The organism is Rothia sp. HMSC036D11 (assembly GCF_001814205.1).
Classification (GTDB): domain Bacteria; phylum Actinomycetota; class Actinomycetes; order Actinomycetales; family Micrococcaceae; genus Rothia; species Rothia dentocariosa.
In genome coordinates this window covers 703-58,373 of sequence record NZ_KV815312.1, presented here as the reverse complement: position 1 = coordinate 58,373, position 57,671 = coordinate 703, and the positions used below count along the sequence as shown (strand labels likewise).

General features: G+C 55.8%; 44 protein-coding genes and 1 tRNA gene (1 of these 45 running past the window's edge). 14 read left to right on the top strand and 31 right to left on the bottom strand.

What is annotated here, in order from left to right:
- Positions 1 to 1,006 carry the 3' portion of an aldo/keto reductase gene (locus HMPREF2958_RS07500; protein WP_070697621.1) on the top strand. The gene continues 8 nt to the left of window position 1, outside the view, so the window shows 1,006 of its 1,014 coding nt (coding positions 9–1,014); its start codon lies beyond the left edge, outside the window; the stop codon is at positions 1,004 to 1,006.
- A gap of 86 nt (positions 1,007 to 1,092) precedes the next feature.
- Here HMPREF2958_RS07500 and HMPREF2958_RS07495 read toward each other — a convergent pair whose 3' ends face one another.
- From HMPREF2958_RS07495 to modA, 16 genes are all read right to left on the bottom strand, one after another.
- A complete protein-coding gene (locus tag HMPREF2958_RS07495) occupies positions 1,093 to 2,589 on the bottom strand; it encodes an L-serine ammonia-lyase (RefSeq protein WP_070697562.1) in 1,497 nt (498 codons plus the stop codon).
- 389 nt (positions 2,590 to 2,978) lie between these two features.
- Complete coding sequence (gene gcvT / locus HMPREF2958_RS07490) at positions 2,979 to 4,097, bottom strand: glycine cleavage system aminomethyltransferase GcvT (protein WP_070697561.1); 1,119 nt, start codon at positions 4,095 to 4,097, stop codon at positions 2,979 to 2,981.
- A 194-nt stretch (positions 4,098 to 4,291) separates the two neighbouring features.
- Positions 4,292 to 7,144, bottom strand: a complete 2,853-nt coding sequence (gene gcvP, locus HMPREF2958_RS07485) for an aminomethyl-transferring glycine dehydrogenase (RefSeq protein ID WP_070697560.1) — start codon at positions 7,142 to 7,144, stop codon at positions 4,292 to 4,294.
- 160 nt (positions 7,145 to 7,304) lie between these two features.
- Positions 7,305 to 7,499, bottom strand: coding sequence for a hypothetical protein (locus HMPREF2958_RS07480; RefSeq protein WP_070697559.1), 195 nt, complete (start codon positions 7,497 to 7,499; stop codon positions 7,305 to 7,307).
- A 163-nt stretch (positions 7,500 to 7,662) separates the two neighbouring features.
- Positions 7,663 to 8,907, bottom strand: coding sequence for an MFS transporter (locus HMPREF2958_RS07475; RefSeq protein WP_048751152.1), 1,245 nt, complete (start codon positions 8,905 to 8,907; stop codon positions 7,663 to 7,665).
- Positions 8,908 to 8,954: 47 nt separating this feature from the next.
- Complete coding sequence (narI, locus tag HMPREF2958_RS07470; protein ID WP_013397629.1) at positions 8,955 to 9,788, bottom strand: respiratory nitrate reductase subunit gamma; 834 nt, start codon at positions 9,786 to 9,788, stop codon at positions 8,955 to 8,957.
- Between the two features lie 23 nt (positions 9,789 to 9,811).
- On the bottom strand, positions 9,812 to 10,558 hold the full coding sequence (gene narJ, locus HMPREF2958_RS07465; RefSeq protein WP_041321532.1) for a nitrate reductase molybdenum cofactor assembly chaperone: 747 nt from the start codon (positions 10,556 to 10,558) through the stop codon (positions 9,812 to 9,814).
- A 3-nt stretch (positions 10,559 to 10,561) separates the two neighbouring features.
- On the bottom strand, positions 10,562 to 12,175 hold the full coding sequence (gene narH / locus HMPREF2958_RS07460) for a nitrate reductase subunit beta (RefSeq protein WP_048751150.1): 1,614 nt from the start codon (positions 12,173 to 12,175) through the stop codon (positions 10,562 to 10,564).
- Entirely contained in the window at positions 12,175 to 15,897 is a 3,723-nt protein-coding gene (locus tag HMPREF2958_RS07455; RefSeq protein ID WP_070697558.1) for a nitrate reductase subunit alpha, read from the bottom strand. Before HMPREF2958_RS07455 ends, narH begins: the two co-directional genes overlap by 1 nt.
- 79 nt (positions 15,898 to 15,976) lie before the next feature.
- Complete coding sequence (locus HMPREF2958_RS07450; protein WP_070697557.1) at positions 15,977 to 17,185, bottom strand: ThiF family adenylyltransferase; 1,209 nt, start codon at positions 17,183 to 17,185, stop codon at positions 15,977 to 15,979.
- A 37-nt stretch (positions 17,186 to 17,222) separates the two neighbouring features.
- Positions 17,223 to 17,711 carry a molybdenum cofactor biosynthesis protein MoaE gene (locus HMPREF2958_RS07445; protein ID WP_013397633.1) on the bottom strand — a complete coding sequence of 163 codons (489 nt, stop codon included), beginning with the start codon at positions 17,709 to 17,711 and terminating at the stop codon, positions 17,223 to 17,225.
- The gene (locus HMPREF2958_RS07440) at positions 17,701 to 18,219 is read right to left on the bottom strand and encodes a MogA/MoaB family molybdenum cofactor biosynthesis protein (RefSeq protein ID WP_037231153.1); all 519 of its coding nucleotides are present in this window, start codon (positions 18,217 to 18,219) and stop codon (positions 17,701 to 17,703) included. The genes HMPREF2958_RS07445 and HMPREF2958_RS07440 overlap by 11 nt, the downstream gene beginning before the upstream one ends.
- Before the next feature lie 72 nt (positions 18,220 to 18,291).
- Positions 18,292 to 18,798, bottom strand: a complete 507-nt coding sequence (gene moaC, locus HMPREF2958_RS07435; protein ID WP_004005310.1) for a cyclic pyranopterin monophosphate synthase MoaC — start codon at positions 18,796 to 18,798, stop codon at positions 18,292 to 18,294.
- Between the two features lie 44 nt (positions 18,799 to 18,842).
- Positions 18,843 to 20,222 (bottom strand): molybdopterin molybdotransferase MoeA, encoded by a 1,380-nt coding sequence (locus tag HMPREF2958_RS07430; protein ID WP_070697556.1) that lies wholly within the window; start codon positions 20,220 to 20,222, stop codon positions 18,843 to 18,845.
- A 30-nt stretch (positions 20,223 to 20,252) separates the two neighbouring features.
- Positions 20,253 to 21,089 carry a molybdate ABC transporter permease subunit gene (locus HMPREF2958_RS07425; protein WP_246828079.1) on the bottom strand — a complete coding sequence of 279 codons (837 nt, stop codon included), beginning with the start codon at positions 21,087 to 21,089 and terminating at the stop codon, positions 20,253 to 20,255.
- A 107-nt stretch (positions 21,090 to 21,196) separates the two neighbouring features.
- Positions 21,197 to 22,018: a molybdate ABC transporter substrate-binding protein gene (gene modA, locus HMPREF2958_RS07420; protein WP_070697555.1), complete on the bottom strand. Its 822-nt coding sequence runs from the start codon at positions 22,016 to 22,018 to the stop codon at positions 21,197 to 21,199.
- A gap of 180 nt (positions 22,019 to 22,198) precedes the next feature.
- On the opposite strand from modA, the gene moaA reads away from it, so the two are divergent.
- The 5 genes from moaA to HMPREF2958_RS07395 all read left to right on the top strand — a co-directional run bounded on the left by moaA (position 22,199) and on the right by HMPREF2958_RS07395 (position 26,991).
- Positions 22,199 to 23,422 (top strand): GTP 3',8-cyclase MoaA, encoded by a 1,224-nt coding sequence (gene moaA / locus HMPREF2958_RS07415; RefSeq protein WP_070449065.1) that lies wholly within the window; start codon positions 22,199 to 22,201, stop codon positions 23,420 to 23,422.
- A gap of 3 nt (positions 23,423 to 23,425) precedes the next feature.
- Positions 23,426 to 23,692, top strand: coding sequence for a MoaD/ThiS family protein (locus tag HMPREF2958_RS07410; RefSeq protein WP_070697554.1), 267 nt, complete (start codon positions 23,426 to 23,428; stop codon positions 23,690 to 23,692).
- Between the two features lie 107 nt (positions 23,693 to 23,799).
- Positions 23,800 to 24,489 carry a molybdenum cofactor guanylyltransferase gene (locus HMPREF2958_RS07405; RefSeq protein ID WP_246828077.1) on the top strand — a complete coding sequence of 230 codons (690 nt, stop codon included), beginning with the start codon at positions 23,800 to 23,802 and terminating at the stop codon, positions 24,487 to 24,489.
- A 27-nt stretch (positions 24,490 to 24,516) separates the two neighbouring features.
- Positions 24,517 to 25,785: a molybdopterin molybdotransferase MoeA gene (locus HMPREF2958_RS07400; RefSeq protein ID WP_070697553.1), complete on the top strand. Its 1,269-nt coding sequence runs from the start codon at positions 24,517 to 24,519 to the stop codon at positions 25,783 to 25,785.
- Positions 25,786 to 25,968: 183 nt separating this feature from the next.
- Entirely contained in the window at positions 25,969 to 26,991 is a 1,023-nt protein-coding gene (locus HMPREF2958_RS07395; RefSeq protein WP_070449068.1) for a LacI family DNA-binding transcriptional regulator, read from the top strand.
- Positions 26,992 to 27,152: 161 nt separating this feature from the next.
- Here HMPREF2958_RS07395 and HMPREF2958_RS07390 read toward each other — a convergent pair whose 3' ends face one another.
- Both HMPREF2958_RS07390 and HMPREF2958_RS07385 read right to left on the bottom strand, forming a co-directional pair.
- The gene (locus tag HMPREF2958_RS07390; protein WP_013397644.1) at positions 27,153 to 27,857 is read right to left on the bottom strand and encodes a GNAT family N-acetyltransferase; all 705 of its coding nucleotides are present in this window, start codon (positions 27,855 to 27,857) and stop codon (positions 27,153 to 27,155) included.
- 304 nt (positions 27,858 to 28,161) lie between these two features.
- Positions 28,162 to 28,539: a PTS sugar transporter subunit IIA gene (locus tag HMPREF2958_RS07385; protein ID WP_256370925.1), complete on the bottom strand. Its 378-nt coding sequence runs from the start codon at positions 28,537 to 28,539 to the stop codon at positions 28,162 to 28,164.
- A gap of 144 nt (positions 28,540 to 28,683) precedes the next feature.
- Here HMPREF2958_RS07385 and HMPREF2958_RS07380 point away from each other — a divergent pair, with 144 nt between their 5' ends.
- The gene (locus HMPREF2958_RS07380) at positions 28,684 to 29,037 is read left to right on the top strand and encodes a hypothetical protein (protein WP_070449073.1); all 354 of its coding nucleotides are present in this window, start codon (positions 28,684 to 28,686) and stop codon (positions 29,035 to 29,037) included.
- Between the two features lie 430 nt (positions 29,038 to 29,467).
- Here HMPREF2958_RS07380 and HMPREF2958_RS07375 read toward each other — a convergent pair whose 3' ends face one another.
- The 11 genes from HMPREF2958_RS07375 to HMPREF2958_RS07325 all read right to left on the bottom strand — a co-directional run bounded on the left by HMPREF2958_RS07375 (position 29,468) and on the right by HMPREF2958_RS07325 (position 39,039).
- Positions 29,468 to 31,003 carry a glycoside hydrolase family 32 protein gene (locus HMPREF2958_RS07375; protein WP_070697551.1) on the bottom strand — a complete coding sequence of 512 codons (1,536 nt, stop codon included), beginning with the start codon at positions 31,001 to 31,003 and terminating at the stop codon, positions 29,468 to 29,470.
- A gap of 325 nt (positions 31,004 to 31,328) precedes the next feature.
- Positions 31,329 to 31,706, bottom strand: a complete 378-nt coding sequence (rplL, locus tag HMPREF2958_RS07370) for a 50S ribosomal protein L7/L12 (RefSeq protein WP_004005325.1) — start codon at positions 31,704 to 31,706, stop codon at positions 31,329 to 31,331.
- Between the two features lie 116 nt (positions 31,707 to 31,822).
- Positions 31,823 to 32,353, bottom strand: a complete 531-nt coding sequence (gene rplJ, locus HMPREF2958_RS07365; protein WP_004005327.1) for a 50S ribosomal protein L10 — start codon at positions 32,351 to 32,353, stop codon at positions 31,823 to 31,825.
- 436 nt (positions 32,354 to 32,789) lie between these two features.
- Entirely contained in the window at positions 32,790 to 33,917 is a 1,128-nt protein-coding gene (locus HMPREF2958_RS07360) for an ABC transporter ATP-binding protein (protein WP_070697550.1), read from the bottom strand.
- Positions 33,918 to 33,999: 82 nt separating this feature from the next.
- Positions 34,000 to 34,983: a dicarboxylate transporter/tellurite-resistance protein TehA gene (tehA, locus tag HMPREF2958_RS07355; protein WP_070697549.1), complete on the bottom strand. Its 984-nt coding sequence runs from the start codon at positions 34,981 to 34,983 to the stop codon at positions 34,000 to 34,002.
- A gap of 369 nt (positions 34,984 to 35,352) precedes the next feature.
- Positions 35,353 to 36,057, bottom strand: coding sequence for a 50S ribosomal protein L1 (gene rplA, locus HMPREF2958_RS07350; RefSeq protein WP_004005332.1), 705 nt, complete (start codon positions 36,055 to 36,057; stop codon positions 35,353 to 35,355).
- A 122-nt stretch (positions 36,058 to 36,179) separates the two neighbouring features.
- On the bottom strand, positions 36,180 to 36,608 hold the full coding sequence (rplK, locus tag HMPREF2958_RS07345; RefSeq protein ID WP_004005333.1) for a 50S ribosomal protein L11: 429 nt from the start codon (positions 36,606 to 36,608) through the stop codon (positions 36,180 to 36,182).
- A gap of 408 nt (positions 36,609 to 37,016) precedes the next feature.
- Positions 37,017 to 37,562 carry a peptidoglycan recognition protein family protein gene (locus HMPREF2958_RS07340; RefSeq protein ID WP_013397651.1) on the bottom strand — a complete coding sequence of 182 codons (546 nt, stop codon included), beginning with the start codon at positions 37,560 to 37,562 and terminating at the stop codon, positions 37,017 to 37,019.
- 232 nt (positions 37,563 to 37,794) lie between these two features.
- On the bottom strand, positions 37,795 to 38,523 hold the full coding sequence (nusG, locus tag HMPREF2958_RS07335; RefSeq protein WP_070697548.1) for a transcription termination/antitermination protein NusG: 729 nt from the start codon (positions 38,521 to 38,523) through the stop codon (positions 37,795 to 37,797).
- A gap of 92 nt (positions 38,524 to 38,615) precedes the next feature.
- The gene (gene secE / locus HMPREF2958_RS07330) at positions 38,616 to 38,897 is read right to left on the bottom strand and encodes a preprotein translocase subunit SecE (RefSeq protein ID WP_004005336.1); all 282 of its coding nucleotides are present in this window, start codon (positions 38,895 to 38,897) and stop codon (positions 38,616 to 38,618) included.
- Positions 38,898 to 38,966: 69 nt separating this feature from the next.
- Positions 38,967 to 39,039 (bottom strand) — tRNA-Trp (locus HMPREF2958_RS07325).
- Positions 39,040 to 39,425: 386 nt separating this feature from the next.
- Here HMPREF2958_RS07325 and HMPREF2958_RS07320 point away from each other — a divergent pair.
- Positions 39,426 to 40,625 (top strand): pyridoxal phosphate-dependent aminotransferase, encoded by a 1,200-nt coding sequence (locus tag HMPREF2958_RS07320; RefSeq protein WP_070697547.1) that lies wholly within the window; start codon positions 39,426 to 39,428, stop codon positions 40,623 to 40,625.
- Positions 40,626 to 41,169: 544 nt separating this feature from the next.
- Positions 41,170 to 42,201, top strand: a complete 1,032-nt coding sequence (locus HMPREF2958_RS07315; RefSeq protein WP_004005338.1) for a 6-phosphofructokinase — start codon at positions 41,170 to 41,172, stop codon at positions 42,199 to 42,201.
- 95 nt (positions 42,202 to 42,296) lie between these two features.
- On the opposite strand, the gene HMPREF2958_RS07310 is transcribed toward HMPREF2958_RS07315, so the two are convergent.
- Positions 42,297 to 43,505, bottom strand: coding sequence for a CAF17-like 4Fe-4S cluster assembly/insertion protein YgfZ (locus HMPREF2958_RS07310; RefSeq protein ID WP_070697546.1), 1,209 nt, complete (start codon positions 43,503 to 43,505; stop codon positions 42,297 to 42,299).
- Between the two features lie 110 nt (positions 43,506 to 43,615).
- Complete coding sequence (locus HMPREF2958_RS07305; protein WP_048779611.1) at positions 43,616 to 44,293, bottom strand: heme-binding beta-barrel domain-containing protein; 678 nt, start codon at positions 44,291 to 44,293, stop codon at positions 43,616 to 43,618.
- 492 nt (positions 44,294 to 44,785) lie between these two features.
- On the opposite strand from HMPREF2958_RS07305, the gene HMPREF2958_RS07300 reads away from it, so the two are divergent.
- The 5 genes from HMPREF2958_RS07300 to HMPREF2958_RS07280 all read left to right on the top strand — a co-directional run bounded on the left by HMPREF2958_RS07300 (position 44,786) and on the right by HMPREF2958_RS07280 (position 57,572).
- Positions 44,786 to 45,490, top strand: coding sequence for a winged helix-turn-helix transcriptional regulator (locus HMPREF2958_RS07300; RefSeq protein WP_004005341.1), 705 nt, complete (start codon positions 44,786 to 44,788; stop codon positions 45,488 to 45,490).
- 124 nt (positions 45,491 to 45,614) lie between these two features.
- Positions 45,615 to 46,754, top strand: coding sequence for a mycothiol synthase (gene mshD, locus HMPREF2958_RS07295; protein ID WP_070697545.1), 1,140 nt, complete (start codon positions 45,615 to 45,617; stop codon positions 46,752 to 46,754).
- A 127-nt stretch (positions 46,755 to 46,881) separates the two neighbouring features.
- Entirely contained in the window at positions 46,882 to 49,134 is a 2,253-nt protein-coding gene (locus tag HMPREF2958_RS07290) for an RNA degradosome polyphosphate kinase (RefSeq protein WP_070697544.1), read from the top strand.
- Between the two features lie 247 nt (positions 49,135 to 49,381).
- Positions 49,382 to 50,380, top strand: a complete 999-nt coding sequence (locus HMPREF2958_RS07285) for an NUDIX hydrolase (protein WP_070697543.1) — start codon at positions 49,382 to 49,384, stop codon at positions 50,378 to 50,380.
- 232 nt (positions 50,381 to 50,612) lie between these two features.
- Positions 50,613 to 57,572 (top strand): DUF6531 domain-containing protein, encoded by a 6,960-nt coding sequence (locus HMPREF2958_RS07280; RefSeq protein ID WP_070697542.1) that lies wholly within the window; start codon positions 50,613 to 50,615, stop codon positions 57,570 to 57,572.
- Positions 57,573 to 57,671: the final 99 nt, after the last annotated feature.

The window sequence follows — 57,671 nt, the reverse complement described above, 5'->3', positions numbered from 1 at the left end:
ACATCAACATACAGATAGTCCAGCCACCCGGAACCTCGGAACTCTGACGACCTCAGCCTTAGGCTTTGGCTGCATGGGTCTGTCTCAGGGGTACGGGCCTGCTGATGATACCGAGTCCATCGCGGCTATTCATGCTGCTCTTGATGCTGGGGTTACGCTGCTTGATACCGCAATAAGCTATGGTCAGGGGCATAACGAGGCTTTGGTAGGTCGCGCCGTAGCATCCAGTGGTGTGCCCCGCAACAATCTGCAGATCGCAACTAAATTCGGAATTGTACGAGGCGATCACGGTGTCCATCTGGATGCTCACCCGGACCGCATTGCAGGCTACTGTGACGAGTCGCTGCGTCGCCTCGGAACTGAAACAATTGACCTGTACTACCTGCACCGCGTAGACCCGCAGGTGCCGATCGAAGAGTCAATTGGTGCGATGAGCGAGCTGGTGTCCCAGGGGAAAGTACGCCATCTTGGAGTGTCTGAGGTGACAGCTGACCAGTTGCGCCGTGCCCACGCTATCCATCCGATTGCCGCCGTGCAATTTGAATGGTCGCTCATGTGGCGTGAACCTGAGGTAAATATTGTGCCGACGGCACGCCAGCTGGGTGTGGGTCTAGTCCCCTATAGCCCTCTGGGCCGCGGGTTGCTTGGTGGAAGTCTCAATACCACCAGTGTTGCCGAAAGCCCCTTCCGTGCGAATGACCCGCGGTTTAACGGTTCCAGTCTCACTGCTAATATGCGCCAAGTTGATGCCCTCGCCTCGTTTGCGCAGTCCCGCTCCATGACCGTGGCCCAGCTGGCTTTGGCGTGGCTTCTTGCGCAGGGCGACGATGTTGTTCCTATCCCCGGAACACGTAATGCGCGGAGGGCACAGGAAAATGCTGCGGCTATGCGCTACCACTTAGAGGCAGAAGATTTAGCCGCCCTGGAGAGCATGGTACCAACAAACGGTTGGGTGGGAGACCGCCAGTCTTTCGCCGTACCGGCAACCACTCGACCGGTGTTCTAGCCGACTGCACAATAAAAAAATAAAGAAAACGCTCGCCCTGAATGCTCCTGCAGCTTCGGGGCGAGCGTTCCCCTACCGTTTTGGAGCTAACATTCCACCACGTTAACCGCCAGGCCACCCATTGAGGTTTCCTTGTAACGGTGTGACATATCCATGCCGGTTTGGCGCATCGTTTCAATCACTTGGTCTAGAGAAACACGATGAGCGCCGTCACCGCGCAGCGCCATGCGTGCCGCTGTGACCGCGTTCGACGCGGCCATCGCGTTGCGTTCAATGCACGGAATCTGCACCAACCCGCCCACAGGGTCACAGGTCAGCCCCAGGTTATGCTCCATCGCAATCTCTGCGGCGTTTTCAATCTGCTCGTTCGTACCACCCAAAACCTGAGCAAGACCGGCGGCGGCCATCGAACTGGCGCTGCCTACCTCTCCCTGGCACCCCACCTCGGCACCGGAAATCGAGGCACGCTTCTTATACAGCACCCCGATCGCTGCGGCGGCCAAGAAAAAGTCGATCACCGCATCCTCACGCTTGCCCCGGCCGCAATGCCGTATTCCGGGCGTATAGTTCATCGCATAGTGCAAAACCGCCGGAATAATGCCGGATGCACCATTCGTCGGCGCCGTCACCACGCGGCCACCAAACGCATTCTCTTCGTTGACGGCGAGCGCGATTAGGTTCACCCAGTCGATGGCGTATTCGGGTGATTTATTGGGGTCTTCGGTCATTAGGTCGCGGTGCCATGCCCCGGCGCGGCAACGTACCTTAAGGGGTCCAGGCAGGTAACCGACACGCGATAGTGAAGACCCGATGCATTCCTTCATAACCTTGTAGATGTGCAGAATTCCTTGACGTACCTCGGCCTCGCTGCGAAGCGAACATTCGTTCGTCATTTTGAGTTGGGCAATACTCATCCCGGCCTCGTTCGCCATATCTAGGAGCTCGGCGCCGGAACCGAACGGGTAGGGTGGGTGTTCCAGGGATGCTCCCCCGGTTGCGGGCTCGTCACCTTCGACAATAAATCCACCACCGATGGAAAAATAGGTGCGCTCCAAAAGCATCTTCTCGCCCTCGAATGCGGCGATCTTAATACCGTTTGTGTGGCGCGGAAGCACTGTTAGGGGACGCAGGGTTATATCGAGTTCTCGGTAGTTCAGAACCGGTCCGTAAACTTTGCCCTCCTCGCCGCTGGGTGCTGTCGCACCGTACATACTGGAAGGATACCCGGCGAGCGGTAGAGTACCGTCCACGCTATTGCGCTCGATCATGGCGTCTGCCTCGGTGAGGCAGATAGTTTCGGGCACATGCCCGCACAGCCCTTTGAGCGCCGCGCTCATGGTGCCGTGCCCTGCCCCGGTTGCGGCGAGTGATCCATACAGGTCAATATGCACTTTCGTGATGCGTGAGAGCAGGTTGGTGTCAATAAGTTCGGCGATAAAACGGTTGGAGGCGCGCATCGGCCCTACGGTGTGGGAGCTGGAAGGACCTATGCCGATGCTAAAGAGCTCGAACACGCTGATATCGTATTCGAGCGCTTCGGCTTGTTTTTGCACACTACTTGGAACGCCAGTATCTAGTGCCACATTATTCCTTCATCTGTGTGAGTATGCGCTTGCCCGCCAGGTTTTATATGCGGCGGTTCGTCCGTTTGTTGGGATTAGCTTCTGGGAGTACACCTGTAGGTTCTCCCGATGTAACCGCCCGAAGACGGTATGCAGCCTTCATTGTCTGCTGGTTTTCCCTGAGGTTTATGCTCACCGAGCATCTTGCAACCTGCTGAGTTCATCCTAGCTTACTTCAAGTCATGGATAAACTAAGGCGACATTATGTTTGCGTGCGCGCCCGGGCTTGCCTGTGCGATAAACTTCGAGTCGATATACCGACACAGGCATGCTGAAGGGCGGGTAAATATACCTCAGCACATTCACCCGCCCTATGCCTCTTGCTCGGGTTACCTGAGATGAAGCAGTATTTACTTCTCGCGCTTGTAGAACGGAAGCGAGACCACGTCAAAAGTTGCACGCTTACCGCGAATATCCACATCTACCTCGGAACCGACCTCGGAGAATTCGCGCTTCACCAGTGCCATTGCTATCGGGTAACCCAGGGTCGGGGAAGGAATACCGGAGGTTACCTCACCGATTTGATTACCCTCGGCATCGACGAGGAACAAACCCGCACGTGCCGGGCGCTTTGCCTGGGCTTTCAGCCCAACCAGAATACGCTCCGACGGGGACTTCGCCAGTTCGGTCAGGGCGGTACGGCCCACGAAATCAACAGTCTTCTTCTCCAAAGCGATCTCAACTAGGCGACCCAAGCCGGACTCGAAGGGGGTAATGTCCAGGCCCAGCTCATGACCGTAAAGCGGCATACCAGCTTCCAGACGCAGCGAATCGCGTGCCGCCAAACCTGCCGGGGTCAAGCCGAAGGGCTCACCTGCGGCGGCGAGTGCCTCCCACAGTTTCACAGCGTTGGCGTTCGGCACAAAGAGCTCGAAACCGTCCTCGCCGGTGTAGCCGGTACGTGCCAGAAGTACATCTACCCCGGCAATGGTGACCGGAACGGAAGCGTAGTATTTGAGCTCGCGTACCGCATCCTCATCTGAGGCACCAGCCGCAAGCAGAATTTCTTCGGCACGCGGTCCTTGCACAGCAATCAGGGAGGTGTCGTCAGATTCGTTGACGAACTTCACATCAAAATTACCCAGACGCTCGCTCATGGCCGCAAAATCGTTATCAATGTTGGCGGCATTGGGCACAACCAAGAATTCTTCGTCGCCCAAGCGGTAGGTGATAAGGTCGTCAATCACGCCGCCCTTGTCGTTGGCGAGAATCGAGTACTTGGCGCGCCCAGGCTTGAGTACGGACATGTTGGAGACCAGAGCGTAGTCGAGGAATGCAGCGGCATCGGGCCCGGTGATGCGGAACTCGCCCATGTGAGAGAGGTCGAAAATACCGGCGCGAGTGCGCACAGCCTGATGCTCGGCAACATCGTTGGCGTACTTGAGCGGCATATCCCAGCCGCCGAAGTCGGTGAATGCGGCTCCTAGCTTTTCGTGAACGGGGTAAAGTGCGGTCTTCTTGGGTGACATGTTTCTCCTTAGTACATAGTCAGATACACTGCTTTGTGCCAGAACGGTTTATACCAGAACGATTATTCTTGTTTTTAAGAACATTCATTCTATTTTATGTGTGTACGGTAAGCCTTCCGGGCGCCCCGCTCCCCCGCCTTCTAACAAACAGGCGAAAAACGCGGGACACACAGAAGTTCATCGAATCATCGAAGCTACTCGGCGTGAGCTTCAAGATCGAATGCCTCCATCGGAGGGCATTCGCAGACGAAGTGACGGTCTCCGCCCGCACCGTCAATACGGCCCACAGGCGTAAAGTACTTGTTGGCGCGAAGCGAAGGAACCGGGAAGGCAGCCTGAGTGCGGCTGTACGGGCGATCCCACTCGTCGGCAGAAACAACATCCACCGTATGCGGAGCGTTGCGCAGCACGGAATCTTCCACTGCGACCTTGCCTTCGGCAACCTCAAGAATTTCGCCGTAGATAGTCTCCATCGCCTCAATAAAGCGATCGAGTTCTTCCTTCGACTCCGATTCGGTCGGCTCCATCATCAAAGTTCCCGGAACTGGGAACGCCAGAGTAGGCGCATGGAAACCGAAGTCCATCAGACGCTTACACACGTCTTCGGCGGTCACATGGGAGTGGTCGGTAAGCTCACGAATATCTAGGATGCACTCGTGACCCACCAGGTTTGCGTTGCCGGTGTAGAGTACAGGGAACTTATCGTTGAGCTTTTTCGCCACGTAGTTTGCGTTCAGCACCGCGTACTCCGAGGACTTTTTCAAGCCCTCGGCGCCGCTCATAGCAATGTACATCCAGCTAATGGGAAGCACACCGGCAGAGCCAAAGAACGCCTGCGCAATCGGAAGTGCCGTGCCGTTAGGCAGCTTGCCTTCGGCATCCGCAGTTGCGGCATCACCGGGAAGGTACTTCGCCAGATGCTCACGAGCAGCGAGAGGTCCAACACCGGGACCGCCACCGCCGTGTGGAATGGAGAAGGTCTTGTGCAGGTTCAGGTGGGAAATATCGCCGCCGAACTTACCCGGCTGTGCGAAGCCCATCTGCGCGTTCAGGTTTGCGCCGTCCACGTAGACCTGACCACCCGCGGCATGTACAAGCTCGCAAACCTCAGATACCTGAGGCTCAAACACTCCATGCGTCGAGGGATAAGTAATCATGATGCCAGCGATCTTATCGCCGTACTTCTCGATCTTCGCCTTCAGATCATCAACATCAATCGAGCCGTCGGATGCGGTCGCCACACCCGCAACCTTGAGCCCAGCAAGCGCTGCGGATGCGGCATTCGTGCCGTGCGCCGAAAGCGGAATAAGCACGGTATCACGCTCGTGATCACCGTTAGCCTCGTGGTAGGCACGAATAGCACGCAGACCACCGTACTCACCGGTTGCACCGGAGTTCGGCTGCAAAGACACGACATCGTATCCGGTGATAGCAACCAGCCAGTCGGAAAGTTCCTTGATGAGCTTATGCCAGCCCTGAGCCTGATCGGCGGGTGCGAGCGGGTGAATATTCGCAAATTCGGGCCAGGAAATCGGCTCCATTTCCGCCGCAGCATTGAGCTTCATAGTGCACGAGCCCAGAGGAATCATCGTGCGGTCCAGAGCCAAATCCTTATCAGAGAGACGGCGCAGGTAGCGCATCATCTCGGTCTCGGAACGGTACCTATGGAAGACGGGATGCTGCATATACTCATCGGTACGGAGCAGATTTGCGGGAATGCTGAACTTGGCATCTGCCTCGGAGGGAAGTTCTGCGCCAAATGCCTTTACCAGACGCTCCAAAACCCGGTCATTATGAGATTCACCGACCGAAATACCCACGCGGTTCTCGTTGATACGGCGAATGTTAATACCAGCCTCAAGCGCCTTGGCAACGAGCTCATCTGCGCGAGCCGGTGTATCAATCACCACGGTGTCAAAGAAATGCTCATAGGCAATACCGTATCCGGCGCTTTCCAGGGCTGTCGCTACACGAGCCGCGTTAGTATGCAGACGTTCGGCGATAGCACGCAGCCCCTCGGGACCGTGATACACAGCGTAAGCACCGGCAACAATCGCCAGTAAAGCCTGGGCGGTACAGATGTTACTGGTAGCCTTCTCGCGACGGATGTGCTGTTCGCGGGTCTGCAGAGACAAACGGTAAGAAGGCTTACCGGCGGAATCCTGCGACACACCGACCAGACGGCCCGGCATAGTGCGTTCCATGCCCTTATGCACAGCCATGTAGGCGGCATGCGGACCACCAAAGAAGAACGGCAGACCGAAACGCTGGGTATTGCCCACTGCAATATCGGCACCGAGTTCCCCCGGAGACTTCAGCAGGGTGAGCGCCAGAAGATCGGCATCCACGGTCACTAGGGCGTTACGTTCCTTAGCCGCCTTCACAAGCGGCTCAATATCACGAATTTCCCCGTCGGATGCGGGGTATGCGAGCACCACACCGTACAGATCGCCCTCGGGCAGCCCCTCCGAGAAATCGGTGACCACGAACGGAATGTCAAGAAGTTCGGCACGACCGCGTACCACGGCAAGAACCTGCGGCAAGCATCGAGAATCAATCGCGAAGAAACCGTTCTTAACCTTACGGTTGGCGCGGTGCATCATCACAACCGCCTCCGCAACCGCGCTTGCCTCATCGAGTAGGGAAGCATTCGCAATATCCAGGCCGGTGAGTTCCATAACCACGTTCTGGAAATTCAGCAGAGCCTCCAGGCGGCCCTGCGAAATTTCAGCCTGATACGGGGTGTATGAGGTGTAAAACCCGGGATTCTCAAGAATATTACGGCGAAGCACAGCGGGGGTTACGGCATCATAGTAGCCGGCACCAATCATCTGTGCGTACACCTTATTCTTAGCGGCATACCCGGCGATCTTAGCCAGCGCATCCTGCTCAGTCAGCGGCTCCGGCAAAGGCAGATCGGCACGAAGACGAATCTGTTCGGGGACGACGGCGTCCATCAGAGCCCCTAGGGAGTCATACCCCAGGGTGCTGAGCATCTGCTCAGCGTCTGCGGAACGGGGGCCGAGATGACGGTCAATGAAAGACATAATATCTATCTCCTAATCGGCGCAAACCGTTAGCGGTTCACAACGGTGCTGTTGTGTATAACAGTACTAATTTTCCCACAATGTGGGCTTAAACTTCTAGCTGTCTGTGCCCTGTGACACGCATATTATGGGGGGGGTTACCGGCACATATATGAGCAGGTTAGGGCGCGTCAAGAGACTTCTTGCCGCCGCGCACTATGAGCGTCATCCCCACCCCGACGGCCGCGGTCAGGGCCAAGAGCATCAACCCGTTAAAGTAGCTGTTCGCGGCGGCATTATAGGTTGCGCCCATCACCAGCGGCGGGAAGAACCCGCCCAGCCCACCGGCAGCAGCCAAAACCTGCATTGTAATCATAAATTAGAGGTATTTACGTTCAGAGCCATCTGTTCCGAATTTGTGACCGCCACCCCATATTGGTTTTAGGGTACGAAACTCACGTAAAAAGCTCTGGCCGCTCCCTCAGAGTAGGGAACGGCCAGAGCCATGGAAACAAACAATTGAGTGAAAAACTCAGCTACTACTTCGCTACGGCATCAGCCTTATGATGTTCCGGCTTACCGCCATGCTTGACCAAGAATGCCGAGGCAAAGGCCACAGCTGCAGTTACAGCCAACAGAGTTAGACCGATAAAGTAGTTACGATGTGCGGCATCGTAGGTTGCACCCATCACCAGCGGCGGGAAGAAGCCGCCAAAAGCGCCGGCAGCAGCGATCACGCCGGAGACCGCACCCACGTTCTTCGGGTCAGCCGCGCGGCCAACCCAACCGAAGACCGAGCCGGAACCCAAGCCCAGCAGAGCTGCCATCGCCAAGAAGATGGGACCGTAGACATGCTCAGCATCCGGCTGAAATGCGGTAACCAGAGCCAAAACCGACACACCGCCCAACGCAATGAAGGTAATAATCTTCGGACCAAACTTATCAGCCAAGATACCGCCGAAGGGACGAGCGATCACGGCAGCCGCCGCGAAGCCTGCGGCACGAGCACCAGCATCTTCAGGGTTGAAACTGTAGATATTGTTCAGGTAGGTCGGCAGGTAGTTCGAGAACGCCACAAAGCCACCGAATACTACCGAGTACAGGAAGCACAGCTGCCAGGTTGACTTCACCTTGAACGCCCTAATGATCTTCGGCATCAGCGGGGTAACCTCGCGGTTAGCGGTAGCCGGTGAATCACGCAGGAACAAGAATGAGATAATGGCGGTTACCGCGCACAGAGCCGCAATGATGTAGTGGGTATTCATATAACCCACGAGGTTCATCAGGCGCGGAGTAAAGAACGCTGACAGAGCGGTACCGACCATACCAGCGCCGAAAACACCGGTTGCAAAGCCCTTACGAGCGGGCGGGTACCAAGCGGAGCTGAACGGAATACCCACCGCGAACACGGTACCGGCGATACCCAGCAGGAACGAGAAGACCAATATCAGGGGGAACGACTTCATCGAGCCGGCAACACCGACCAAGAGCACCAGCGGAGTGCTGACGGCAAGTACCAGACTCATCATGATGCGCCCACCGTACTTATCGGTTAGACCACCAACCGGAATACGCCCAATCGCACCAATAAAGATAGGCATAGCAACCAGCAAACTCGTAGTTCCCGGGTTCAAATGCATCTGATCCGGCTTGGCGTAGTACTTCGCAAGCGGACCGACAATCGTCCACGCCCAGAACCCAACGGTTGAGGCGAAGGTAACCAGCAGCAGGTTAAAAAGCTGCCCCTTTTTTAGGTCGTAACTCTCAGCAGTGGGAGCACTCATTATTCCTCTTTGTGTTATGTGTTGTGTTATGTGTTGTGTGTATATTGTTAGCGATTGACGCGCTCACGTGGGAGCGCCTCTTGCGGGTTGTCCCAACCACGACGTGCGCCCACGCGCTCATTGCCGCGAGAACGGTAGATGGTGTAGGGACGGAACAGGTAGTGCAGCGGCACGGTCAGTGCATGCACCAAACGAGTGAAAGGCCAGATAATGAACAGCACCATAGCCACAATGATGTGAATCTTGAAGGCGACAGGCACATTCACCATCAGCGCTACCTCTGGGTGGAAGTAGAAGATAGAACGGAACCACACCGCAATGGAGGTGCGGTAGTTGAACTCCACCTCATGCCCGTTAACCGGGGGCAGACCGCCCGAGGGGTCAAAAGCGGAAATCAAAGTTGCGGCGGTACCCGCCAGAATGACGGCGACCAGCACAAAGTACATAAACTTATCGTTCATCGTCGTTGCAGAGAAAACCTGTGCATTACGACGACGACGCCACAGAAGCAGGAACAAACCAAGAATAGTTGCTGCAGCGGCTGCGGAACCGCCCACCAAAGCGACAATGTGATAAGTGTGGTCGTCCACCACGAGGTCTGTGAGCATCTTAGGCACCACTAGACCGCCCACGTGTCCCATAAACACGGCGGCTAGACCATAGTGGAATAGAGGTGATCCCAGACGCAGCATCTTGGATTCATAAATCTGTGATGATCGAGTGGTCCAACTAAACTGATCGGTACGGTAACGCCAAATAGTGCCGCCGATCAGAACAAGAATAGTGACATAGGGAAGCACGCCCCACAGGAGGGTGTCTACAATCCCCGGCTCGCCGACAGGCACCGCATGTGCTGCGTGCTCGGATGCGAGTGCGTACACGATGTACTCCTAATTTGAGGGGTCTAAATATTATTAGGGTTAACTTGGGTCAGCCGCGGATCGGCATACCCGCTCAGACCAACGGTCTCAACGGGCGGGCCATAACCCGCCATCTGCTGCACCTGTTCCTGAGTCTCGGGAGAGACACCGGGGAGGGTATTGCAGATACTCTGTAATAACCCGTAGTGTGGGAGGTCTCCGTCCCGAAGCGCTAAACGAAGCAGCTCTAATGAGGGACGGTATGCTTGAAGCGCTGCGCGACCCTGGCGACGATCCACCAGCGCCGCAAACTCCAAGACGAGAGGTAAATAGTCGGGAAGTTCCCCGTTAAGGCGGGTGAGCATCCCCGAATCGCGATACATTTTCTTAAATCGAAGAAGGGTTTCGCCGCGACGGCGAGTATCGCCATCCGTCCAGTAAGAAAGGTGCAGAGCGTGCCTGCGGGAGAGGTCGTATTCCTGCACGTAGTCACTCTGAACTTCTTCAAGCTCGCGAGCCGTAAGCCAATCCGCAACGGTTTGCACGGCCTGCACGAAATCGGGATTCTCAGTTGCCTGCGCCAAGCGCGTAAACTCCGGCAGAAGATCAAGAGTTTCTTCCGTCGGATAGCTCAACAGCATGCCGCTGACCTGGTAAATCACCGAGTCTCGGTCTTCACCTGCACCATAGTCACGATCAAACGGATCAATGTTATCGTGCGCGGCTTGCGCCGATTCCGGGGTATTCCCGGAATCGGCTTTGCCCATAAGCTTGGAAAAGAATCCAGCCACTACTTACTTCTTTCCGGTGGTATTCGGGAACAGACCATCCGGACGCGAGTTCCCATCCCAGCTAAAGAGGCTCACCTTGTTAGAGCTCTCATATACGCCAGTTGAGACGGGGGTCGGGCGACCTTCCATGTCGTTGAATGCGTCACCGTACATGCCGGGACCACCATCAACGCTCAGCGAGCATCCCATCTCTTCGAGGTTATGCGCATCTTCCATATGAGCCGGAGGAATCACATAACGCTCGTTGTACTTAGCAATCGCCATCAGACGGTACATTTCGTACATCTGTGCACCGGTCATACCCACCGAGTTTGCGATCTCCTCATTGCCTTCGCCGCCCAAATTAATGTCACGCATGTAGGCGCGCATTGCGGCTAGGCGCTTGAGCACGAAGGTTACGACCTCGGTATCGCCAGCGGTAAACAGCTCAGCAAGGTATTCAACGGGGATGCGCAGCGCCTCGATCGCGCCGAACAGGTTCTGGCTGTTCTCAGCATCGTGTCCCTGGTCCTTGAGCAGATCCACAATCGGCGACAGCGGCGGAACGTACCAGACCATCGGCATGGTGCGGTATTCGGGGTGCAGCGGAAGTGCAACCTTCCATTCCTTTGCCAGCTTGTACACGGGCGACTTCTGGGCTGCGGTAATCCACGCCTCGGGAATATCGTTCTCGCGTGCCAAACGAATAATCTCGGGATCCGAAGGATCGAGCATAAGCGAAAGCTGCGACTCGTACAGATCCTTCTCATCGGCAACGGATGCTGCCTCAGTCACGCGGTCTGCATCGTAGAGGAAGATACCGATATAGCGCATACGACCCACGCAGGTCTCGGCACATACGGTCGGAATACCGGCCTCGATACGGGGGTAGCAGAACGTACATTTCTCTGCCTTACCCGTCTTGTGGTTGAAGTACACCTTCTTGTAGGGGCAGCCGGTAATGCACTGACGCCAGCCACGGCAGCGATCCTGATCGACCAGCACGATGCCGTCCTCGGCTCGCTTGTAGATAGCGCCGGAGGGGCATGCCGCCATACAGGACGGGTTCAGGCAGTGCTCACAAATACGCGGCAGGTAGAACATGAAGGTCTGCTCGAACTCGAATTTAATCTTGTCCTCAGCCTTCTTGCGCACCTTCTCCACAAGCGGGTCAAGGTGACCGTGCTCGGGGGCGCCGCCCAGGTTATCGTCCCAGTTCAGGCCCCATTGAATCTTGGCGTCCTGACCGGTAATCATCGATACCGGCTTAGCCACGGGGAAGTCATCGCCTAGAGGTGCGGTGGTGAGATTCTGGTAGTCGTAAGTCCAGGGCTCATAGTAGTCGCTGAGCTCGGGCTGAATCGGCGAGGCGAAAATGGAGAAGAGCTTCTGGAAGCGGTTACCGCTCTTGAGCTCCAGACGACCGCGCTTGTTCAGCACCCAGCCGCCCTTCCACTTTTCTTGGTCCTCGTAGCGGCGCGGGTAGCCCTGACCGGGGCGGGTCTCAACGTTGTTGAACCACACATACTCGGTACCGGAACGGTTTGTCCATGCCTGTTTACAGGTCACGGAGCAGGTGTGGCAGCCAATGCACTTATCAAGCGCCATCACCATTGCAACTTGTGCCATAACACGCATTAGAATGTAACCTCCTGCGACTTGCGACGGCGAATGTACGAGACAATGTCACGTTGGTTGCCGGTCGGTCCGAGATAGTTGAAAGCGAATGCCAGGTGTGCGTAGCCGCCAATCATATGGGTCGGCTTGAGTAGGATGCGGGTCATCGAGTTGTGAATACCGCCGCGTTTGCCGGTGGTTTCGGTCTTCGGCGTCATCATACGCTCCTGAGCGTGGTGCACGTAGCACACGCCCTCAGGCATACGGTGCGAGACAACCGCACGACCCACGAACACACCATTGGTGTTCACACATTCGATCCATTCGCCGTCCTTGACGCCGATCTTCTCGGCATCCTGGGGGCTCATCCAGGCAGTCTGACCACCGCGGAAGAGGGTCAGCATATGCTGGTTGTCGAAGTACTGGGAGTGAATAGCCCACTTGTTGTGCGGGGTCAGGTAACGCACTGCAACCGAAACGCCGTCGGTAGTACCGATTTCGGGTTCCTTGAAGAGCCCGGTCATATCCAGCGGGGGACGGTAAATCGGCAGTGCCTCGCCCATTTCGTGCATCCAGTCGTGATCCAAGAAGAAGTGCATACGACCGGTTAGGGTATGGAACGGCTTCTTCTTTTCAATGTTCACGGTGAACGGCGCGTAACGGCGGCCGCCGGTTTCCGAACCGGACCACTCGGGAGAGGTCATCACGGGCTGTGGGGCTGCCTGGGTCATGGGGAAGGTAATCTTACGTTCCTCGTTACCCTCGGCAAGATCCATCAGGTGCAGACCGGTCTGCTTCTCAAGTTCTTTGAAGCCCTTAAGCGCCACCTCACCGTTGGAGGTACCAGAGATGCGCAGAATCGACTCGGCGAGCTTGGTATCGGTATCCAGTGCAGGACGGCCCGCGCCCTTACCGGAGTCCATCACACCAAATTCCTTCGCCATCTGAGCGACTTCGTCCTTCAGATCGTACGTCACGTATTTGGTGGTGGCACCAACCTTGTCGAAGAGCGGGCCTACAGAGGTGTACATATCGTACATCGCGCTGTAGTCGCGTTCGACAGTCATGAAGTTCGGCATGTTCTTACCGGGAACACCTGACATGCCGGGAGTGCTCTTCCAGTCGGGTGCATGACCGCCGGGCTGCTTGATTTGACCGGGGGTATCGTGCAGGAGCGGAACCGAAACAATATCCTTGCGGGTGCCCAGGTGCTTCTTGGCCTGGCGTGTGAACTCGTATGAGAGAGCCTTGAAGGTATCGTGATCGGTTCGTGCTTCCCACGGCGGGTCGATAGCAGGCGAGAACGCGTGCAGGAAGGGGTGCATATCGGTCGAGGAAATATCGTGCTTCTCGTACCAGGTAGCGGTGGGGAGCACAACATCCGAAAGCAGGGTCGTGGTGGTCATGCGGAAGTCCGAGGTGACTAGCAGATCGAGCTTGCCTTGCGGTGCTTCCTGGTACCAGGTGACCTCACGCGGAATGGATTCCTCGTGATCGGCGCCCTGCACGTTGTCCATGCTGCCGACAAGGTGCTTGAGGAAGTAGCTCTCACCCTTAGCGGAGGAGCCGAAGAGGTTCGAGCGCCACAGCATCAGGGTACGCGGCCAGTTCACAGGGTTATCGACGTCTTCAACAGAGAATTCAAGGTCGCCGGAGTTCAGGCGCTGTGCCACATAATCGGCGTTATCCTTAGCTTCTCCACGCGCTACAGCCGCTTCTGCCTTATCGGCGAGGTCGAGCGAGTTCTCGGGGAACTGCGGGTAGAACGGCATCCAGCCCATACGGGTGGATCGCGCAACAACATCCGCAGTGTGTACGCCCTTGAGCTCGCCGGTGCCCAGCGGGGACTGCAGATAATCGGTGGAGTAACCGTCCTGGCGGAACTGGTCGGTATGCATGTACCAGAAACCGGTGCCGATCATATGACGCGGCGGGCGGCTCCAGTCCAAAGCGTTTGCCATATTGGTCAAACCGGTGAGCGGACGTGCCTTCTCCTGACCCACATAGTGAGCCCAGCCGCCGCCGTTGCGGCCCTGGCAGCCGGTCAGGTTCAGCAGAGCCAAGATAGCGCGGTAGGTTGTATCCGCGTGGTACCACTGGCAAATACCGGCGCCGAAGATAATCATAGAACGACCGTGAGAGTCAATAGCGTTCTGCGCAAATTCGCGCGCCACGCGAATAACGGCCTCCGGCGGAACTGAAGTAATCTGCTCCTGCCATGCCGGGGTGTTCTGAATCGACCAGTCTTCGTAATCCTTAGCCCAGTCGCCGGGCAGTCCGGGGCGACCGATACCGTAGGTAGCAAGCATCAAGTCGAAGACGGTGGTAACTTCCTGGCCCTCAACATAGGTGACGGGCACGCCGCGGGTCATGATGTCGCCGTGGCCCTTGGGGTTATCGAAGGTCGGCATCTTGATCTCGACAGCGGCGGACTCGCCCTGCGGCAGATCGCGAATCGAGAGAATGGGTTTGCGCCCGTCCAATTCAAGGTTCCATTTACCCTGATCGGATTCGGAGTAGCGGTGACCCATCGTACCGTTGGGAACAAAGACCTCGCCGGTTTCGCGATCCATCATGGCAGTCTTGAAATCGGCGTTTTCCTGGTGCTGCTCCCCCGCCAGGGATGCGGCGGTCAGGAACTTCGAGGGAACCTTCGTGCCGTCTTCACGAGTTTCGAGGGTCACCAAGAAGGGCAGGTCGGTGTAGGTCAGGGCAAAGTCTTCGAAGAACTCCACGCGCTGATCCACGTAATTTTCCTTGAGAATCACGTGACCCATAGCCATTGCGAGCGCAGCGTCGGTACCTGCCTGTGCGGGCAACCATTCGTCGGCGAATTTGGTGTTGTCGGCATAGTCAGGGCTGACTGAGACAACCTTGGTACCGCGGTAACGTACCTCGGCAACCCAGTGGGCATCCGGGGTACGGGTGACGGGGATGTTTGAGCCCCACATGATGAGGTAGGAAGCATCCCACCAGTCACCGGATTCGGGTACGTCGGTCTGGTCACCGAAGACCTGCGGCGATGCTACGGGAAGGTCGGCATACCAGTCGTAGAAGCTGGTCATCACGCCGCCGATGAGCTGGATAAAGCGTACACCGGCGCTGAAGGAGACCATCGACATTGCGGGAATCGGGGTGAAGCCGGTGCAGCGGTCGGGTCCGTAGTACTTAATGGTGTGCACGTGGGCGGCGGCTACGATTTCGAGCGCTTCTGCCCAGGTGGAGCGCACCAATCCGCCTTTACCGCGCGCGCTGATGTAGCGGTTGCGTTTGACGGGGTCGGAGACGATGGAGTGGAATGCTTCAACCGGGTCGCTGTGCAGGGCTTTTGCTTCGCGGTACATTTCGAGGAGCAGACCGCGCACATAAGGGTATTTCACGCGGGTCGGTGAGTAGGTGTACCACGAGAATGCAGCGCCACGGGGGCATCCGCGCGGTTCGTATTCGGGGCGGTCGGGACCGACTGTGGGATAGTCGGTCTGCTGTGCTTCCCAGGTGATAATGCCGTCTTTGACATACACCTTCCATGAGCAGGAGCCGGTACAGTTCACACCGTGGGTTGAGCGAACTTCTTTATCATGGCTCCAGCGGTCGCGGTAGAAGGTATCGCCTTTGCGACCGCCTTCACGGAAGACCGCACGACCGTCATCAGTCTCGTCCCAGCGAGAGAAGAACTTACCGAATTTGATCAGCTGATCGGTAAGGGGTCCATCCGGACCTTTGGTCTGTGATGCTTGTTCCATACAGCCAATATATCGCAAAAATTGGTATGCTAAATACGATATAAAAATATTCTCTAATCCAGGAAATTCATAGGGTTGTTCAGACCGTAAGCCATCCAGAAATTCCACCTACTAAAACACGCACGGGAGTATCTGTAGCGGCAGCAATATCCCGTGCCGCCTCCAACGCCCGTGTATATCCCGTGCAGTAGACCACAAGATATTTCGATGCGGGGTCAATTTTTTCGCGAATTTTCGCGGCAAGACGGCCTTCACGGGCTGCTTCCAAGATTTCTGTCAGCGGCAGATTAATTGCCCCATCGATCGCAAAAGAAGAAAACTCGATAGCTTCACGAACATCTATAAGGGTCATTTTTTCGTGCTGCGAAAGCTGCCGGGCTTGAACAGGGGTTATGTCTTCTAACTTTTGCGTGTGATGGTTACCCGTCAATTTTCCTGAATTATGACGAAATATTAAGTGATTTTTAGTGTCTTGACTCTCTTGAGGGTGAGTTTCTACCGATTTCTTAGGTTTTGCTTGCATCGAAGCTAAGAGAGGTATATATTCCCATTTTCCTGTTAACGCGGAGTATAGCCCAACCTCACCTAGCAGCGGCTTTCCGGAACCCGTGATGACCTTAATAGCCTCCATTGCCATCGCTGAGCCCACTACCCCGGCGAGCGCCCCAATAATCCCAGCGGTACTGCACGAAGGAACGCTTCCCGGTGCGGGAGCCTGCGGATAGAGGTCCTCATAGACCGGCCCGTGACCTGCCCAGAATACGCTCAGCTGTGCATCGAAACTCAGGATTGCCGCCCAAATATGTGGGATGCCCAACTGTTGTGCCGCAGCCGAAACCGCATAGCGAGCCTCAAAGTTATCGCTGCCGTCAAGCACCGCATCCGCACCGCTAAGGAGCGTCAAAGCGTTACTGTCAGTGAGGCGTTCTCGGATAACGGTCACCGTGATGAAGGGGTTGAGCGCGCGCATCGTTTCGGCAGCCGACTCTGCCTTCGAGTTTCCCGACCGTGCATAAGTGTGAATGACCTGTCGGTGCAGGTTTGAGATCTCAATGGAGTCATCGTCGATGATGATGATCTCGCCCACCCCGGCTCCCGCAAGATAGAGCAGGGCGGGGGCACCAAGCCCGCCAGCGCCGAGCACCGCAACCCGTGCCGCCTTCAGCTTCAGCTGCCCCGCCATGCCGATCTCGGGCAGAATCAGCTGGCGCGCATAGAAGGCACGTTCGGCCGCGCTCAACTGAGTCAAGGACTCCGGCGCGGTTTCGGGGTCTGGTATAAAGCTCATCCTGATGGTATCTTTCGCGGGAATACGTGTTGAGTCTCTAGGTGTCTATGCCCACCCATTCGGTGCTGCCGTCCGTCAGCTCCTGTTCTTTCCAAATGGGAACCTGGGCTTTCACACGGTCAGCCACCGCCTCGCAGGCCTCGAAGGCCCGCCCACGATGTGCTGCAGCGGCAAGCACGGTCAGCGCGGACTCTCCTATAGCGATAGGACCGACGCGGTGAACTGCCCACAGACGAACCCCCTCCAGCTCATCCGCTACAGACTGCACAACACGCGCAATATATTCTTTTGCCTGCGGATGCGCACTATAGGAAAGACCGCGCACCGCACTGCCGTGATCATGGTTGCGTACAATGCCGTCGAATACAACAAGGGCGCCCATGGCTTCTGTCATGACCTGAGCCTTCGCGGCGGCGGCAAGTGGTTCTAAGGCTTCCTCGGTAATATCGGTGAAAATGACTACCGAACCGGTGGGCTCAGCGCCGTGCGCCCCGCTGTGATCGAGCCCCTGCGGCTTAGTGGTCATGATAGTCCTCCATCTGGCGGCAAATATGTTCCACGAGTGGGTCCAGGGTTTTCACTCCATCTTTAACCCCGCCGCGCGACCCGGGCAGAGTCATCACGAAGGTTTTATCGATCACGCCCGCAACCCCACGTGAGAGCACGGCGGAAGATACGTTCTGCAGGCCGTTCGCCCAGAAAGCGTGCATGATTCCGGGGATTTCCTTATCCAGATGCGGGCGCACCGCCTCTACGGTCTGGTCGTCCGTGTTCAGCCCAGTACCGCCGCTGGTGAGAATAAACGTGGGCAGGTTATTATTCTTCTTCCCATCGGCAATGAGGGAGTTGAAGTAGTCGATAATCTGCCGGTCTTCGATCACGACAGCGTCCGGGGTCTTGAACCCGCGTGAACGCAGCCATTCAACCGCGATAGGCCCCGATTTATCCTCATAGATACCGCGGGCGGCGCGAGTAGACGCCACGATAACAAGCCCGGTCAGATTCTCGGGAAGCTGGATTTCTTCTGCACTCACGATGTGCTCCCTCTCATGCTGTTGTTCATAGGTTTTCCTTCTGGGCTTCACAAAATAGCAAAGTGGGGAACGCTAAACAGCCCAGTCACCGGATTTTCCGCCGGATTTCTCTAGTACCCGAATATTGCTGATCACGGCGTATTTATCGACCGCCTTAATCATGTCGAAAATCGTCAGCGCTGCGGTTGAAACAGCGGTTAGCGCCTCCATCTCAACCCCGGTAACACCCCGGGTTTTCACCGACGCCACGATGCGCACGAAGTCCTCGCCACGCTCAAAATCCAGGGTAATTTTACCCAGCGGCAACGGGTGGCACAGTGGAATAATATCCGGGGTGCGTTTAGCGCCCATAATACCCGCCACACGCGCAACCGGCAGGGCATCACCCTTAGGCAAATCGGCATCAAAAATCTTGGCGATCACATCGGCGCGAGTGTGCACGGTTCCCTCAGCGAGCGCCGTGCGTGTGGTGACGTCTTTCAAGGTCACATCAACCATATGGGCCGACCCATCGGCGCGCACATGAGTCAAGTCTTGGGCTGGCTGTGCCGCATCGGGGTGAAGATTCTTCTCAGTCACGATATGTCCTTAAGATCTGTGTTGGGGTGAGAGTTCAGCCGGGTTTAGTTATCCGTAAGCCGGATGCGGTGGTACCGCACCGTTTCTCCCCCAGTGTACGTGGTGCCCGGCGCCAGCTCGATGAGCACATCGGCGGTCGCAGCGTGATGAAGCAGATGCGATCCGGGCAAAACATCAGGGTATAGCTCCACCCGATAGGTTCCCGGTTCGGATTCAACCATCGCCAGGTTACCGCGCAAAAATTGGCGTTTATTGGCCGGTGCCGTCAGCGGTTTATCAATGACGAGCACGCCGCGCGGGGCATTTTCGAGAGTCGCCATGCGCGAGGCCACCTCGTGCGGGGTGCCGTAAGGTCCGCCCGCACGCAGGTAGGGGCGAAGCATCAGCACATAGGAAATAAGGGTACTGACGGGGTTGCCAGGGAAAGAAATCATGGGCAGGCGATGCCCGTTGAAATCCAGCACGTTCACGCCCTGCGGTCCGCCGGGCTGCTGGCTCACATGTCCGAACCAACTAAGCGGAATTGGCAGCCCCAAAGACGGTGCCATAGCGATGGCATTGCGCACAACCTCGTATTTGCCGTGGCTGATCCCGCCGGAGGTGATAATAATATCCGGTGCGAAAGTCTCATATTCTTCCCGCAAGTGCTCGATCAGAAGCTCCGGATCGTCTCCGATCGAGATGCGCCGCACCACGGCGCCGTCCTCGACCAGCATTGAGGTGAGCATGGGACCGTTAGCATCATAAATCTGGCCGTAGGCAAGCTCTGTAGCCGTATCGTCACCGTCTTCGGTGAGGGTGGGGCGAATCTCGTCGCCGCCGGTGCACACCAGCACGCGCGGTCCGCAGGCAACCGTCACGCGGGTATACCCCTGCGCGGCGAGTGTACCCAGCAGTGCGGGTGTCACGCGCTCGCCAGAGCGCGCCATAATTTGCCCAGCTACCACGTCTTCGCCACGTCGACGTATAAACTGCCCTTTGGGCGCCTGAGGGAGCCTAATTTTTTCGCTGGGACGCCCGAAGGATTCGGGTAAGTCTGGATATTCGATGCGCTCAGAATGCTCAACCGGCACCACCGCAACATATCCCTTAGGAATGGGGGCACCAGTCATAATCGGGTAGGTTAAATCGTCGGATGCGCGCGAACGCTGCAGCGGCCGCCCCGCCGGAATTTCACGCCCCACCGTAAAGATGCGGTTCTCACGGCTGGCGCCCTCGGCGGTTAGGGCGTAACCATCCATCTGGGAGTTATCGAAACTCGGTACATCAAGCCTGGCCAGCACATCCTGCGCAAGGATACGGTCGGTAGCACGCGCCAGCGGCAGGTTTTCGGCGCGACCAATAAAAGTATCACGCAGTAAAAGCGCCAGATAGGCGCGATACTCTTCGGTGCTGGGGGTGCCATCGAACTGGGGCTTGTGCATCTGTACTCCCAAATGGTGATGAATTATCTACTAGCTATTGTAAGAGGCTTTGGCACGCAGTTTCTTCACCACGGAAAATAGGCCGAGCAGACCAAAGATGCACACGTACAGGCTTATGAGCATGAGAGCATTGCCCAATGCGGAGCTCATGCTTCCACCAGCGATCGCCAATTCGATACCGAGCGGAATAGTTTCGGTTTTGCCCTGCACATTACCCGCGAAGGTGACTGTGGCACCGAATTCGCCGAGCGCTCGTGCGAAGGAAAGCAGGAAAGCGGTAGCAATTCCCGGTGCCGCTAAGGGAAGGAGCACCCTATATGTAATTTCGGAGGATTTTGCCCCTTCCACCCGAGCTATCTGTTCGTATTCTTCAGGGATAACCTGCAGGGTTGTTACGGCGGTCGCCACGAAGAAAGGCAGAGCCACGAAAGTTTGGGCAAGAATAACTGCGGTGGGTGTAAAGGGAATCATAATGCCCGCGTGGTACAGATGCTCACCGATCATACCCTTACGCCCCCAGAAGAAGAGCAGCCCCAAACCCGAAACCACCGGGGAGAGGATCACGGGCGTATAAATAATCGCGTACAGTACTCCCCCAAATTTTTTCAGGCGCGAGCGGCTGAGCACTTTAGAGAGCACCAGCGCTAAGGGGGCGCCTAAAAGCCCGCAAATCAGCGTCGAAATACTGGCAGTGGTGAGCGAGAGACGCGCGGCGTCGAGAACTTCTTTGTCGATAATGTCGTGCAGGCGCATCCAGGGGATGTTGTACAGCAAACCCACGAGCGGACCCAGAATAAGCAGGAAACCCAGGAGCGCGGGAACGGCAAAATAACGGGGAACGGCAGTGAAAGCAGTATGTTTTTTCACGGGTACGTCTTTCGGAATCTGCGGCGACACAGCCGCCTCCTGCAAGAATCTCGCAAGGTTCTTTCAGGAGGCGACCGTTACGTGACAGCTGTTATGCACTGAAGATTCTAGTTTGCCTGAGGAGACTCGAAGTCGTACTTCGCCAGAATCTTCTGGGCTTCATCCGAAGAGAGCCATTCGTTAAACTTCTTCGCAGCGTCTGAGGAAGAACCCTTAGTGGTCAGTGCTGCGGGGTACTCGTTCCTGGGAACGTCCGGCAGGTCTACCGAACCCAGGTTCTTGCCGTCTTTCTTAGCGGCGGCAAGGTCGGTCGTATAGATGAAGCCAGCATCCGCGTTACCGGTAGTGACCTTGGTGGTCACTTCGCTCACGTTGCCTTCGGTGGTCGCGTTCTTAAGCTCAATATGGTGTTTCTTGAGCTCTTCATCCGCCAGGGTACCGCAGGGCGCGTTCACCTTACATACGGCAACAACACCTTCGGTGTTCTTCAAATCGTCCAGCGAGTTAATCTTGCCGGGGTTACCCTCGGCGGTGACCAGTACCAGCTTGTTGGTGGCGATAACCTCGCGCTTGGCATCCTTGAATTCGTCGAGTTTAGCCGCCTTATCCATGTTCTGGGTATCGGCGGTAATCAGGAGATCCGGGCTTGCGCCCTGCTCGATCTTCTGCACCAGCTTGGAGGAACCTTCGAAGGAGTAGGTGATCTCAACGCCGGGGTTTTCCTTCTCGAACGCTTCCTTCAGCTCGACACCCGCATTGCGCAAGGAAGCAGCCGCATAGACCTCAACCTTGCCAGACACGGATCCGGATGCTGCCGAAGAAGCAGAGGCAGACGCATCGGTGTTAGAGGAGTTGGAGCCGCATCCGGTCATGGCGACAGAGGCAAAAAGTGCCGCGCTGGCACTGGCAACCTTCAACGAAGTTTTCATAGTGTATGTTTCTTTCCTGTGGTGTGATGACGCACAATAACGTGCATTCCCGCCGCGATAATAATGTGCCGTACGTTTGCGCTCGATGTAACTTAAGGTACGCACACTATCCTCATACCCGCAGACATGGAATAATCTAATTGTCACCTCTAATATACGAATTTTCTTTGAGGTCATTCCATGGCATACACCGCCGGTTCAGGTCGGACACAGCTTATTGCGGGCCCCGTGTTACGCACCTTAGCTTCTGAGCAGGATGCGAACACGGCTTTTGTTACGCCCGAAAATTCTGGTGACGCCCAAAAGCCCTTACATAAACCCGCACGCAAGACCCCATATATTACAAACCGCGGTCCGCTCTTAGATAGGTGGGGGCGCATCGCCACCGATTTGCGGATTTCGCTGATTGATAAATGTAATCTTCGTTGCATTTATTGCATGCCCGCCGAAGGTCTGGAGTGGCTGCCTAAAAATAATCTACTAACATCCGCTGAAATTGCACGCCTTGCCGACATCGCCATTCGTGAACTTGGAGTCGAAGAAATTCGTTTTACCGGCGGGGAGCCCCTGGTGCGCGCAGACCTCGTCGATATTATCGGGCGAATTCACCGCGAACACCCCACGATTCCGCTGGCGATCACCACCAACGGCATAGGGCTTGAAAAACGTGCGCAGGCGCTCGCCGATGCTGGATTAAGCCGCATCAATGTCTCACTCGACACTATCTGCCCCGAAACCTTCGCCGAGTTGACCCGCCGCGATAAGCTGGGGTCGGTTCTTAAAGGTATTGACGGCGCGGCAGCAGCGGGTCTAAAACCCATCAAAATTAACGCTGTGCTCATGCCCGGTATCAACGACGCTCAGGCTCCCGAACTTCTGCAATGGGCGCTTGACGGCGGCTACCAGCTGCGGTTTATCGAGCAGATGCCGCTAGATGCCGATCACAAATGGACGCGTGAAGGAACGATTACGGCGGCACAGATTCGCACGATGCTCTCCGAACACTTCGTTCTGGGCACAGTCGCCGAAAAACGCGGCGACTCCCCCGCCCAGCTTTGGGAGGTCTACCCGCTGGGTACCGCCCTCGACAGTGCCGGGTTCCCGCGCGAAGATACCGCTTCGCTCGGGCGTGTGGGTATTATCGCCTCGGTCACCGAATCATTCTGCGGAGCGTGCACCCGCACCCGCCTGACCGCCGACGGCAAAATCCGTTCCTGCCTCTTCTCGGATTCCGAAACCGACCTGCTCGACCTGCTGCGTTCGGGCGCCAGCGACCGCGAGATTGCCTTGAGGTGGCGCGAAGGTATGTGGTTCAAACCGCGCGCTCACGGCAAAGAAGACGCTGATTTCGATATTGAAGAGTTCGCTCAAGCAAGCCGCTCAATGAGCGCTATCGGAGGTTAAAACGTGCAGATACATTTCTTCGCTGCCGCACGTGCCGCATCTGGCGTTGCCGAGACACAGGTGAGCCTTACAGACCTGGCAGAGCCGACCCTGCGTGCGCTCGTCGAAAAATTGGGTGGGGAGTTTACCGGGAAAACTGCCTCCGGCATGACGCTCGCACAGGTTATGCACCAGTGCTCGTTCCTGATCGACGGTACCCGTTCCGAACTCGATACCGTGCTCACCGATAATGCGCGCGTAGACGTTCTGCCGCCCTTTGCTGGCGGGTAAACTCAGACTTATGGGCTGTCGTTCGCTTTTGGCGGTTGCTTCATGTTTTCCGCCAGGATGCGCACCACGCTACACTTGCTGCCATCATCCCGGAAGGTCTCACCTCTGTGCACACACCGCATGACCCATTACGTGCGCCGGATAACGGTACACGAACCCAGCATTCGGTGACCCGCACCGCCCAGATTCCCGCGTTCTGCGCCATTATTGTGGCGGGCGGTAAATCTTCGCGTCTCAATCACACCCCGAAGGCCGGGCTTTCCAATGGTTCCCACACTCTTTTGGAACGCGCGCTTGATGCCGCCGGGCAGGCACAGCTGCGCGTAGTCGTAGGCCCCGAAACCTTGCCGGTGCCATCGGACGCACTGCATACGCGCGAAGACCCTCCCTATTCCGGTCCTGCGGCGGCGCTTCATGCCGGACTCGAAAAACTAGCGGCAGCCTATGCGGCGTGCGAACAAGCCCCTCCCGCGTGGTGCCTTATTTTGGGGGTAGATACCCCGCAGATAGCGCCCGCAGTGCAGAAACTTCTCGCGCACACAGTAGACGCACCGACCGAAACTCTGGGGTATTGGGGCGTAGCGGAGGGAGTCTTCCAACCGCTCATTGGCATCTACCGGTTCGCACCCCTACGCGAAGTCTTTGCAGAGGGCAGCACAAACGCCTCCGTGCGCTCTTTTGTGAAGCGTCTTGCCCCGGTCGCCGTCGAGCTCGATCCCGCGCATACTGCCGACGTCGATACCTGGGAGCAGGCGCACGAACTCGGCTACAGCACCCCACGCTGGCTCGACTACTAATAACCATCAACTTCAGCAGAGGATTCCATGTCTCACCACCATCCACCCGCCGTTTCCTGGCATGAAGCACGCGAACTGCTTCACGCCGCCGCGAGCGCGCTCACCCCAACACTGAGCATCGAGGCTCTCCCCCTGCAGGCGACCATCGGCAGGTATGTGGCGGAAGACCTGACGGCGCGCATGCCTGTGCCGCACTATAGTTCTTCGGCGATGGACGGGTATGCGGTCGCCGGTGCACCGCCTTGGCGTCTCGTATCGCCGGATTACCCCGAGGATGCGCGCACAAACGTTCACCGTCTGGCGGTGCCCATTACCGCTGGGGAGGCAACCCCGATTCTCACGGGTGGGCTTCTGCCCGAGGGGACCGAGGCGATTGTGCGTGAGGAGCATTCCCACCGGTACGAGGGTGCCGGTGCGCTCGGTTCAGGAATTCACTATCTTGACATGGCGGAGGGTTACACGGCCCCGGAACCCGGAACGGATATCCGCTATGCGGGCGCGGAGCTTTCTCCCGGCGCGATTCTAAGCTCTCGCGGCGATCTTATGACGGCGCAGCGCGCGGCATTCTTGGGAGTCAACGGTTTTGACGAGCTTCCCGTGCTTAAGAACGTTCCGGTGCGGTGTGCTTTCACGGGGAACGAGGTTATTACCTTTGGTATGCCCTCTCCCGGCCAGGTTCGGGATGCGTTCGGCGGTTTTCTGGAGGTCTCTCTCGCAGCGGCCGGGTGCGAGGTGCGTCCTTCCGCGCGGCTTGCGGATATCGCCGAAGAATTCCACACCTTTGTGACGACCTCGACGGCACGCATCCTGATTTTTACGGGTGGGTCGAGCACATCCGGGATAGACATGGTGCGGCAGACGCTTACCGATATTGGTGCCGAGTATATTTTCGAGTCGGTGCGGGTGCGACCGGGGCATCCAGCGTTGGCGGCGAAGATTCCCGCCCCCGAAGAGGGCATGAATGCGGGACAAGAGCGTTTGGTGCTGGGCCTTCCCGGTAACCCGTTGGCAGCGTATACGGCGTTATATTCGTATCTTCCCGTAATCCTGGCGGGGCTGCGCGGTCTGCCGATTCCGGCGCTTGATCGGGCCGAACTCGCTACGGATATTCCGCCTCTGCGCAAGCGTTCTCAGCATCGTCTCATGCCGGTGCGGGTTTCTGAAGGTAAGGCGTATCCTCTGGACGCTCTAGCCTCTCATATGCTTTCAGGGCTGGCTCAGGCGACCCACTTTGCTCTCGTGGATGCGACCGGACAGAGGGCGGGCACGCACGCAATTCTCGTGCCTGTTTTCTAGCCCGCACATCGTTCTGCTGTACAGGCCGGATTACCTAAGTACCCCGGAACCCCGCTCAGTAAAAAAACTTGCCGCATGAGGGAAGATATGCCGTACTGTAAACACGGGCTCGCACAGGGTTCTCGGTGCATCCGGGAGGCTGTATAGTGTTGGGAGATTATCTGACACGCGAAAGGACGCGCTATGGCACAGCCCAAACTCGGCGATGTCGCCGCCCGTGCCGGGGTTTCGCCCACGACAGTCTCGCGAGTGTTGAATAACCGCGGCTATTTGAGCCAGAAGACTCGTGACAAGGTTTTTGCGGCTATCCGCGAGCTAGGCTACCGTCCTAATGCCATTGCCCGTTCGCTTCAGGAGCGGCGTTCGCATATTATCGGGCTTATTTTTCCGACCGTGGCGCATCCTTTTTATGGGGAAATGGTGTACCGTTTGGAGTCGCGTTTGGCGAACGCGGGTTACCGGGTGATTCTGTGCAATAGCGATGAGCAACCAGAGCTTGAGCACCGTTATTTAGATATGCTTTTTGCCCACCAGGTGGACGGAATTATTACCGGCTCTCATTCGCAGGCCGTCGCGCAGCTTCCTCAGGTACAGGCGCCGCTGGTGGCTATCGATCGCCCCGAAACCGGCCCTTACCCCAATATTCGTTCCGATAATTATGCGGGGGCACGGCAAGCGACCGAGCATCTGATCGGCACTGGGGCGCGACGTATACTGCACATTACCTCGACCCTAGGTGAACAGAATTTACGGCAGAGAGGTTATGCGGATGCGCTCACCGCCGCCGGGCTGTCGCCGGATTTTCTGGAGCTTGGGTTTCACGAGTCAGCGGAGCATCAGCGCAACATGCTGTACAAATATCTTGATGCGCGTCGCGGCACCCAACCCGTTGAGGCGGTTTTCGCATCGAATGATACCTATGCGTCGCTCGCCTTGGCTTGGGCTCAGAGCCGCCGGGTGCAGGTGCCCGAGGAATTTCAGGTTATAGGTTTTGACGGTACGGATACGGTTCACACACTTCTGCCCGAACTTGCGAGCGTGGTGCAACCGATTGATGCTCTTGCCGAGCGTGCCGTTCAGCGTTTAACGGAGGCGATCGCAGCCGAGACCGAGGAAGATGCAGAACCCGCAGATGCTAGGGGCGGTGAGGATATTCTGCCGGTAACCCTGCGGTTGGGCGGCACGGTGCGGTCTGCACGAGATTGAGTGTTGTGCATACGCCGTATCACGTGTTTAATATGCCCAAACGACCGCTCAAGCTTTAAGGTATTTCCTCTCAAATATTTCAGATAAAAATACGTGTCTTGAACCCTCGCAACGTTAGAATTGCGAGCGCTCAAGACACGCGGCGATGAATTGGGTACGTTCTATGAGGAGGAGCCGACGAGCTCCCGCATCATGAAATGTCCCTCGTCGTGAGAGTCTTCTTCACGGACAGATACGCTGTGCTCATCATCCTGAGCGGTTTCAAGATTCATGGGGTACAGCATGCCCATATAGGGGTCTCCCGAGGCGAAGGTGCCCATAGGAATGAACCCAAGACGCTCGTACAGAGCGGCGCTGCGCGGGGTGGATGCCTCCAAATATGCGGCGGTACCGTCAAAACGGTCAATTGCGTGGCGCAGGAGCTCCGTTCCAACTCCAAGACCCTGAGCTGCCTTTCGTACCGCAATCGTGTGCAGATACCAGTGCTTAAACTTCGGACGGTACTTGTGCAGTTCACGATTCTCAGCCATCACATGCCGCATAGTACGCGGTCCCAAGATCCTCATGAACTTCGCGTTATCTCGAAGCTCTTGTTTGACATCGGTCTGCTGATTTTCGGGGGAAAGCCACAGGGCAGTACCCAAAATCTTTCCGTCGAGATCAACGGCGACGTCTACACATCCGCGAGGCATATAGGTGCCTTCGAGCTGGACTTCAAAGCGTGCGCGCAGTTTATCTTCCTGCGGTTTTTCGCCCAAGACCTTGTACATATAGGGGTCGTTCAGGAACGCCTCGGTGAGCGTATCAAGAACCTGCGATACTTCTTCTGGACGAGCTTGGCGGACGGTGTACGGGGTGGTATTCATGATGATCACCTTTCATGTGGTTGGGTACTAGCTATCGGCTGGGTTGGGTTCTCATCCCCTCTCAATCTCTGCATTTTTATGCAGAAAACACTGACATATATAACGTTATCTAACTCACCAGAAGCGAACAAGGAGGTACGACACATTTCCCTACAGCGTCACACCCCGTTCAATGTAACGCGGAATTCTGCGAAACCATTGTCACCACAACGAAAAACGTGGCACCCCATCAGAGATTTTCGTGATGGGGTGCCACGTACTTTATGCACCTCTGAGCGTAAATTTATGTCTCGCTCAGTGAAATCTATGCCGAAGTTTTCTCTTTGAGGCCAACCTGAAGCAGGTTGTCACCGGCAGCAACAGAGGCACCCGAAGTCTGTGCATCACGTACAGCGGTGGTGAGTTTCTTCGCGTTGGTAATGACCAACGGAGTCACCAGCACATACCCGGCATCCTTGATGGCGGGAATATCGAACTCGGCGAGAACATCGCCGCGTTTGACGGTATCGCCCTTGGCAACCTTGGGGGTAAAGTGCTTGCCGTCCAGCTCGACGGTATCCATACCGATATGCATGAGCAGATCCAGCCCCTCTTCGGTGCGCATGCCGTAGGCGTGACCGGTGGGAAATGCCACAGTAATCTTACCGTCGGCGGGCGCCACAAGGTATTTCTGGTCATTTATAAATAGACAAAATACATAGGTAAATTAAATATTTTACTTTTCAAGCACAATTAATATCTTGTAATACTATCAAAAATATTGCGCGAAGAACTTATCTTATATAGCTTGGGTTTTAGGTAAGGATATTCCACCTTAGGAGGTACCATGGCTCGCGTAAATCTCAAGAGTTTTACTTTAATCGCTGGATTGTCAGTAGCCTCTATTTTAGGGGGCATACCGTCTGCTAATGCAGTAACTTACACTCCACCATGGCGCATTTACTCCGACATTACTGAAATCTATAGCGGTCGGGAGCTTCTTGAAGGACCAGATTGGCAACAGATTATAGGTCCTGGCCGTAAAGCATGCGAAGAAAAATACGGAAACATTAATCGATTAGGTGTGTACAATATCACCTTTGATCAGCATGTCGTGACTAACCAAGTAGACAATGTTGGCTTCACCACTAATTTTAGGTGTGAGTATGTGTTCGCAGGAGATGGTTCTGGACACATGTAAGAGTTAGAATACGGATAATAAAGGAGGGTTAATGTATTAGGAAGTTACTTCCTAATACATTAACCCTCCTTGTTTTGGATGTTCCAAATCCAATTCACATGTTTTTGCTACCTTTGCTTTGAGGATGATCGCAGGAGTAAAGTGCTAGCAGCCCAAAAGGAGCCGCCGCAGCCGCCGCGCGGATGTTGTCCACGCCTCCGACATCCTGCAGCACGCGCTCTGCCACTAATTTGTGGTCCACGCTACTCTCCTTTGGATTGGCACCCCAAGGTGCTGTCTGTGTTAAAGGCGGTGAAAAATCACCGTTTCGTGATATGTCAATCGCTTGACATGTTAGTATGCAGTGTACCCGAAGATAGGAGCCTGGGACCATGAAATCCCAGGCTCCTGCACAATATATTTTTTCTACTTATGAAACTCCCTAATGGGGCTAGTTTTTTCGGGCATACTCAAGCGAAAGAACCTTCCCGCCGGTCAGACGAACACGGCGTTTCTCACCTTTGAAGAAGGTGCGGGCACTAAATACCTCTGCACCCAGCGAAGCCGCAAGCTTACCGCCCACGAAGAGTTCGGCAGCCGAGCCATCGACGAGCAGCTCGAACTGGCGGGTCTTAGCACGTTTGAGGGTACGGCGGCGCAGGCTGCCTCCCTCGGTGTAGCGGGTTCCGCCGCGATCCATCTGCACGAAATCCTGATCCAGTACGATACTCAGCGCCACGCCGTGCGTATCCTTAATCTTGATTTTCACGCGTTCATCGGCAACGTTCACGCGGCCACGCAGGCGGAAGACGCGCGCATCCTTAAGCTCTTTGAGCTTACCTTTCTCGTCTGGCTCGATTGGCTGAAGCGGCATGGCGTCGTCAAGCTGAGGCACGGGATGCTGATAGAGCTTACCATCGCGCAAGTGCAGTTCGCGGGGGAAGGTCATCATATGCACCCAGCGTTTCGACCAGGACGGCTGGTCGTCCTGCTCGGCATTGCCGAACCAGGCGATCATCACGGTTTCGTCGTGGGGCGCATCCTGAGCCGCTGAGATTCCGGTGCCCGAGATAGTCTGCGGGGCGTAGAATTCGAAGCCCGCATCCAGCTCGGTAAAGGGGGTTTCTACCTTGAATTTGAGGGTTTTAGGGTTGAACTTACCCACAATATAACCGCTCTGGTAGATGTTGAGGTACTTCTCCCCCATCGGCTTCAAACCCTGCGGGCTGAAGATGAGCACATCCCGCATCTCGCCGGTAACTTCGTCACGCAGCTGCAGCAGAGAAGGACACTCGAACATGTAGCATTTCTCAAGTTCTTTAGCCTTGATGCCCAGCTCGCCCTTGAATTTCCAGTCGCGGCGATCTTTCGAAGTGTACACGACCACGGCACCGGTCTTATCTTTGCGCTGCGCGCCGATGACCATCCACCATTTTCCGTCACGCTCAAATACGTGAGGGTCACGATAATGAGCCGTGTAACCATCGTGAGGACCAGAAATAAGCGGCGGAAGCTGGCGAACGGGGCTCGCATCTTTACCTGCGGTGGCAAGAATCTGGTAAGCTTCACGCTTATTCTTAGAGTCTTTGACGTTGCCCGTGTAGAAGAACTCGAAACCGCCCTTCACGCGAATACCCGAGCCCGAGTAGCATCCGTGGGAGTCGTAGCGGGTATTCGGAACCAGCGCGGTCCCCACGTCTTTCCAGTCTACGAGGTTGGTGCTCACGGCGTGGCGCCAGTACACTTTGCGTTCGGGGTGAAGCGGCGAGTACTGGTAGAAGGCGTGGTAATTGTGCCCGTCATAGACCAGTCCGTTGGGGTCATTCAGTCTTCCTACCGGAGGCGCTAAATGCAGCGCCGGATAGTCGCGGTCAGATCGAACAGCAGCGCCGAAGGTATCCAGAACGTCTTGTGCCTCAAGGGCTAGGTCTCGTTCGGGGCGTGCTTTCGATGCGTTCTTTGAGGTCTTGGTTTTCTTCGGGCTCATGGTCTCGATCTTTTCAACTCTCAGATATCTGTGCTCTGCTCCCCCGGCTGTTGGCAATATACCTCTGCGTGGGGGTTCAAGCGTTTATCATACCAGCCTATGAACGCCTTCCCTAGGGTCATGCGCCTTTTATTGTCCGATGTACAGGCAGACTCAGCATCGCCACAGCTGGCGTACAGTTTAAAGGTTTCTCCGGGGTTAGATTCCTTCCTGCGTATTGTAAGAACAACACGAACACGTTTCATGTTTTAGGGTTAAAAGCCGCTGGGCGGCGCATCCGTGGTGGATGCGCCGCCCAGCGTAATAAGAATCGAGAAGAAATCGATTACTTGAGGGTAACGGTTGCGCCTGCGCCCTCAAGCTGCTCCTTAGCCTTCTCAGCGTCTTCCTTGGAAGCACCTTCGAGGATGGGCTTGGGTGCGCCGTCAACGAGGTCCTTTGCTTCCTTCAGGCCGAGGGAGGTCAGAGCACGAACTTCCTTAATCACGGCGATCTTCTTGTCGCCAGCGGATTCGAGGATAACGTCGAATTCGGACTTCTCTTCAGCAGCGTCGCCGCCGCCAGCGCCGCCTGCTACAACTGCAACGGGAGCTGCAGCGGTAACGTCGAACTCTTCCTCAAATGCCTTAACGAACTCAGAAACCTCTACGAGGGACAGTTCCTTGAAAGCTGCAATGAGTTCTTCGATGGACAGCTTAGCCATGTGTGGCTCCTTCACTATCAGGTGCGGGTCTTGCCCGCGGTCTGGTTTATTAGTACCCTGCCCGGGCGGGCGGGTTGAAGTTTTGGTGCGTTTTCACGCGGTGAGGTTCGGGGAGCTTATGCTTCCTCCGAAGCCTCCTCGGCTGCAGCGGGGGCTGCGCCTTCCTGCTCTTCCAGCTTGACGCGCAGTGCGTCCACAGCCTGGGCAACGCGGGCAATAGCAGCCTTTGCGCCACCGGCAACCTTGGACAGCAGAACCTCGCGAGATTCGAGGTCAGCGTAGCGCTTCACATCGTCCTCGGTCAGGGTTTCACCCTCGTAGTAACCGGTCTTCACGATAAGCTGGGGGTTTGCCTTGGCAAAGTCACGCAGTCCCTTAGCAGCATCAACGAGGTCACCCTTGATGAATGCCAGCGCGGAAGGACCCTGAAGCTGGCCCTCAAACGAGTTGATGCCAACTTCCTTTGCTGCAATGGCAGCAAGCGTGTTCTTCACCACGGCGTATTCGGTCTCAGCACCGAGTGCGCGGCGCAGCTCCTTGAGCTGTGCCACCGTGAGACCGCGGTATTCGGTCAGGATGACTGCGTTCGAGGCTTCGAAGAGTTCCTTCAGCTCGGATACTGCAGCGATCTTTTCCTGAGTCGCCATGGTAGTTCCTTCTTCCGATTCTTGTAAGGTCGCCGAATAAGTGCAGTGTTTGAGGCAATAAAAAATGCCCCGACGCACAGGCGTACGAGGCAGACAGCAAAAATGCATCCACGTAGGATGAAACTGTCACATCGGGCACCTGCGCGGGCGGCGATTTCCCGATAGGAAATCTGCTCTTATCAGAGATTAGGCTGTGTCCTCTTGCGGTAAGATACCGAAATTTGCACAGCACATAGCTCTAGACCGGCGGTCTTTGGTCTAATCATCATGACAGGTTAACTCGGCAAAAGCAAGTTCTTCCTTCCCAGAAAGCGTACCTATGCGAAAAATCATTCTTTGGCCTGTCGTCCATAAAAGCAATTTTCTAACCAGGCCTGTTCTGGTTGCTTTAGCTCATTATGTTCATGAGGCCGGTGAAGTTCTAGGACCTTGTGCTTTACAGATAGTGCCGCGTGCCGTCGGCAAAGATAAAACAGTGATGCGGAGGAACCTGCACCTGTACCCGCTCCCCCGATGTAAGGACTGGCAGGGCGAGCGCATCCGGCTCAAAAAATTCGAGGGGTTGCCCACCGGAAACCTGCAGAGGAACTCGCGCCGAACCGTCATGCGACGCGGCATCTAAAGTCACCTTTGCCTGCGTTACAGCACGGTAGAGTGTACCGCCCACCTGCGGGAGTACGCCCTGAATCTGTACCGGTATCGTATTCTCCGCGGGGTTCTCAGCGATGCTCTCTATGCGCCGCAGCGAGGTTGCACGCACATAGAGCGAAGCCCCAGCAGGAAGATGCTGCCCCTCCGTGAGGGTCAGCTCGTTCAGAGCTGGCGATGCTGTCAGCCGCGCCGCCTGCAGCGTATGTGGATTTGCCAGCAAATGCTCGGGAGTATCGACCTGCACCAGGTAACCGGCGTCCATAACCGCCACGCGCTGCCCAAGCTGCAGCGCCTCATTCTGATCATGCGTTACGTACAGCCCCGTGAACTTGTACTCAGCGTGCAGACGCGCAATATCCATCCGAATACTTGCGCTCAGCTCCTCATCAACACTCGCCAGCGGCTCATCGAAAAGAACCACAGGTGCTTTGCGAATGAGGGCGCGCGCAATACCCACACGCTGCGCCTGCCCGCCTGAGAGTTCCTGGGGTTTGCGGTGCTGAAGCTCGCCAATCTGGAGCGCATCCATAAGATCCGTATAGTAATTTTTATCGACCTTTTGGCGGTAGCCGCGCAGGGTAGTTGGAAAAAGAATATTCTTACGAACCGACAGATGCGGGTACAGAATCGGGTGCTGAAAAACGAACCCTACCTGCCCGGCGCTTAACGGCTGACCCGCATAGGTAATACGCCCGGCGTTGGCTTCCTCAAGACCCGCAATAATACGCAGGAGCGTAGATTTACCAGTTCCGGATGCGCCCACCAGCGACACCATCTCGCCCGGCTCCACCTCAAGGTCGATCTCATGCAGAACGTGAGTATCCGCTCCAAAGCTCTTCGCGACACCACGAATCTGAAGCCCGCCGTGAGTCGTCGTTGAGGAAGGCTGAGGTGTTGAACCTTGAGTTGTCATGCTTCTATTATGACCTCCCGGCATTCTACCCGAAAAGCAGCGCCACAGCCCGCACGTTCCTGAGGATCTGTGTTCGATGAAGCTACCGCACTAAAAGCCTGCCGCGTATCGCCAGCATCAGCATCCCGAGCCAAAGCACCGCGATCAGTGCGGTGCCAAGAATCCATAGCGCCCAGCCAAGCTGCACGAGCTGAGAAACCGCGACCAGGTGTATTCCGGTGCCCGCCATAGCGCCCAATCCGAAGGAGAATCCCCACAGACTCATGGTGTACCCGGCCTTGAGAACCCACGGCACTAAGCGAAGCAGGAACAGCAGCTGAAGCACTCCGTAACCCGTGAGCACTAGGAAAACCCAGTCCACGTGCCCGCCATTAGCTGCCAGATAGGCATTACCGCCCACAAACGGAGGGGCTAGCTGAACCCCTATAATGCCGCGTACTGCAGGATCCAATGCAGGTTCGGTGCGCAGGCGGCCCAGGATTGCAGCCTCCACGCTAAACCACGAGAGAAGACCCATACCGAAGAACAGCATCGCCCAGTCGCGGTGCCCCAACGCCCCTAACCCGGACGCGGAGGCAAAGTTCGCGGCCACCGTTGGCAGGTAGATGACCGGGGTTGTCGCCGCCACCGTATGCGTTCCACGCCAGAGTCCGGCGGTGCGGTACATCGAAAATGCCAGCTGCCCCAGCACACCGATAAGAATCAAAGCGTATCCGAGCAGTGCCGCATAGGGGTATGCGGATATCCCGACCTCAATGGTGGTGACCGGAACCAGCGCCAAAAAGCAGCACATCACGAGGTCGCGAAGTTCGCTCTGTAGCGCATCGCGACGGGTTATAAGTTTGACGACAAATGCTGCGATCAGTGCCAGCCAGGTTGCCGAGGCGAGCGCCAGTATACTCTCCCCCACCCAGGACGGTACCAAATTTGCGGTGGCACCGTACCGCCACGACAGCCCCAGCGCACTCGTTCCCAGCGCTACCGAAAAATAGCTCGTCGGAATAGGGAACGGTTTTGTGGTGGTGGGCGTACCCAAAGGTACGGGATGCGCGGCGGCAGTACTCATGTAATCCTCCCGGGGTATATGCACAGTATACGGCGGCGCTCGCCCCTTCGAGAGCGATGCGAAGATCGTGTGTTAGCGTTTTAACGCCACGAAACATAAGGGGAAAGAAGCTCCGTTTATTCCCGACGGTTTTATGCAGAATAGATATGTCGACAGAACCGCTGGGAAATACCATGGGAGCGGAAATGTGGAACGGAAGCGTGTTCCTCTAGCTCGTTACCTAGCCTGCTTCAGGCTTGCTGGTTCTTCTACAAATCTTGTGGGATATGGTGCCAGAATAAAGAAAACCCGCCGCCCGTGCGTGCAGTACACATGGGCGGCGGTTTCTTTCACGTCTGAGAAGCCCACAGGCTTCCTAGAATCCCAGCCTTAGGCTGCAGCCGAAACTACGGATGCGGGATCAACTGGAATGCCGGGGCCGAAGGTGGTCGCAACGGTAGCCTTCGAGATGTAGCGGCCCTTAGCCGAGGAAGGCTTCAAACGGTTGATCTCTTCCAGAGCGGCGTTGAAGTTCTCTTCCAGCTGCTGAGCAGAGAAGGATGCCTTGCCGATAATGAAGTGCAGGTTCGAGTTGCGGTCAACGCGGAAGTCGATCTTGCCGCCCTTAATGTCTGCAACAGCCTTCGCAACGTCCATGGTCACGGTGCCGGTCTTGGGGTTCGGCATGAGGTTACGGGGACCCAGAACCTTACCCAGGCGACCAACTTTGCCCATCATATCGGGGGTTGCAACTGCCGCATCGAAGTCGGTCCAGCCGCCAGCGATCTTAGCGATCAGTTCGTCCGAACCCACGAAGTCAGCACCCGCTGCCTCAGCTGCGGCAGCCTTATCGCCAGCTGCGATAACAACCACGCGAGCGGTCTTACCGGTGCCGTGGGGCAGGTTCACGGTACCGCGAACCATCTGATCAGCTTTACGGGGGTCAACCGAGAGGCGCAGAGCCACCTCAACGGTTGAATCAGTTTTAGCGGAGGAAGTCTCCTTCGCCAAGGCTACTGCCTCAGCGGGGGTGTATAGTTTACCCTCTTCAATCTTGGCTTCAGCCGCCTTGTACGCCTTGCTGCGCTTTGCCATCTGCTTATCTCCTTATGCAGTTGTGGTCTCGTGAGCCGCGCTCGACTCTGCCACATCCCACGCCCAAACGTGGGCATTTACAAGTTAAAATGCGGAAAACCGCGGTGCCGAAAACGGCTTAATTACTCGACGGTAATACCCATGGAACGAGCGGTACCGGCAACGATCTTAGTTGCGGCGTCTAGGTCGTTCGCGTTCAGGTCGGGCATCTTGGTCTCAGCAATTTCGCGTGCCTGAGCCTCGGTAATAGAACCAACCTTCGTGGTGTGGGGAACAGCCGAGCCCTTAGCAACGCCAGCAGCCTTCTTGATAAGCTCAGCAGCTGGAGGGGTCTTTGTGATAAAGGTGAAGGAACGATCCTCGTATACGGTAATTTCAACGGGGATCACGTTACCGCGCTGCGATTCGGTAGCAGCGTTGTATGCCTTGCAGAACTCCATGATGTTCACGCCGTGCGAGCCCAGTGCCGGGCCGACGGGCGGAGCCGGGTTAGCGGCGCCTGCCTGGATCTGCAGCTTAATAAGGCCGGTGACCTTCTTCTTGGGAGCCAATGTTAGGTCCTTTTCTTAGCTGGGAAACTGACGTACAGGAGCGTACGCCAGCAGACGGTGACCGTGGCGCGGTCACCCGTGCGGGCGCATGAAAGCGTGAGCATGCGCATACACAAACGAATATTCTAGCGTTAAAGCAGCTTTAAATCCACCGGAATTTCTTGCGACGAGCCTTTTAGCCGACGGCTCGCTCTCTAGGGTGCAGAGACGGAGTGCGCACCTGACCTGATTAGCTTGGAGTGCACGCAGGTTCAGGAAAACTCTTAGTTATCACAGAACTCGAAGGTGTACCGTTTTGCGGACAACGGTACACCTTCGTGTCTATGAGCTAACCAGCTGCTCACGATGTTACGGCTAAAGCACGGTGGGCGTGGAAAATGGGGCTTCCACCACCGCTCACGATAACAGCTATCCGGGGTTATTTTTAATGTTCTGCAGCCGAGAAAGCATATCTGCACGTTGTTCTTCGGTCAAAGGAGCGGGAGCGTTTCCGCGCTGAGACTTGATGGTATTTACACGATTAATCAGCTCTGGAATGCGTGGATAGTACACGCCGGGGCATAACCTGCTGACGACATCCCGGTGCCCGATGATATAGAGCGTATGCCCAATCTTGGTTTCAATATCTACGATAAGTTCGGCAAGGGTTGCAAAGTCATCAGAGTCGGCCTCAGGACGGTTCTCAACTCCGATTGAGGCAACGTTCATATTCCAGTTACCTGCATGAAGCGCTACATCCTCGTTTTCTGCGATCTGCGCTACGCGACCGCCCTCCGAAACATAATGTGCGGAAACTTTATTGTTATTTTTGCACAAAAAATTCACATTGCTATCAAAAGACAATCCTTTTTTATCGTCCCACCAGTGAACAACAAGGAAGAAAATATCGTCGACCTTGCGGTAATTTTTATGACGATTTTCGGTCTTACGGTTCGTCAAAAGCTCATAACTCATCTATTTCTCCTTATCTCTGTCCGCTCACATAGCGAGCGATTTTCAAGGCGGGAGTATTCTCTATGGCAGACACTACCCACCCTGCCATTTCACCCGTCCAGATGCAAGGAATTTATCATGCTGATATGTAACGTTTATTCGGTGAGTATCCTAAACTTTTAGAGTTCTCTTAAACATAAGAAAGGCTCTTTATATTGAATAAAGAGCCTTTCTTATGGTGAAAGATAAAAGATTAGATCTTTTCGATCTGGTTGAATTCCAGGGTCACCGGGGTATCGCGCTCGAAGACCGAGATCAGGGTTACGACCTGCTGCGACTCCGGCTTGATTTCGGAAATAGTAGCATCCATACCCTCGAACGGGCCGGACTTCACGCGCACGTTCTCGCCCACCGTGTAATCGGATTCCACCACGGGCTGCGGGGTCGGAAGCCCCTTACTCTGTTGCTCTTCCTCGAACACGGGCAGGAGCATGTCGAAAACTTCATCCATGCGCAGCGGCACCGGGTTGTATGCATCCTGACCCACGAAACCGGTCACACCGGGAGTGTGGCGCACCACGCCCCATGAGTGGTCGGTCAGATCCATGCGCACCAGCACATAACCGGGAACACGCACGCGGCGAATAGTCTTCTTGACCGTGTTCTTGTATTCGACGACGGTTTCCATCGGAACCTGAACCTCGAAAATTTCGTCCTCGGCCTCAAGGTTCTGGATGCGGGTCTCGATACCGGTCTTCACCTTGTTCTCGTAACCCGAGTAGGTGTGCACCACATACCAGTCACCAATCTGGCGGCGCAGCTTCGCTTTGAACTCTTCGAGAGGGCTTACAGCGCTCTCATCAGATGCGTTCTCGGCAGCGACGGGCGCATCGGCGGTTTCTGCCTCAACAGACTCGGTATCAACCGCAGCCTCGACTGACTCAGTCTCTTCAAGTTCGGGTACCTGTTCCTGCTCGGACACGTCGCTCCTACTTTCTTTACATCGTGAATCTAACCCCACACCGGGGGATCGATAAATAGTACGGGTATAAGCGCGGATGCGTCTTATGAAGACTATCGCCCGCCTTGATTAGGTGACAGAGTTCCGTTACCGAACACCCAGAAGGATCCCTGACCGAAAACCCAGTCAAGCCCCGAAATGAACAAAATCATGAAAACAACAAAGAAAAGAACGCCGAAGAAGTAAATGGCGAGTTCTTTGCGAGTGGGGGTGGTAACCTTTTTCAACTCCGAGATAACTTCGCGGAGGAAACGGAACATACGACCAAAGACGCCAGGTTGAACGTCATCAGAAATATCTGTATCTGTGGTCTTCACAGTGGCAGTTTTAGCCATTTTCGCTGCCCCTTTCTACGTCTAGTTGCGCATCCTATACGATGCCAGAACACTTCATCGAGGCACTAGCAGGGCGGACAGGACTCGAACCTGCAACCTGCGGTTTTGGAGACCGCTGCTCTACCAATTGAGCCACCGCCCTTCGAAGCATAAACTTCGTCGGTCGTGGATTACTCCACGTGTTTACATCCTCGAATGCCTCGTAGCCGTGGGCCCACGAGGAGGCAAACTAAAACACCCTCATGGGGTGCTGACATAACTCTATCCTAAGCCTCGCGTCTTTGGCAACTTTCTACACAGTAATGGAGGCAATATTTTGTGCTTTTCGGCCTTCGCACTCAAAAAATCTTGCACATACACTTTCTCCACCCCCTCAATGTTCTCTATGCTTATAAGAAGGGCTCGACGTGCCTCACACACGCACCGCCGAGTTTCACTTTAGGAGAGATACTTCACGATTCCGCCTGCCGCGTAGAGCCCTCTCGAAGGCGCACGGCGGAATAACTATGAAAGCGAGTACATTCACATATGGCGCGCATATCCAGCCGTATCGGCGCAATCGCACCCTCAGCAACCCTTATCGTCGATTCCAAAGCTAAAGCACTCAAGGCAGCCGGACGTCCCGTAATTGGTTTCGGCGCCGGTGAACCCGATTTTCCTACGCCCGCACATATTGTTGATGCTGCCCGCGAAGCCCTCAATGATCCTAAAAACTTCCGCTACTCCCCCGCCTCGGGTCTGCCCGAGCTCAAACAGGCTATCGCGGATAAAACCCTGCGTGATTCTGGCGTTAAGGTCGATCCTTCTCAAGTACTTATTACAAACGGTGGTAAGCAGGCGGTCTATGAAGCCTTCGCTACCGTGATTGATGACGGCGACGATGTTCTGCTCCCTGCCCCGTACTGGACAACCTACCCCGAGTGCATCCGTTTGGCGGGCGGCAACCCGATCGAGGTTTTTGCCGGAAGCGACCAGGACTATAAGGTCACCGTCGAACAGCTGGAGGCGGCATACACCCCAGCGACGAAAGCGCTCATCTTTGTCTCGCCTTCTAACCCCACCGGCGCGGTGTACACCGAGGAGGAGACTCGTGCGATCGGCCAGTGGGCGCTTGAAAAAGGCGTCTTTGTGCTGACCGATGAAATTTACGAACACCTGACCTACGACGGCATTGATTCCGTTTCTATACTCAAGGTTGTTCCCGAACTTGCCGATACCTGCGTTATTCTCAACGGCGTGGCGAAAACCTACGCTATGACCGGTTGGCGCGTGGGCTGGCTTATCGGGCCCGAAGATGTAGTCAAGGCGGCTTCCAACCTTCAGTCCCATCTGACCTCGAACGTGAACAATATCGCGCAACGTGCGGCTCTAAAGGCTCTCACCGGATCGCAGAATGACGTTGAGGAAATGCATGCCGCATTCAACCGCCGCCGCACCAAAATTGTAGACGGACTAAACGCGATCGACGGGGTTCACTGCCCCAGCCCCAAGGGCGCCTTCTACGCCTACCCGGATGTGCGCGGGCTTCTTGGCAAAGAAATTGCGGGTAAACGCCCCCAGACTTCTGCCGAGCTCGCCGAGCTCATCCTCGAAGAGGCGGAGGTTGCGGTGGTTCCCGGTGAGGCCTTCGGTCCTAGCGGTTATCTGCGCCTTTCCTACGCACTGAGCGACGACGACCTGGCAGAGGGCATTGCCCGCCTGCAGAAGCTGCTCGGTTCCGCACGCTAAGCTTAGCGTTTTCGCGGCTCTCGAAAGAGGCAGTTACGCGCTTCTGATCGGACCGCATACATCTCGTGTATGAGGCACCCGCTCTGACTTGTCTACAAAGTCCGGCGGGTGCCTCGCATATGCTTAGGGGGTTCAGGCTGAGGGGCTCAAGGCTTTTACTGAACGTTCTCTCATGATCGCGATTATTACCCGCGCCTTGGTTATGGAGCGAACAGAGATACGGCTTTCTTGCCTAAAGTCTTGCTTTTCTGGGTTACACCCCAGATACCACACACTCTCTCGGCAGCATTGAGCTACCACCGCACATATGGTTCTCTCCCGATAAGACGCTTTTCGCGCTTTGAGTATTTAAAACCTGAACTTTAATGCCGTTTCGTGGCAAAACACAAGTAATTCCACAGCTACCCACATAACCCAAACGCGGCTAAAATAGTATCTAAGAGGATGGTCTCCCGGGCTCGCGCATCCATTGCACGACGCTGGCGGAGACCATATTTTTATCCACGCGCAGAACACCCAACACGCGCAGACATAAGGAGCCATCATGAAAATCGGTCTGCTTACCTCCGGAGGCGACTGCCCCGGTCTCAACGCCGTTATCCGCGGCGCAGTTCTCAACGGTGTCAAGAAGTACGGCTACGAATTCGTCGGTTTTCGTGACGGGTGGCGTGGCGTAGTCGAAGGCGACTTCATGGACCTTCCGCGGCAGAAGGTACGCGGTTTGGCGTCCCGCGGCGGCACTATTATCGGCACCTCGCGCACCAACCCCTTTGATGGACCTAACGGCGGACCCGAAAACATCGAAATTATGATGGAACGCCACGGGATTGATGCCATTATTGCTATCGGCGGTGAAGGAACTCTTGCCGGTGCTAAGCGTCTGGCGGATGCGGGTCTGCCCGTCATCGGTGTCCCCAAGACCATTGATAACGATCTGCGCGCCACCGACTACACTTTCGGTTTTGACACCGCTGTTTCTATTGCGACCGAGGCTATGGACCGCATCCGCACTACCGGCGAATCGCATCACCGCTGCATGGTCGCCGAAGTGATGGGCCGCCACGTAGGCTGGATCGCCCTGCACTCCGGCATGGCTGCGGGCGCGCACGCTATTCTGATTCCCGAAGTCAAGGTTTCAATGGACGAAATCTGCCACTGGGTGAAAGAAGTACATGATCGCGGTCGTTCCCCGCTTGTCGTAGTTGCCGAGGGCTTTATTCCCGAAGGCTTTGACGAGGTTCTGGCGAATAAGGGCACGGAAAAGGACGGCCGCCCCCGCTTAGGCGGTATCGGTGAATACCTGACTCAGGAGATTGAGGAACGCACCGGAATCGAAACCCGCAACACTATTCTGGGCCATATTCAGCGCGGCGGCGCACCCACCGGCTACGACCGCGTGTTGGCGACCCGTCTGGGTATGGGCGCCGTCGATATGGTGCACGAAAAGAAGTGGGGCATGATGGTCTCGGTTCAGGGCACCGAAATCAAGTACGTTCCCCTTGAGGAGGCTCTGGACGGTCTCAAGGCGGTACCTCGCGAGCGCTGGGACGAGGCTGCGGTTCTCTTCGGCCGCTAAGGGTTCGGCGGTAGTCCGCCTATCACAGAACGCAACGGGTGCCCGGTCAGAGTATTTCTGGCCGGGCACCCGCGTTTTCTATGCTCACATGTTCATTAGCGCTTGAGGAAGTCTTGCCCCGCAAGGGATTTGCGGGCGATTTCGCCAGCCTCGGGAGAGACGATGAGGGTCTGTGCTGCGGCATATTCGGTCGCAGGAGCTGGGGCTTCATCGGTTGAAGCCTCACTGGTATCTACCGCACGCAGAGGTGCCGCAGGGTCTACGGCCCGCTTGATGACGGCAAGCGCTATGGGACCCGCCTCATGATGCAGCGCCACCGAGGTTATGCGCCCCACTGCACGGGGTTTACCCTCTACGAAGAGTTCGCTGCCCGCTGCGGGTAGGGTGTGCTCAGAGCCATCAAGGTCGAGAAAGACGAGGCGGCGCGGCGGATGCCCCAGGTTGTGCACACGCGCGACGGTTTCTTGTCCTTTGTAACATCCCTTCTCGAAGTGCACGGCAGTGCGGGTGTAGTCCAGCTCTTGCGGAATGGTTTTATTGTCGATTTCGGTGCCTGCGCGCGGGCGCCAGGCTTCGATGCGCAGCGCCTCCGCCGCCCAGACGCCCGCCAGCTGAGCGCCTTCCGTGAGGGTGGTGAGCTTATCGCGGGGAATAATGCTCAGGTACCGTTCGTAGTCGGTACCGGGATGCGCGTCAGGCGTTGCGCTGTAGTGGTAGCCGCCTTCGACGAGTGCCGTCCACGGGTCGCGCCAGATCAGGGCATCCGCAAAGACCGGATGTATAGCGCCCTGTTCCCCGCGCGGGTTCCGGGCGGTCTCAATGACGGCATAGTCGCCGCTCATATCCTCGATATCGACGCGAAGCATGAACTTCATGCGGTTCAGGTAGTCGGTCAGCGGCTCCGCCTGGTTACCCTCGACAATAAGCCAGAGCGCCTGCCCGTCCTCGACGGCGGCGGGTGCATATTCGATGCGTCCCTGCGGGGAGAGTAGTAAAAATTCGCGGCTGTCCCCCGGGTTCATGTCGGTCAAAATCTGGGATGTGAGGGAGGTGAGCCAGCTGGCGCGGTCGGGCCCCGAGACCCGCACGACACCAAGAGAGGAACGGTCCACAACTACGGGTTCCCCCGTTGTAGCTCCGCGATCGCGGGCTAGGGCGCGCTGTTCGGCGAGGGGGTTGCCGTAATGCGCCGCGATGCCCGCATCCGGACCGTCTGCGGCGAAGGCACCGTGCACCTGCATAAGGGGGCTGAGTGTGGATGTGTATTCGGGTGCATCAGCGGCGGTATTCTCGGCGGTGCTCATGATGTTCCTCTCGTGCTGTCTTTATCGTGAGTGGCGGTCAGGCGCTCTGTAAAGCCCGCATACCGCAGCGGAACGGCGGGTATGCGGGCTTTATTCTGCGTGGTATGGTCCTAGTTTTCGGCGGAGTCTTCTTCTGCGCCGTCATCGAGGGAACCGAACATGCCTGTACCCAGCGAATCGCCGCTCATGGAAGAGGTCTTGCGCAGTTCCGCCGAGGCGTGCTTATGCAGGTTGCCTTCCTGATCGGCGATCTCCCAGTCCCACATGAGGTTGCCGTTCACAAGCCCCCACAGACGCACGGATCCGGCGTAATCGTGCGAGATTTCGTCGCGCAGCAGGTTACCGGTCTGCATGCGCACAACCGGGCCCTTAATCATGCCTACGTAGTTCTCGCTGATGCCACCGGGGTGCGCGATGGTGGCGATCAGATTGAATCCGTCGTCTTCGTTGCGCAGAGTTTCTACCGATTCTGCATCGGCAAAAGCGGGGACGATATCTTTGGGTACCAACCCGAACCCGCCGTCGGCATCCGTGAGAGGACGGTCGATCTGCCAAAAACCGGTTTCGATGGTGATAGGGCGCAGCTTTTGCCCGTTATCATCGAGCAGGAAAGACTCGGCGCGGTATTCAAGGTACGGCAGGCCGTCTTGGGTAAAGTTGATAATCTGCCCGAAGGGAGTATTTTCTTGCCCTTCATACCACATGGTTCCGGTACCTTCCCAGGTACCCAGAAGCCATGCGAAGGGAACGAGCTCAGGGGTTAGGTTGGTTGGAATTTCAATTGCCATTCCCCTATTCTAGGGGTTTTCTGTGGCCAGCAGTTCAAAACGTGGGCTATTTCGCCATAGGCTGGGATGCACGAGAGCCGGGCATGCAAAAGCCCCCGGCACTGTCTGCGCACCCCGCCCGGGGTGCCTCAGCATTAACCGGGGGCACCGTGAGCCTTCCTCGGCTCAAAAAATTTTACGCTCTACTTCTGCCCTGCGAAGAGACCCTTAAGTACTGCGTATGCACCAACGGCGATGCATACCGAGATGAGAGCCATCAAACAGATGAAGAAGATCTCTAAGTACAAGATGTTGTCCATGCCTTAAAAATACCATAGATAGCTGAACTAAAGCACGGATCACGGCGCTCTCTCCTGGGTAAAAATAACTTTAACGCGCACCGCTGCTGCGTGTTTTAGCGCCGTTGAAGGTACTGTGCCCGAAGAGCACACAAAGGCATGAGTAAAATAGTACAAAACCGTGCGAGTAAGGATTGCAGATTCAGGAGGGTGTATGTACCGCATTGCGTTACTGAGCGATGCGCCACGAGCGCAAGAACTCATTCCTGCCCTCAGCCTGCTCAGCCACCGTGTAATCGAGCTTCCCCTCGATTCGCCCCTGAGTACTATCGGCACGGAACACGATATTGTTATTCTAGATGCGCGCCAAAATCTGCTCAAAGCACGCAATACCGCCCAGCTTTTGAAGACCGCGGGGATCACCATCCCGCTCATGATTGTCCTGACCGAGGGCGGAATGGCGGCTGTTTCCGCCTCGTGGCAGGTGGACGATATTGTGCTGGACCAGGCTTCGCCCTCCGAAATGGATGCTCGCCTGCGCCTGTTGGTTACGGCACCCGAGCTCAAAGATACAGACGATCGCAGCCAGCAGATTATCCGCATCGGCAATCTGGTCATTGATGCACAAACCTATTCGGCGCATCTGAACGGAGCGGCACTCAACCTGACCTTCAAGGAATTTGAGCTTTTGAAGTTTGTGGCTCAGCATCCCGGGCGAGTATTTTCGCGGGCGCAGCTACTCTCGGAGGTCTGGGGCTACGATTCATACTATGGCGGCACGCGCACGGTCGATGTACACGTTCGCCGGCTGCGTTCAAAGCTCGGTTCTGAGCACGAACAGATGATTACCACGGTGCGTAACGTGGGGTATTCGTTCCACGCGCAGAATACCCATCACGACCCTTCTGCCGAAGACTAACGGCGCGGCGAAATACTTTTCTTTTTCTGGTGCGCCGAAGATTGCGCTTATTGCATCAAACCGGTTCAAACGCAGGCTTTCACCCGGTAAAGTTAAACAGTAGGCAATGTGAAAGAAGGCGAGAATGGCGGCATCACCCGAAAACTTCACCCTCGACTCTGGGCACTACGAAAATATGCCCCTCAATGCTGAGCTTCTAGAGCATTTCACGCAGTTCGCACGTGCCGTACAGAAGCACGACGGTACCCCGGCTTTCTCCGAACAAACTCTGGTGGAGCTCTCGAAAGCGGTGCGCGGTGAGAGTCTGGTTAAACCGCAAGTTTTCGCGTTCACTTCGGCCGCCGATAATCCCGAGTTACAGGCTGTGCTCGTTGCCGTTCCCTCCCCCGAAGACTCCAACGAGCCCGGTGTACTTGAGGCAGCCGTTCACCCGCAGATGCGCGGGCAGGGGCTCGGTTCTGCCTTCTTCACTCGCGTTATTGAGGATTTAGGAAGCGAGGCCACCAACTACAATCTCTGGGTACACGGAAGCGCAACCGACACCGGTATTGAGAGTCCCGCCAATGAGCTCGCCGAAGCCGCAGGTTTCACCCCGGTACGCGTGCTGTACAAAATGGTACTTCCGCTTGACGAGCAAACCCGTGAGAATCTTGCCGAGCTCTCGGATGCGCGCACCCTGCCCGATTCGCTTGAGTTGCGCACCTTCACCCCCGCCGACGAAAATCCCTGGCTTCGCGTTAACGCGGAAGCCTTCGCCGAGCACCCCGAACAAGGTCGCCTGACTCTCGCGGATTTACGCGAACGCACCGGCAGCGACTGGTTCCGCCCGGAGGGGTTCTTTCTCATCTCCGAGCGGGAAGATCCGCATAATATTGCGGCGTTTACGTGGACAAAGATTCCCACCGCTCAGACCGAGCCGGGGCAGCCGCTCGACGATCTGGTGCCTGCGGGTGAGATTTATGTGGTGGGGGTCAGTCCAAACGCCCAGGGCGGCGGTCTGGGGCGCACCGTGACCCTGCGTGCCCTGGCGTATTTGGCGCTTGCATCCGACGAAAACGGCGAGCCTCTGCACGCAATCGAACTGTATGTGGACGCCGATAATGCCCCTGCGTTGAAGCTCTATGAATCGTTAGGGTTCGCAGTTGCGACCGTGGATCGCATGTACGCCCCCGAACGCGGCTCCGGCAAGAGTTCGTCTAACGGTGTGGATGCGGGCGTGCTCTCCGCTGTTACCACGGCGGTTATCTCGACCGGCAGCATCTAGCGTTTATTCGGGGTGGGACGCGGGTTCTTTACCGGCTCATACCCATACCGAACGTTCTTTCTGCGTTGTGCTCGATGACGAGCGGCGCATCGTAAACTTAGTCCCTCAACATAGTAAGGAATAGCCTGTGGCACCCCACCCGCATACCAAAAAGAATACCGAACCGGCACCGATGACCGGGTTGATTCACATCGGAAACGATATCTCGAAGATTGAGCGTGCCGATACCCGTGCCGACCGCATTGAGGCGGGAGAAAAACTCGATCTACCCAATATCGAAGGCGATTTTGGCGCCGAGCGTTTTCTCGACCGTGAAAGCAGCTGGCTCGATTTTAATTCCCGGGTGCTGGAGCTTGCCGAAGACCCTGATTTATACCTGCTGGAGCGCCTGAATTTTCTTTCTATCGTGGCCTCAAACCTTGACGAGTTCTTTATGGTGCGCGTGGCGGGGCTTAAACGCCGCATCGCTACCGGACTGGCGGTGCCTTCCGCCGCAGGGTTGAGCCCTGACGAACAGATGGAGGCGATCTCGACCGCCGCTCACAGCCTGCAGAAGCGCCACGCCCAGGTATTCCACGAGCAGATACTTCCCGAGCTGAAAAAACAGAACATTCATATTGTGGGCTGGGATGACTTGGATGCAGACGCTAAAACCCGTTTGCGCCAAGAATTCCTGCGCGATATTTTCCCGATTCTCACACCGCTCGCGGTAGACCCGGCGCACCCCTTCCCCTATATTTCAGGGCTTTCGCTGAACCTTGCGGTGCTGGTTCGTAACCCGCAGACCGGCAAGGAACTTTTCGCGCGTGTGAAGGTGCCCGATCAGCTTGACCGCATGATTTCGGTGGATGGTCCCCGCGCCGCCAACACGACTGGCAAGGAATCCCGCTATATTCCGCTAGAGGTTATCATTGCCGAGCACCTTGACACGCTCTTCCCCGGCATGGAGGTTGTTGAGCACCATGTCTTCCGCGTAACCCGTAACGAAGACCTTGAGGTTGAAGAGGACGATGCCGAGAACCTGCTGCAGGCCCTCGAAAAGGAGCTGCTGCGCCGACGTTTCGGTCCGCCCGTGCGTCTTGAGGTTGAAGATACGATCAACCCCACGATCCTCGACCTGCTTATTTCTGAGCTCAATATCGACGACTCCGAAGTATACAAGCTCCCTGCGCCACTGGATTTGCGCGGTATGGGCGCGATCGTGCGCGCCAACCGTCCCGCCCTGCACTACCCCAAGCATATTGCGCATACCTCCCGCTGGCTTAACGCCGCCGAAACCGCCAAAGAGGCGGATGTGTTCGCCGCAACCCGCGATCACGATGTGCTTCTGCACCACCCCTACGATTCCTTCGCCACCAGTGTGCAAGCGTTTCTTGCGCAAGCGGCGGCCGACCCGAAGGTACAGGCTATCAAGCAGACCCTCTACCGTACCAGCGGCGACTCCCCCATTGTCGATGCGCTGATCGAAGCCGCTGAGACAGGCAAACAGGTTGTCGCACTCGTTGAGATTAAGGCACGGTTCGACGAGGAAGCTAATATCTCCTGGGCGCGCAAACTCGAACGCGCGGGCGTGCACGTGGTCTACGGTCTGGTCGGACTGAAAACCCACTGCAAGCTCTCCTTGGTAGTGCGCCGCGAAGGCAACCAGCTGCGCCGTTACGCGCACATCGGCACCGGCAACTATCACCCTTCCACCGCGCGGTTCTACGAAGACCTCGGCATTATCACCTGTGACGAGCAGATTTGTGAGGACGTCTCGCGCCTGTTCAACCAGCTCTCCGGGTACGCACCGAAAACCACTTACAAATCGCTACTCGTCGCCCCGCGTTCGCTGCGCAGCGGGCTCATCGAGTGCATCAACCGCGAAATTGAGAATCATAAGGCGGGTAAGGAGGCGCGCATCCAGATCAAGTGCAACTCTATGGTGGACGAGGCGATTATCGACTCCCTCTACCGCGCCTCTCAGGCCGGAGTTCCCGTCGATGTGGTCGTGCGCGGTATTTGCGCCCTGCGCCCCGGTGTGCCCGGACTCAGCGAGAATATCCGGGTGCGTTCGGTACTTGGGCGCTTCCTGGAGCACTCGCGTATCTTCGCGTTTGAGAACGCGGGTGAGCCCATCGTCTATATCGGGTCTGCCGATATGATGCACCGCAACCTCGACCGCCGCATTGAGGCGCTCGTAAGGGTCAAAGACCCCCGCCATATCAAGTACCTGCTCGATATGTTCACGGTCTACATGAGCGATGACTCCCGCACCTGGCATCTCTCGGGCGATGGCACGTGGAAGCGTTTCGATACTGATGCCGACGGCAACCCGCTGCGCGATGTGCAGTCCTATTACCTGCGCTCGCGCTCTCGGAAGAACCACGACAAGATTTAGCGGTTTTCCCTTTCCGTAACTTCTGTATGCAGGTGGCTTTCAGACCGAAAAGTAGCACTATGTGAATTTTCGGTCTGAAAGCCACACTATATGCCCATAATTGCGCTCCACAGGGTGCCAAGCCACGTAACATTCGGATTTTTACTACGAAGGTGAACACAAGGTTACGGGACGGTGACGGCTTTGAAGATTTTTCCCCTAGAATGGGAGTACACCGCATCATCACTACCAGCTCGTAGAGGATCCCGTGACCACCGAATCAACGTACTATTCCGCCCACGTATACGATAATTCACTCGCCATCACCCGCACCCGCGAAAACACAGCGCCTGTCGTTGCCGCAGGTGCCCTTGTCTGGCGCTTGCACGGGGAAAAACTTGAGGTGCTCATGATTCACCGGCCCCGCTATAACGACTGGTCTTGGCCCAAAGGCAAACAGGATGCGGGCGAATCACTCGTTGAAACCGCCATTCGTGAGGTAGGCGAAGAAGTCACCCTCAGAATAACCCTCGGCGTGCCGCTGGCGGTCACTAACTATATGGTCTCGGGGCGCCCCAAGGATGTGTTCTACTGGGCCGCGCAGCTGCCCGTGGGGGAGCATCCCCGCGCTGACGAAGGCGAAGTTGACGAAATCCGCTGGGTGACTCCCAAAGAGGCACGCAAGCTCCTGAGCAACAGCACCGATCACGAACCTTTGGATGCGCTCGTTGCTCACCATAAAGCCGGTACTCTACACACTCGCCCGGTCGTCATTATGCGGCATGCCAAGGCAAAACCGCGGTCTAACTGGACTGCCGCCGACGACGAGCGTCCGCTCGCGGGAACCGGTAAACGCCAGGCGCTTGCGCATAGCCGCCTGTTGGAGGCATACTCCCCCACCCGTTTGCTTTCGTCTCCGTGGCTGCGGTGCATGCAGACCGTGGCGCCCTATGCGAACGACCATGCGATCGCGATCAAAGAGAAGAAGTCCCTCTCGGAGAGCGGCGCGGCAGGGCATCCTAAACGCACGGCAAAAGTGACCGAATCGCTGTTCGTGAAGGAAGTTCCTTCACTGCTGTGCACACACCGCCCCGTGCTCCCGTTGGTTTTCAAGGCTCTTAAGGGGCACCTCATGAAGGGCTCGGCGAAAATTCTTCCCGCCGAAGACCCCTATATGGAGCCAGGGGATGCGGTAGTCCTGCAGGTCTCAGCCGCCGAGCACGGTGGTATCGTCTCGGTTGAGACCATCCGCCCGGTTATTGATTAGTACCAGAACTTTCGCGATCCATGTGCATGGAAGTGCGCGAGTTTTGAGCCCCTCGAAAACTTTCGAGGGGCTCGAAGTATTCCAGATGACTAGACAGGCTCATGCAACGCCTCTAGCCCCTACAGGATGTGCTCATATTGGGGGTTCACATCTGGTAACATAAGTTGAGCTTCAACCTTTCACTTAGGTTCAGCATAGTTTCCAGCCACGCATCACGGAAGATACATAAACTATGGGCGAATACGACAACATGCACGTTCTAGAGCGTGATGTTGAGTTCGATTTTAATCATGCCGATATTCTGCTCAGTATATTCAGGTATTTAAAAAGAAAGTTAGAAATACAGCTTCCGGAACGACAGCGGTATATTGGCATAGCCCAACGTGAGTTTAAAGGACATTTTGCACGAGTTTTTGATCAAAACTGCAAATATTCCATCTCTGAATGTAAAAACCTGATTACAGCCTTAGGCGATGCCGCCGCCGACCTGCAGAAATATACTGATGCCGCACACCAAGAAAATGAGAATCGTAAAAAATTCCGTGAGGCTATGGCACATTGGGAGGAAGAAAAGAAGAAGATCAGAGATAACATTGAAAATGATAATCGCAATACATTTATAAGTTTTCAGAAAGATCCCGCTGCCTATTACCCTCCCCGACCACAGCCTAATCTAGATAGCGAAGGTCCCAAGTTCGACGAACGCGCCCCGATTATCAAATCCCGTAATACGGGCAGAAATGCAGAGGTTATCGGGCGCAACCGTACGCATCGCGCCGAAAAGAGGGCTCGGGATGCCGCCCAGGATGCTACCGAGACTACATCGGCTATTCCCGGCAACATCGTGAAATTTGCGCAGAAGAACTCCACATTAGATCAAAGAATTGCCGAGCTTTACTCCAATATCACCAAATGCTATAGCTCTTTTGTTGAGCATACGTCATGGGGGTTTTTTGATGCCGTAAGCCTTTTTAACTCGCTAGCAAAATGGGTTGATGCCAACCAATCTGATGTTCGTTGGATTCTCACTGTTGCGGAAGCTTTCGCGACGGCTGGTTCTCAAGGAATGTTAGGTCCTATTTATTCTGAAGCAGATTTTTTGGATTATCCGCAGTACCTTAATACGGGGTATATTCGGAATTATCTGAAGGAACAGAAAATTTCTACGGATCGTCCGAGTATTGATGTTTCTCGTGCGACAATAACCGGCGCTGTATACTCAGCGGGATATGCGCTTGATCCCGTAAATGTTGCCACAGGGAATTTCATTGAGCATGAGTGTGATCTCTCCTTCGAGCACGCTCCTGCGGCATCGCTCATCAAGCTTGAACGTATGTACAACAGCGTTGCCGTTACCTATCCTGAAGAAGCTCCTTCGGGTATCTTTGGTTTCGGTTGGTCTTCTACGCTTGATACTCAGCTTACGTTGAGTAACACGGGCGCTGTATGGCACACGCCTGATGGTCGGGCTCTCACGTTCCCTCGCATGGGTGACGGTTTTGGTCGTGTTCCTTCCGAATCGTATTGGCTTAGCAAAACTGTTCCCGGCGACGAGCTTTACAGCTATGTTTCCACAGCGACGACGAAGGCAATCAAGACGGCAGAGAACGCTGGGCGCAAGGTCAGCGCACCTACTACACCCGCATATTATTGGGTTGTTTACAATTCCAAGCATGTTCGACACTTCTACGATCCTTCTGGTGCCTGGACAGGCGTCATGGAGGGGCATTATGCAACCTTAACGCTGCCTCTTTACTCTTCGGATTCCGCAACGGGTGCGTTAGAGCTAACTGACATCATTCACCCGGCCTCAGGTCGAGGTCTTCAGATACGCTATGGCTGCTCACCCCGTGATAACCGTATTCGCCCTGAATCTGCCAGCACCTATCTCATAGATCATGATGTGCAGATACTTGATACCGTCACCTACATTTACGACGATGATGATCTGCTAGCAGCGGTTAACCGTCCTGACGGTATTCGTCGTTACACCCATAACGCTAAGCGCCTTATTGAAGAAGTCTGGGATGTGAACGGCCACCGTGAAGTCACTAATACATATGACGGCCAAGGACGTGTGGTCCACCAGCTGACAGAACATTCCCGTGAAGTGTCTTTCGTCTATGCTCCGGGCATTATGACGATTATTGCTGATGCGATAACCGGCGACAGCTCTAATATTTGGCGCTCTGATGAACGCGGACGTCTTAGCTCTATGACGGCTGCTGATGGCAGCCGCCAAGTCATGCGCTACGATAAATTCGGCAACCGCATCAGCGTCACTGAACGCGATGGCTCTACGATAAGCCGTTCCTACGACTCTCACAGTCGTTTAGCGAAACAGCTTACCCCCGAGGGCGCACTGTCTAAGTACACCTGGGACGAACATAACCGCCTGCTCACGACCTCTGTATGTGATTTCCGTGATCGGCTCAACCCCGGTGATCCCGTGGTAGTGTCATATACCTACGAATCAACAGGTGCAAACCCAAACCCCATCACTATGACTGATGGGAATGGGCATACTACAGAATATAGCTGGGATGAGTACGGCAACCTTCTAAGCGTTACTGACCCCACCGGTGCACGTACCACATACACCTATAACGCACGTCAAGAACTGATCAGCATAACAAACGGTGTTGGCGATACAGTCCATCTAGAGTACGACAAACACGGTCGAATAGTGCAGGTTAGGGATGCTCTAGGCCACGTAACCTCTACTCATTGGAACTCCGCCGGGCAACTCGCCTCAGTCACGGATGCTGCCGGTTCACGCTGGTCTCTCACGTACCCTGAGCTTGCTCCCGAAGAACTGGATATTCCTGCTTTTGTGCGCCAAAACCTTACGTCAAGCGACACTCACCGTTTATACAATACATCGCGCCCTATAGGTCAGCTGCCCGCTTCTTTGACAGATCCTTACGGTCATGTCACGCACTTTGAATACAATAACGGCAACCAGCTCACCGCTGTCACGGATCCACTGGGGCGTACCAACCGCGCAGTATTTGATGCCTGGGGCAACATGATCAAGACTATTAATGCCCTCGGTGCCGTAACCAACTATGAATACGATGGCTTGTCACAACTTATTGCGGTGACAGATCCTCTGGGTGCCCGGAGTGAGTTTGACTACGACTTGGCTGGCGAAATCAGCCAGATTACGGATGCTACTGGCGTTGTTACACATCGCGCTGTAGACCGTAGAACGGGCAAAGAAACTACGTCCTCCGGCGGAATACTCGGATCTTCATTCCGTCACGTCGATTATCTGGGACGGGTGATTGTTGAGGGCGAGAATAATACCCAAAATTTCGCCTCTTCGCAGCCGGTTAGACGTGCATCTCAAAACTCAAAGTCACCGAGTGCATCCCCAAGAAACAGCGAAACTGTTACCGAGTTTACAACCTATGATGCCACAGGCAATCCTGTTGAAACTCTTGATGCTCATGGCGGACTCACCCGCCGCACCTACGATGCGGCAAACCGGCTGATACGCGAGGTATCTGCGGCGGGACGTACCCAAACATTCGACTATGATCAAGCTGGGCGTCTGCGGCGTATGGGCGTGGGGCTAAGCGTGCCCGAGCAGAAGCCGGCAGTGAGCGAGAACGTGGAGTGGGAAGAACCTACCGCTTGGGCGTACACAACGCTAACCTACGACGCCGCATCTCGAATTATTGCCCGAACCTATCCTGACGGCACAACTGAACATACGACGTACGATGCCCTTGGCCGGATCGTACGGGTGCAGCATGGGGCTCGCACGGCAACGTATGCATACGACCGGTGCTCACGCCTGATCCGCATGAGTGATAACAGCGCTGGTAACCGCAGATTCATCTATGATGCAGCCGGTCAGCTAGTGACTGCTGTAGATGCCTTAGGGTATCGCACCCATTTCGAGTATGACGCTGCTGGGCAGATGGTGCGCACCCTGGATGCGACCGGCCAGGTCACCACGTATATTTATGACGCCGCAGGTCAGCTTATCCGCACCGTTAAGGGCGCGGGTTCTACGGCAGAGATAACATCTACATACACCTACGATGCCGCAGGTCGTCTGCTGTCTGAAAATAATGGTGAGCGAACCCGTGCATACTCCTACGACTATCAGGGTGGCGGTCTGCTTGCGTCTTTGAGCGTCAATGGTGTGTGCGCGGCGGAGTATTCGTACTCCCCCGGAGTATCATCTGTTGGTCATCGAACCGTGACGGTGCGTGACTACGCCTCAGCTTCTGCACTCAGGGACCGCGATTCTTCCGCCTTTGCGGGTACCGAAAAGCCGTACCTTGAGCATCGTTTTGTCTATGATTCCTCCGACCGTCTGATTTCTCGCAGCCGTTCAGGATTCCTAAGATCGGACGAGCAAAGCAACGCTCATGCAGACGATGATATACACGAGCGTCTTCACGCTTTGAATACCTTTATCAAAACCGGCGCATATACGCTGACGTACTCGTATGATGCCGATGGTTATCTGATCACGTCAGTAACCCCTTACGCAAAATCTACACGCACCGTAGATGGCGCCGGTCGAACGGTAGCTGTAACAACACACGCCACGGGACAGCCCGCTCACGACGTTATCTCTTCAGTATTCTCCTACGATCCTCTGGGACGTCTCACGCGGATTCGGGTGGGAGATATGGTGTCTTCCTGGACGCACGAGCGCACTACCGGGCTAATCTCAGACTATGTGCGGGAACAGGCGCTCACCGATGTCCGAGGGTTTGAAGAATCAAAGGTTCTTGAACGCACACAAGTAATCCGTGACCATAACGGCCGCGTGATTGGGTTGGACTCAACGGGATCTGATACTTCACAGGATGGTCTTGTTCTGTACTCCTATGACGATGCCGGGCAGCTTGTGGGCGCCCGTTCAGCATCCCACGTGTGGGAGTGGGAGTACACAGCCGGAGTCATGATGCGCGAGCGCGTCTTTGCTCTCGATAGTTCTAACGGATCTGAACGCTCGGCTGCAGGCTCTCGTGTTCTGGAGGGTGAGCGTATCTTCACCCATAACGAAGCGAACCAGTTAGTCGCCGTTGAGGCTCGCGCATACGCAGGTGCACGAGGCGACGCTGGGGAGCTTGCCGCTCATACCATCACGGATTACTCCTACAATCTGGCAGGCGAACGTAGTGGTGAAGTCACGACCGATAAGCTCACCGGCACCTCATACTCTCGCGAATATAGCTGGGGTGCCTACGGCGGCCTGACATCGGTAACAGACTCTGTTTCCTCACGTGTAGGTATTTCACGCACTTCACTGATTTCTGATGCGGTGGGTGAGGTATCCGCTGTTTCTGATGGTGAGGGCATTACAGTGCCTCTCATGTGGGATGCCAGGTCGGATATTCCGCATCTTCTGGGTGCTGGGGCAACGAGCGCACCCAGCTCTGACGGCGGCTTTTCGCAGGCGGGTATACCCGGCGGAATGATGCCTTGGCATACCCTCAACGTCCCCGGATTGACCGGCAGCACCTTCGATTCGGCATTAGGTAGCACACCCGGGCTGCCGACAGACTGGGGCGTACCTTCTGCAAGCGCTACCCCGGTGCCCGGGCTGCCCACCGGTTTCGAGTTCACGGGTGCAGGGTCGCTACGCGTAGCCGGTCTAGATATGCTAGGCGCTCGCGTCTATGACAGCCCTTCACGTCGTTTCCTCTCAACAGACCCGAAGGCCGCAATAGCTGGTTCATCCTGGTTTGCTGACGTTTACGCATATGCAGGCAATAATCCGCTGGAGTATGTGGACCCTCGGGGTGAGCGCCCCATGACGGTTGCAGATTACCGTAAGTATCAGAGCCAAGAAGGCGAACGTTTCATGCAGCAGAGTCTGCGCCTTCTGGCTCTTGTAGGTGTTATTGGTTCCCTGTTCATAGCGCCGACAAGTATCCTCTTGGCCGGCGGTGTTGGTTTTATTTCTGGTGCCGCCAACGGTGCCGCTGATGGCATGGATTTCCACACCCCCGACGGCAATATCGACTGGGATAAAGTGCAGGCTTACGCCCTTCAGGAAGGCGGGAAAGAAGCACTCACAGCCGCACTCATAGGGCTGCTCTTCAAAGCCGGGCCGCCCGTAGCACGCGCCACCGGCAACCAGGCGATGAAAGTCCCCGTTATCTCCAGAACGGTTGATCGGGTTAAGACGTCCCCTGTTGTCATTAAAACCCAAAACACCGTTAATGCCGTCAAAACCCGCATCAACGGAATCCAAGACCGCATTGCCACATGGACGCGCACCAGCCTGCTGGGCATCGAGCACGTAGTGCCCAAAGTGCACCCCACGCCGCACAATAGCCCACATCAGATAGACATACCCAACGGTCCCAAACCTACCCATACCGGATCTCTCGATCACAGGACATCAGGAACAGTACACGAACCCAATGTGCAGCTGAAACCTGTGGAGGAACCGAAGGTTGAGAACCTGCCTCCGGCAAAAGGTGTGGCGGCTGACAGGCATGTATCTTGGGCGGAGCATCCTCCGGGTTCTAAGCTGCAAAATGGTGATCAGACGGCCACATATCTCGCTGGTGATGACTTCAAAAAGACTCTTGTGAAGAATACTAAGGACAGCTCTCGGTATGTACCTGCTGAAGAGCCTGGAACGTACAACGTGTACGGGGTTGATAAGGCTCGCGAACTGCGAGAAGAGTACTTTAAAACGACTAAAGGACAAGGATCTTCTGCTGACTTATCGAAAGGTAGGCCTGAATTTGCCCTGTGGCGTCCTGAAGTTAGTGAGCCTAATCTAGACACAGCGATGACTGGTTTTAGGAATGTTACCCGACATGGTAATACGGTTGAGGCTCAGGTTGGTTCCCATAAATTTATGGTGACTAATCTGGATGAGTATACTGGGACGATCCCTGATGATGTGGTTCCAACGGCTAAATCTCTTTATGAAGATGGGAAAGTGTACTGGAAAAATAAGGATCATAAGCCTGAGGGTTTTGGGAATGTGCCGGATCCTCTGCCTTTTGATAATAAGGAAGCTCGTATCCTTCCTATGCGTGATTCTGCTGGGAATGAGATAGAGTATACGAAATACAAGGTTAGGAGGCGGTCACGTGTTCCTAACCAGATAAATGCTGCTGGTGAAGAGCGTTTAATTGTGGGTTCAGATGGGAGTATGTATTACACTCCTGATCACTATAAGACCTTTGTACGAATTTTCTAAAGGAGATCATGATGACTTACGAAAAAAAATATAAGGATGAGTTTATTGTTCCGGTGTTCACTTACGAGAGCGGGTACTGGGAGAAAATCATGAAGCCTC

What these genes read in the sequence shown, in the direction of transcription:
- rplL (WP_004005325.1), bottom strand. Translation starts at nt 31,706, where the DNA reads ATGGCTAAGCTGTCCATCGAAGAACTCATTGCAGCTTTCAAGGAACTG.
- HMPREF2958_RS07310 (WP_070697546.1), bottom strand. Translation starts at nt 43,505, where the DNA reads ATGAGCACCGCCGAGAATACCGCCGCTGATGCACCCGAATACACATCC.
- HMPREF2958_RS07390 (WP_013397644.1), bottom strand. Translation starts at nt 27,857, where the DNA reads ATGAATACCACCCCGTACACCGTCCGCCAAGCTCGTCCAGAAGAAGTA.
- HMPREF2958_RS07450 (WP_070697557.1), bottom strand. Translation starts at nt 17,185, where the DNA reads ATGAGCTTTATACCAGACCCCGAAACCGCGCCGGAGTCCTTGACTCAG.
- HMPREF2958_RS07340 (WP_013397651.1), bottom strand. Translation starts at nt 37,562, where the DNA reads ATGAGTTATGAGCTTTTGACGAACCGTAAGACCGAAAATCGTCATAAA.
- HMPREF2958_RS07315 (WP_004005338.1), top strand. Translation starts at nt 41,170, where the DNA reads ATGAAAATCGGTCTGCTTACCTCCGGAGGCGACTGCCCCGGTCTCAAC.
- tehA (WP_070697549.1), bottom strand. Translation starts at nt 34,983, where the DNA reads ATGAGTACTGCCGCCGCGCATCCCGTACCTTTGGGTACGCCCACCACC.
- HMPREF2958_RS07395 (WP_070449068.1), top strand. Translation starts at nt 25,969, where the DNA reads ATGGCACAGCCCAAACTCGGCGATGTCGCCGCCCGTGCCGGGGTTTCG.
- HMPREF2958_RS07320 (WP_070697547.1), top strand. Translation starts at nt 39,426, where the DNA reads ATGGCGCGCATATCCAGCCGTATCGGCGCAATCGCACCCTCAGCAACC.
- HMPREF2958_RS07375 (WP_070697551.1), bottom strand. Translation starts at nt 31,003, where the DNA reads ATGAGCCCGAAGAAAACCAAGACCTCAAAGAACGCATCGAAAGCACGC.
- HMPREF2958_RS07475 (WP_048751152.1), bottom strand. Translation starts at nt 8,907, where the DNA reads ATGAGTGCTCCCACTGCTGAGAGTTACGACCTAAAAAAGGGGCAGCTT.
- HMPREF2958_RS07360 (WP_070697550.1), bottom strand. Translation starts at nt 33,917, where the DNA reads ATGACAACTCAAGGTTCAACACCTCAGCCTTCCTCAACGACGACTCAC.
- HMPREF2958_RS07480 (WP_070697559.1), bottom strand. Translation starts at nt 7,499, where the DNA reads ATGATTACAATGCAGGTTTTGGCTGCTGCCGGTGGGCTGGGCGGGTTC.
- HMPREF2958_RS07430 (WP_070697556.1), bottom strand. Translation starts at nt 20,222, where the DNA reads ATGCACAAGCCCCAGTTCGATGGCACCCCCAGCACCGAAGAGTATCGC.
- rplA (WP_004005332.1), bottom strand. Translation starts at nt 36,057, where the DNA reads ATGGCAAAGCGCAGCAAGGCGTACAAGGCGGCTGAAGCCAAGATTGAA.
- HMPREF2958_RS07400 (WP_070697553.1), top strand. Translation starts at nt 24,517, where the DNA reads ATGTCTCACCACCATCCACCCGCCGTTTCCTGGCATGAAGCACGCGAA.
- mshD (WP_070697545.1), top strand. Translation starts at nt 45,615, where the DNA reads ATGGCGGCATCACCCGAAAACTTCACCCTCGACTCTGGGCACTACGAA.
- gcvT (WP_070697561.1), bottom strand. Translation starts at nt 4,097, where the DNA reads ATGTCACCCAAGAAGACCGCACTTTACCCCGTTCACGAAAAGCTAGGA.
- HMPREF2958_RS07300 (WP_004005341.1), top strand. Translation starts at nt 44,786, where the DNA reads ATGTACCGCATTGCGTTACTGAGCGATGCGCCACGAGCGCAAGAACTC.
- HMPREF2958_RS07445 (WP_013397633.1), bottom strand. Translation starts at nt 17,711, where the DNA reads ATGACCACTAAGCCGCAGGGGCTCGATCACAGCGGGGCGCACGGCGCT.
- HMPREF2958_RS07305 (WP_048779611.1), bottom strand. Translation starts at nt 44,293, where the DNA reads ATGGCAATTGAAATTCCAACCAACCTAACCCCTGAGCTCGTTCCCTTC.
- HMPREF2958_RS07380 (WP_070449073.1), top strand. Translation starts at nt 28,684, where the DNA reads ATGGCTCGCGTAAATCTCAAGAGTTTTACTTTAATCGCTGGATTGTCA.
- moaA (WP_070449065.1), top strand. Translation starts at nt 22,199, where the DNA reads ATGGCATACACCGCCGGTTCAGGTCGGACACAGCTTATTGCGGGCCCC.
- HMPREF2958_RS07280 (WP_070697542.1), top strand. Translation starts at nt 50,613, where the DNA reads ATGGGCGAATACGACAACATGCACGTTCTAGAGCGTGATGTTGAGTTC.
- modA (WP_070697555.1), bottom strand. Translation starts at nt 22,018, where the DNA reads ATGAAAACTTCGTTGAAGGTTGCCAGTGCCAGCGCGGCACTTTTTGCC.
- secE (WP_004005336.1), bottom strand. Translation starts at nt 38,897, where the DNA reads ATGGCTAAAACTGCCACTGTGAAGACCACAGATACAGATATTTCTGAT.
- narH (WP_048751150.1), bottom strand. Translation starts at nt 12,175, where the DNA reads ATGCGTGTTATGGCACAAGTTGCAATGGTGATGGCGCTTGATAAGTGC.
- gcvP (WP_070697560.1), bottom strand. Translation starts at nt 7,144, where the DNA reads ATGTCTTTCATTGACCGTCATCTCGGCCCCCGTTCCGCAGACGCTGAG.
- rplJ (WP_004005327.1), bottom strand. Translation starts at nt 32,353, where the DNA reads ATGGCGACTCAGGAAAAGATCGCTGCAGTATCCGAGCTGAAGGAACTC.
- HMPREF2958_RS07455 (WP_070697558.1), bottom strand. Translation starts at nt 15,897, where the DNA reads ATGGAACAAGCATCACAGACCAAAGGTCCGGATGGACCCCTTACCGAT.